This window comes from Pontibacter sp. E15-1 (assembly GCF_022601975.1).
Lineage (GTDB): Bacteria > Bacteroidota > Bacteroidia > Cytophagales > Hymenobacteraceae > Pontibacter.
Genome location: NZ_JAKVIR010000019.1, coordinates 57,672 through 115,342, shown reverse-complemented (window position 1 = coordinate 115,342; position 57,671 = coordinate 57,672). Strand labels below are relative to the sequence as shown.

The 57,671-nt window shown below is 48.1% G+C and carries 51 protein-coding genes (2 of these 51 cut by a window edge); 24 read left to right on the top strand and 27 right to left on the bottom strand.

Annotation, left to right across the window (positions count from 1 at the left end):
* Both MKJ04_RS14520 and MKJ04_RS14515 read right to left on the bottom strand, forming a co-directional pair.
* Positions 1-1,067, bottom strand: partial view of a hemolysin family protein gene (locus MKJ04_RS14520; protein ID WP_241642368.1) — the 5' portion only. Its footprint begins 229 nt before the window's first position; the window shows 1,067 of its 1,296 coding nt (coding positions 1-1,067); its start codon is at positions 1,065-1,067; the stop codon falls past the left edge of the window.
* Positions 1,068-1,269: 202 nt separating this feature from the next.
* The gene (locus tag MKJ04_RS14515; protein WP_241642367.1) at positions 1,270-3,942 is read right to left on the bottom strand and encodes a cation-translocating P-type ATPase; all 2,673 of its coding nucleotides are present in this window, start codon (positions 3,940-3,942) and stop codon (positions 1,270-1,272) included.
* 401 nt (positions 3,943-4,343) lie between these two features.
* Here MKJ04_RS14515 and MKJ04_RS14510 point away from each other — a divergent pair, with 401 nt between their 5' ends.
* Together MKJ04_RS14510 and MKJ04_RS14505 are read left to right on the top strand one after the other, a co-directional pair.
* The gene (locus MKJ04_RS14510) at positions 4,344-6,770 is read left to right on the top strand and encodes a TonB-dependent receptor (protein ID WP_241642366.1); all 2,427 of its coding nucleotides are present in this window, start codon (positions 4,344-4,346) and stop codon (positions 6,768-6,770) included.
* Positions 6,771-6,813: 43 nt separating this feature from the next.
* Positions 6,814-7,614: a hypothetical protein gene (locus MKJ04_RS14505; RefSeq protein WP_241642365.1), complete on the top strand. Its 801-nt coding sequence runs from the start codon at positions 6,814-6,816 to the stop codon at positions 7,612-7,614.
* 232 nt (positions 7,615-7,846) lie between these two features.
* On the opposite strand, the gene MKJ04_RS14500 is transcribed toward MKJ04_RS14505, so the two are convergent.
* The 4 genes from MKJ04_RS14500 to MKJ04_RS14485 form a co-directional block, all read right to left on the bottom strand.
* Positions 7,847-8,476 carry a DUF4412 domain-containing protein gene (locus tag MKJ04_RS14500; protein WP_241642364.1) on the bottom strand — a complete coding sequence of 210 codons (630 nt, stop codon included), beginning with the start codon at positions 8,474-8,476 and terminating at the stop codon, positions 7,847-7,849.
* A 61-nt stretch (positions 8,477-8,537) separates the two neighbouring features.
* Positions 8,538-9,158 carry a hypothetical protein gene (locus MKJ04_RS14495; protein ID WP_241642363.1) on the bottom strand — a complete coding sequence of 207 codons (621 nt, stop codon included), beginning with the start codon at positions 9,156-9,158 and terminating at the stop codon, positions 8,538-8,540.
* A 1-nt stretch (position 9,159) separates the two neighbouring features.
* Positions 9,160-9,654 carry an RNA polymerase sigma factor gene (locus MKJ04_RS14490; protein WP_241642362.1) on the bottom strand — a complete coding sequence of 165 codons (495 nt, stop codon included), beginning with the start codon at positions 9,652-9,654 and terminating at the stop codon, positions 9,160-9,162.
* A 451-nt stretch (positions 9,655-10,105) separates the two neighbouring features.
* Positions 10,106-10,327: a hypothetical protein gene (locus MKJ04_RS14485; protein ID WP_241642361.1), complete on the bottom strand. Its 222-nt coding sequence runs from the start codon at positions 10,325-10,327 to the stop codon at positions 10,106-10,108.
* Positions 10,328-11,872: 1,545 nt separating this feature from the next.
* Between MKJ04_RS14485 and MKJ04_RS14480 the strand changes: the two genes are divergently transcribed.
* Positions 11,873-12,424 (top strand): hypothetical protein, encoded by a 552-nt coding sequence (locus MKJ04_RS14480; protein ID WP_241642360.1) that lies wholly within the window; start codon positions 11,873-11,875, stop codon positions 12,422-12,424.
* A 225-nt stretch (positions 12,425-12,649) separates the two neighbouring features.
* On the opposite strand, the gene MKJ04_RS14475 is transcribed toward MKJ04_RS14480, so the two are convergent.
* On the bottom strand, positions 12,650-12,964 hold the full coding sequence (locus MKJ04_RS14475) for a hypothetical protein (protein ID WP_241642359.1): 315 nt from the start codon (positions 12,962-12,964) through the stop codon (positions 12,650-12,652).
* A 247-nt stretch (positions 12,965-13,211) separates the two neighbouring features.
* Between MKJ04_RS14475 and MKJ04_RS14470 the strand changes: the two genes are divergently transcribed.
* On the top strand, positions 13,212-13,349 hold the full coding sequence (locus MKJ04_RS14470; RefSeq protein ID WP_241642358.1) for a hypothetical protein: 138 nt from the start codon (positions 13,212-13,214) through the stop codon (positions 13,347-13,349).
* 1,726 nt (positions 13,350-15,075) lie between these two features.
* Positions 15,076-15,945, top strand: coding sequence for a hypothetical protein (locus MKJ04_RS14465; RefSeq protein WP_241642357.1), 870 nt, complete (start codon positions 15,076-15,078; stop codon positions 15,943-15,945).
* Here the strand turns inward: MKJ04_RS14465 and MKJ04_RS14460 are convergent.
* Both MKJ04_RS14460 and MKJ04_RS14455 read right to left on the bottom strand, forming a co-directional pair.
* Positions 15,932-16,816: a nucleotidyl transferase AbiEii/AbiGii toxin family protein gene (locus MKJ04_RS14460; RefSeq protein ID WP_241642356.1), complete on the bottom strand. Its 885-nt coding sequence runs from the start codon at positions 16,814-16,816 to the stop codon at positions 15,932-15,934. The genes MKJ04_RS14465 and MKJ04_RS14460 overlap by 14 nt on opposite strands.
* A 364-nt stretch (positions 16,817-17,180) precedes the next feature.
* Entirely contained in the window at positions 17,181-17,840 is a 660-nt protein-coding gene (locus tag MKJ04_RS14455; protein WP_241642355.1) for a hypothetical protein, read from the bottom strand.
* A gap of 431 nt (positions 17,841-18,271) precedes the next feature.
* Between MKJ04_RS14455 and MKJ04_RS14450 the strand changes: the two genes are divergently transcribed.
* From MKJ04_RS14450 to MKJ04_RS14425, 6 genes are all read left to right on the top strand, one after another.
* The gene (locus tag MKJ04_RS14450; RefSeq protein WP_241642354.1) at positions 18,272-21,028 is read left to right on the top strand and encodes a class I SAM-dependent DNA methyltransferase; all 2,757 of its coding nucleotides are present in this window, start codon (positions 18,272-18,274) and stop codon (positions 21,026-21,028) included.
* On the top strand, positions 21,025-23,076 hold the full coding sequence (locus tag MKJ04_RS14445; protein ID WP_241642353.1) for a DEAD/DEAH box helicase: 2,052 nt from the start codon (positions 21,025-21,027) through the stop codon (positions 23,074-23,076). Before MKJ04_RS14450 ends, MKJ04_RS14445 begins: the two co-directional genes overlap by 4 nt.
* Positions 23,069-24,280, top strand: coding sequence for a GIY-YIG nuclease family protein (locus MKJ04_RS14440; protein ID WP_241642352.1), 1,212 nt, complete (start codon positions 23,069-23,071; stop codon positions 24,278-24,280). The genes MKJ04_RS14445 and MKJ04_RS14440 overlap by 8 nt, the downstream gene beginning before the upstream one ends.
* Before the next feature lie 175 nt (positions 24,281-24,455).
* Entirely contained in the window at positions 24,456-24,791 is a 336-nt protein-coding gene (locus MKJ04_RS14435; protein WP_241642351.1) for a transposase, read from the top strand.
* 356 nt (positions 24,792-25,147) lie between these two features.
* The gene (locus MKJ04_RS22890; RefSeq protein WP_241642350.1) at positions 25,148-25,405 is read left to right on the top strand and encodes a DDE-type integrase/transposase/recombinase; all 258 of its coding nucleotides are present in this window, start codon (positions 25,148-25,150) and stop codon (positions 25,403-25,405) included.
* A gap of 46 nt (positions 25,406-25,451) precedes the next feature.
* Positions 25,452-25,721: an integrase core domain-containing protein gene (locus tag MKJ04_RS14425; protein WP_241642349.1), complete on the top strand. Its 270-nt coding sequence runs from the start codon at positions 25,452-25,454 to the stop codon at positions 25,719-25,721.
* Positions 25,722-26,373: 652 nt separating this feature from the next.
* Here MKJ04_RS14425 and MKJ04_RS14420 read toward each other — a convergent pair.
* The 4 genes from MKJ04_RS14420 to MKJ04_RS14405 all read right to left on the bottom strand — a co-directional run bounded on the left by MKJ04_RS14420 (position 26,374) and on the right by MKJ04_RS14405 (position 31,018).
* Positions 26,374-27,102 (bottom strand): hypothetical protein, encoded by a 729-nt coding sequence (locus MKJ04_RS14420; RefSeq protein ID WP_241642348.1) that lies wholly within the window; start codon positions 27,100-27,102, stop codon positions 26,374-26,376.
* A 293-nt stretch (positions 27,103-27,395) separates the two neighbouring features.
* Positions 27,396-28,682: an SIR2 family protein gene (locus tag MKJ04_RS14415; protein WP_241642347.1), complete on the bottom strand. Its 1,287-nt coding sequence runs from the start codon at positions 28,680-28,682 to the stop codon at positions 27,396-27,398.
* Between the two features lie 639 nt (positions 28,683-29,321).
* A complete protein-coding gene (locus MKJ04_RS14410) occupies positions 29,322-30,296 on the bottom strand; it encodes a nucleotidyl transferase AbiEii/AbiGii toxin family protein (RefSeq protein ID WP_241642346.1) in 975 nt (324 codons plus the stop codon).
* Entirely contained in the window at positions 30,293-31,018 is a 726-nt protein-coding gene (locus MKJ04_RS14405) for a DUF6088 family protein (RefSeq protein WP_241642345.1), read from the bottom strand. The genes MKJ04_RS14410 and MKJ04_RS14405 overlap by 4 nt, the downstream gene beginning before the upstream one ends.
* A gap of 557 nt (positions 31,019-31,575) precedes the next feature.
* On the opposite strand from MKJ04_RS14405, the gene MKJ04_RS14400 reads away from it, so the two are divergent.
* From MKJ04_RS14400 to merB, 5 genes are all read left to right on the top strand, one after another.
* Entirely contained in the window at positions 31,576-31,950 is a 375-nt protein-coding gene (locus MKJ04_RS14400; RefSeq protein WP_241642344.1) for an ArsR/SmtB family transcription factor, read from the top strand.
* A 2-nt stretch (positions 31,951-31,952) separates the two neighbouring features.
* A complete protein-coding gene (merTP, locus tag MKJ04_RS14395; protein ID WP_241642343.1) occupies positions 31,953-32,573 on the top strand; it encodes a mercuric transport protein MerTP in 621 nt (206 codons plus the stop codon).
* A gap of 123 nt (positions 32,574-32,696) precedes the next feature.
* On the top strand, positions 32,697-32,990 hold the full coding sequence (locus MKJ04_RS14390) for a cation transporter (protein WP_241642342.1): 294 nt from the start codon (positions 32,697-32,699) through the stop codon (positions 32,988-32,990).
* A gap of 55 nt (positions 32,991-33,045) precedes the next feature.
* Entirely contained in the window at positions 33,046-34,977 is a 1,932-nt protein-coding gene (gene merA / locus MKJ04_RS14385) for a mercury(II) reductase (RefSeq protein ID WP_241642341.1), read from the top strand.
* Between the two features lie 67 nt (positions 34,978-35,044).
* Positions 35,045-35,644, top strand: a complete 600-nt coding sequence (gene merB, locus MKJ04_RS14380; RefSeq protein ID WP_241642340.1) for an organomercurial lyase — start codon at positions 35,045-35,047, stop codon at positions 35,642-35,644.
* A gap of 83 nt (positions 35,645-35,727) precedes the next feature.
* On the opposite strand, the gene MKJ04_RS14375 is transcribed toward merB, so the two are convergent.
* The 4 genes from MKJ04_RS14375 to MKJ04_RS14360 form a co-directional block, all read right to left on the bottom strand.
* Positions 35,728-36,528: an SDR family oxidoreductase gene (locus MKJ04_RS14375; RefSeq protein ID WP_241642339.1), complete on the bottom strand. Its 801-nt coding sequence runs from the start codon at positions 36,526-36,528 to the stop codon at positions 35,728-35,730.
* Positions 36,529-36,662: 134 nt separating this feature from the next.
* Entirely contained in the window at positions 36,663-37,043 is a 381-nt protein-coding gene (locus MKJ04_RS14370) for a hypothetical protein (protein ID WP_241642338.1), read from the bottom strand.
* Between the two features lie 33 nt (positions 37,044-37,076).
* Positions 37,077-37,670, bottom strand: a complete 594-nt coding sequence (locus MKJ04_RS14365; RefSeq protein WP_241642337.1) for an SDR family oxidoreductase — start codon at positions 37,668-37,670, stop codon at positions 37,077-37,079.
* Between the two features lie 452 nt (positions 37,671-38,122).
* Positions 38,123-39,466, bottom strand: coding sequence for a dihydrolipoyl dehydrogenase family protein (locus tag MKJ04_RS14360; RefSeq protein ID WP_241642336.1), 1,344 nt, complete (start codon positions 39,464-39,466; stop codon positions 38,123-38,125).
* Between the two features lie 291 nt (positions 39,467-39,757).
* On the opposite strand from MKJ04_RS14360, the gene MKJ04_RS14355 reads away from it, so the two are divergent.
* From MKJ04_RS14355 to MKJ04_RS14330, 6 genes are all read left to right on the top strand, one after another.
* Positions 39,758-39,940, top strand: coding sequence for a hypothetical protein (locus tag MKJ04_RS14355; protein ID WP_241642335.1), 183 nt, complete (start codon positions 39,758-39,760; stop codon positions 39,938-39,940).
* A 542-nt stretch (positions 39,941-40,482) separates the two neighbouring features.
* Entirely contained in the window at positions 40,483-41,910 is a 1,428-nt protein-coding gene (gene merA, locus MKJ04_RS14350) for a mercury(II) reductase (protein ID WP_241642334.1), read from the top strand.
* A 163-nt stretch (positions 41,911-42,073) separates the two neighbouring features.
* A complete protein-coding gene (locus MKJ04_RS14345) occupies positions 42,074-42,982 on the top strand; it encodes a DUF2156 domain-containing protein (protein WP_241642333.1) in 909 nt (302 codons plus the stop codon).
* A 62-nt stretch (positions 42,983-43,044) separates the two neighbouring features.
* Positions 43,045-43,587, top strand: coding sequence for a hypothetical protein (locus MKJ04_RS14340; RefSeq protein ID WP_241642332.1), 543 nt, complete (start codon positions 43,045-43,047; stop codon positions 43,585-43,587).
* Positions 43,588-43,596: 9 nt separating this feature from the next.
* On the top strand, positions 43,597-43,884 hold the full coding sequence (locus MKJ04_RS14335) for a hypothetical protein (RefSeq protein ID WP_241642331.1): 288 nt from the start codon (positions 43,597-43,599) through the stop codon (positions 43,882-43,884).
* Positions 43,885-43,981: 97 nt separating this feature from the next.
* On the top strand, positions 43,982-44,986 hold the full coding sequence (locus MKJ04_RS14330; RefSeq protein ID WP_241642330.1) for an IS481 family transposase: 1,005 nt from the start codon (positions 43,982-43,984) through the stop codon (positions 44,984-44,986).
* A gap of 242 nt (positions 44,987-45,228) precedes the next feature.
* On the opposite strand, the gene MKJ04_RS14325 is transcribed toward MKJ04_RS14330, so the two are convergent.
* The 6 genes from MKJ04_RS14325 to MKJ04_RS14300 form a co-directional block, all read right to left on the bottom strand.
* A complete protein-coding gene (locus MKJ04_RS14325) occupies positions 45,229-47,076 on the bottom strand; it encodes a glycoside hydrolase family 15 protein (protein ID WP_241642329.1) in 1,848 nt (615 codons plus the stop codon).
* Between the two features lie 529 nt (positions 47,077-47,605).
* Complete coding sequence (locus tag MKJ04_RS14320; protein ID WP_241642328.1) at positions 47,606-47,899, bottom strand: hypothetical protein; 294 nt, start codon at positions 47,897-47,899, stop codon at positions 47,606-47,608.
* Between the two features lie 52 nt (positions 47,900-47,951).
* Entirely contained in the window at positions 47,952-48,620 is a 669-nt protein-coding gene (locus tag MKJ04_RS14315) for a hypothetical protein (RefSeq protein ID WP_241642327.1), read from the bottom strand.
* A 182-nt stretch (positions 48,621-48,802) separates the two neighbouring features.
* Positions 48,803-49,762 (bottom strand): NADP(+)-dependent, decarboxylating phosphogluconate dehydrogenase, encoded by a 960-nt coding sequence (locus MKJ04_RS14310; protein ID WP_241642326.1) that lies wholly within the window; start codon positions 49,760-49,762, stop codon positions 48,803-48,805.
* 158 nt (positions 49,763-49,920) lie between these two features.
* On the bottom strand, positions 49,921-50,406 hold the full coding sequence (locus tag MKJ04_RS14305) for a DUF1440 domain-containing protein (protein ID WP_241642325.1): 486 nt from the start codon (positions 50,404-50,406) through the stop codon (positions 49,921-49,923).
* A 127-nt stretch (positions 50,407-50,533) separates the two neighbouring features.
* Positions 50,534-52,276 (bottom strand): glycoside hydrolase family 15 protein, encoded by a 1,743-nt coding sequence (locus tag MKJ04_RS14300; protein ID WP_241642324.1) that lies wholly within the window; start codon positions 52,274-52,276, stop codon positions 50,534-50,536.
* 269 nt (positions 52,277-52,545) lie between these two features.
* Here MKJ04_RS14300 and MKJ04_RS14295 point away from each other — a divergent pair, with 269 nt between their 5' ends.
* A complete protein-coding gene (locus tag MKJ04_RS14295; RefSeq protein ID WP_241642323.1) occupies positions 52,546-53,055 on the top strand; it encodes a vitamin K epoxide reductase family protein in 510 nt (169 codons plus the stop codon).
* Between the two features lie 315 nt (positions 53,056-53,370).
* Here MKJ04_RS14295 and MKJ04_RS22885 read toward each other — a convergent pair whose 3' ends face one another.
* From MKJ04_RS22885 to MKJ04_RS14270, 4 genes are all read right to left on the bottom strand, one after another.
* The gene (locus MKJ04_RS22885) at positions 53,371-55,407 is read right to left on the bottom strand and encodes a gliding motility-associated C-terminal domain-containing protein (protein WP_317246719.1); all 2,037 of its coding nucleotides are present in this window, start codon (positions 55,405-55,407) and stop codon (positions 53,371-53,373) included.
* 304 nt (positions 55,408-55,711) lie between these two features.
* Positions 55,712-55,873 (bottom strand): hypothetical protein, encoded by a 162-nt coding sequence (locus MKJ04_RS14280; RefSeq protein WP_241642322.1) that lies wholly within the window; start codon positions 55,871-55,873, stop codon positions 55,712-55,714.
* Between the two features lie 142 nt (positions 55,874-56,015).
* Complete coding sequence (locus tag MKJ04_RS14275) at positions 56,016-56,843, bottom strand: transposase (protein ID WP_241642321.1); 828 nt, start codon at positions 56,841-56,843, stop codon at positions 56,016-56,018.
* A gap of 316 nt (positions 56,844-57,159) precedes the next feature.
* A complete protein-coding gene (locus MKJ04_RS14270) occupies positions 57,160-57,393 on the bottom strand; it encodes a helix-turn-helix domain-containing protein (RefSeq protein ID WP_241642320.1) in 234 nt (77 codons plus the stop codon).
* 94 nt (positions 57,394-57,487) lie between these two features.
* Here MKJ04_RS14270 and MKJ04_RS14265 point away from each other — a divergent pair, with 94 nt between their 5' ends.
* Positions 57,488-57,671, top strand: partial view of a hypothetical protein gene (locus tag MKJ04_RS14265; protein ID WP_241642319.1) — the 5' portion only. It continues 50 nt past the right edge of the window; only the first 184 of its 234 coding nucleotides appear in the window; the start codon lies at positions 57,488-57,490; the stop codon falls past the right edge of the window.

Sequence of the window (57,671 nt, the reverse complement as noted above, 5' to 3'; positions counted from 1 at the left end):
CCGCTCACCAGCAGGGAGCCGTCCCGCCGGACGACCACCTTGGGATCGCCCGCCTCATCCACATCGGGCATGTCGCCCACAATCGCCTCCAGAATGTCGTGCACCGTGATGACGCCTTCCACAGTGCCGTACTCGTCCACCACGATGCCAATGTACTGCTTTTCCTGCTTGAAGACATTGAGCACTTCGCTTGCCCGCATGGTCTCCGGGACAAGGATCGGCCGCTGCAGCACGCTCCTGAGCGGTTCCTCCTTTTTGCCCGCCATGTACTCATAGAACCGCTTGGCAGTCAAGATGCCCACCACGTGGTCTAAGCCGTCCGCTGTGGCCGGGAATTTGGAATGCGCGCTTTGCGCGATGGATGCCCGTATGGCCTCAAGCGGTTGGTTAAGGTCCACAAACTCCACCCCCTGTCGGTGCGTTCGCAGGTGCCTTGCCCGCTGCTCGGCGTAAGAGAAGATGTTCTGGTGCAGCTGGATCTCCTCCTTGGCCAGAATGCCCTGCCTCCCTGCGGTTAGGATGACCTGCCTGACTTCCTCCTCCGACATACTCTCCTCTGATGGCTCCTTTATGCCCAGCAGCTTTATGGCGAGGTTGGTGGAGCCGGAGAGCAACTTTACCAGCGGCATGGTGGCCTTGGTGAAAACTTGTATGGCGGGCGAAACGGCAATGGCGATCGCGTCAGCGTTGCCGAGCGCCGCCGACTTGGGTATCAGCTCGCCCACCACAATGGAAAAGTAGGTGATCAGGCCGACAACCAGCACAATGGACAGTGTGTCTGCGTAGGGCGCCAGGAAAGGGACACCCAACAGCCAGGCCTCCACATCGCCCGACAGGGCCGCCCCTCCATAGGCACCGGAGACAATGGCAATCAGGGTGATACCCACCTGTATGGCCGAGAGGAACTCCTCAGGCGTGTCAAGCAGCTTCAGGACGGCCTTCGCCCCCTTGCTTCCCTGCTTTGCCCGCTGCGCTACCCGGTGCTTGTTCACCGAGATGATGGACAGCTCGGAAAGTGCGAAAAACCCGTTGAGTAGGGTGAGTAGTATCAGAATGACTATTTTCATGCCTTTGCGGTGTGACAGTGCCAGAGTATATACCTTTTTGGGCTTAAAAAGGATGGCACAGGCAGCAAAGCTTTCCACCAGCCAGTTGCTTACATTCAGGGAGTGCCGGCGCTTCCCTGCAGAGGGGGGGCGCCGGCCAATGACTGAAACTACACGGAGAACGAAAACCATACAGGCAGTGCCGTTTCTGCGTGCTTTCCCTTCAGGAACCTTTCAGAGTTGCCCGCATCACCCTGATGACGATGAAAGTCACGCTTCCTGCGGCAACCGAGTAGAGCATATCCTCTGCCGATAAGGGTATCAGCTTGAAAAATTCCTCTAAACCGGGCAGGTAAATAACCAAAAGCTGCAACGCGATGGCCAACCCCACCACGATAGCCATAAGGGGGTTATTCAAAAGGGCGAAAGCCGACCGGGCCGAGGACCGAAGCGCAAGGGCCTGAAAAACCTGAGAGAAGCCCACGGTGGCAAATATCATGGTTTGCCATTTAAGGTCATTTGGGTCAGCAGGGTTATAGTAAGCTAATGCCAGGCCGAGCGAAACTGCCGCAATGGTTGCCCCTGTGATGGCCATCTGCACAAAGTCCCGTTTCTCCAAAGCGCCCTTCTCCGGGTTCCTGGGCGGTCGCTTCATAGTGTCCTTTTCGGCGGGTTCAGTGCCCAGCCCCAGGCCGAGCAATCCATCCGTGAGGAGGTTAAGCCAAAGCAATTGCAAAGGCTGCAAGGCAATCACCATTCCGAACACGGGGCCCAAGAGCATGATCAGTACTTTACCGACATTGCCCGCCAGTGAAAACCTGATAAACCGGAGGAGGTTGTCGAAGATCACCCTGCCTTCCTCCACAGCGGCCACGATTGTGGAGAAATTGTCATCCAGCAGTACCATGTCAGCGGCCTCCTTGGCCACGTCCGTGCCCGTTATGCCCATCGCCACGCCAATGTCGGCTTGTCGCAGTGCTGGCGCGTCGTTCACCCCGTCACCGGTCATGGCCACGATCTCCCCCTGGCTCCGGAGCGCGCTGACGATTCTCAGCTTGTCCTCAGGCGACACGCGCGCGTAAACCGATGACTTTGCTGTGAGCGCCATAAGCTCTTGCTCATCGGCTTTCTGAATCATCTCCCCGGTCACGGGGTCGCTGTGCGAAGCGAAGCGGAGCTCCCTGCCGATGGCCGCGGCGGTAAGCGGATGGTCGCCGGTGATCATGACAGGCCGTATACCCGCTTGCCGGCATTGCTCCACCGCAGCCTTGGCCTCCTGCCGTGGCGGGTCGATGATGCCCACCAGGCCTACGAAGACAAGGTCCTGCTCAATGCTGGCGTCGCTGCTTGGCGATTCCAACAGGCGAAAGGCAAGCCCTAGCACCCGCATCCCTTTGTTGGCAAGTGCGGCGTTTGCCTCCAGGATCCGCTCCCGCCACGCGGTGTCAAGCGGCACTTTTTCCCCTTTAAGCCACACGGCGCCTGAGACCGCTAAAAGGGAGTCAGGGGCGCCTTTGGCACTGAGCATGAAAGGGCTGCCTTGTATCGCCTGCAGGTAAAGGGGCAAAGCCCCTGAGACCTGGTGGATTGTAGACATCCGCTTTCTGTCGCTGTCGAAGGGCACCTCGTTCACCCTGGGCAGGGGCTCGTATAGCAGCTCCTTGTGAATGTCTCTTTTAGCGCCGGCCACCAGCAGGGCCGTTTCCGTGGGGTCCCCAATCACTTGCTCTGCGTAGGTGCCTCCGTCACGCTCGTGCGAGGCGTCATTGCACAGCACCGACAGAGCGAGCGCAAAGTCAAGTCCGCTTGCAAGCGTGTCCGCAATTTCTAAGGAAACCTCAGGTTTCACCGTCACAGTGCCTTCCGGCAGGTCCACGATGGTTACGGTCATCTTGTTCTCTGTGAGGGTGCCCGTCTTGTCAGAGCAAATCACCGTAACGGAGCCCAGCGTCTCCACGGCGGGAAGCTTCCGGATCAGGGCGTTTCGCTTTAGCATGCGCTGGCTGCCAAGCGCCAGCGTGATGGTGACCACGGCCGGAAGCCCCTCGGGCACCACCGCCACCGCCACGCTCACGGCAGTCAGGAACATGTCCACGGCCGCCTCGCCCATCAGCATGCCTACCCCGAAGATCAGGGCGGCTGCGGCGGCCCCGAACAGCGCCAGCATTTTGCCAAGCTTGTCCAGCTTTCCCTGCAGAGGGGTCTTCTCCGCTTCCACGGCGCTGATCATACCGGCGATCTTCCCCAGCTCTGTTTTCATCCCGGTCGTCACGGCGACGCCCACGCCTCTTCCGTAGGTGACCACCGTGCCCATATAGGCCATGTTTTTCCGATCGCCCAAGGGGATGTCCTCGTCGGGAAGCGGGGCCGGGCTTTTCTCTATGGGTTCGGACTCGCCTGTAAGTGCCGCTTCCTGTATCCTGAGGTTAAAGGACTCCGTTATCCGAAGGTCAGCCGGGACCACATTACCCGCCTCAAGCTCCACAATGTCTCCGGGCACCAGGTCTGTCGCGGGAATTTCTTTTACTTTCTGGTTGCGCCTTACCCTTACCTTTGGCACCACCATGCGGTTCAGGGCATCCATGGCACGGTCGGCCCGGTACTCCTGTATGAACCCAAGTAAGCCAAACAGCACCACGATAGCCAGTATGGCCACCGCCTCTGTTGTCTTGCCCAGCAGAAGTGAGAGCATGGCCGCGACGATCAGGATGACCACCATGGTTTCGGTGAACTGCTGGAAGAGCATCTTGAGAGGGCTTTTCTTCTTTTTTTCCTCCAGCTTGTTAGGCCCAGCTTCCTGGCGTATGGCAAGGGCTTGCTCCTCCGTGAGTCCGGAGGGCAGAGTGCCCAGCTCAGCGAGTATTTCCTCTTTGGGTTTGGCGTGCCAGTGATTCATGGGAAGGCATCTTAAGATTACTATTTTTAGGTCGTTTTGCTTCCGGGGCAGCTAACATCATTTCGGCAGTAGCTTCGATACCCTACTACGTCCAAGTACAAGCTGTGTATATTCCCCATAGTAAATTATTGGTAGTTAGGACTTTCCTTGCATTGCCTTTGCAGCTAGGGTATGAGGGGATTGGAGAATTACCCTATGGGGTGTTCTGGTAATATTGCCCTGGTGTTTACGAGAGCAGGCATGGTTTACTTAATGAAACCCAACGATATTAGCGCATCCAATGTGTGGTCTTGTCCATTTATGTCGATTAACTTTAACCACACTTGCTTTCAAAAAACAGGTTAGGCTAAAAACAAAATACATTCAAAGATGTACTAGCAGTATCCTAAAAAGACGATACTATGCTGCGGAATCTACTGCTTATCCTTATCCTGTTGCCCTTCATTTGTCAGGCCCAAACCGGTGGAATTACCGGTACCGTGCGGGATGTGAACACACAGCAGCCACTCATTGGGGTTACACTACAGTTAGGGGATGGAACGCTTGGCACGGCCACCAACGAGAATGGCGTCTATCGCCTGGAAAACATACCCGTGGGCAGTTATACGGTGCAAACGTCCTATTTGGGGTATGAGCCGCAGGTCAAGTATAACATCAACGTGACAGCAGGTAACCTGCAGATCATCAATTTTGAGTTGCGTCCTGCCTCCAGCAAGCTAAAAGAAGTGGAGATTGTGGCGAACCGGAGGCAAAGCGCCGCCGTGGCCGATCTGATCACGCCGCTTTCGGTGCAGAGCCTGACCACGGAGGAAATCCGCAGCAACCCCGGCGGTAATTTCGATATATCCAAGGTGGTGCAAGTGTTGCCCGGAGTTGCCACAAGCGGTTCGGGTGGCCGTAACGACCTGATCATTCGGGGAGGCGCGCCCAGCGAAAACGTCTATTACCTGGATGGCATTGAGATTCCGTTGATCAACCATTTTACCACGCAGGGGAGTGCGGGCGGGGCCACCGGTATCCTGAACGTGTCTTTTATCGAAGACCTGAAAGTAAGTTCTTCGGCCTTTGATGCGCGCTACGACAATGCGCTGGCTTCGGTGTTCGAGTTCCGGCAGCGTTATGGCAACCCGGAGCGCTTCTCAGGAAACGTCCGCCTCAGCGGATCGGAGTTTGCTACTACCCTAGAGGGCCCGATCGGAGCGAAAACCACTTACCTGCTTTCTGCACGCAGGTCATACCTGCAGTTCCTCTTCAAGCTTCTGGACCTGCCCATCCGCCCTAACTACTGGGATTTTCAGTATAAAATAGACCATAAACTGAGCGAGAAAACGTCGCTCTCTTTTATCGGCGTGGGTGCCATCGACGAGTTTTCGTTTGGCGTGCCTCGCAACAGCACCCCTGAAAATGAGTATATCCTGCGCTCCATTCCATTAAATAACCAGTGGAATTATACCGTTGGCGTAGGCTTAAAGCGGCTGATAAATGACGGCTACGTGAACCTGGCCCTGAGCCGCAATGCGTTTAACATCGACCTTAAAAAATACGAGGCAACCGAGGAAGGAGAGGACAGGCCGCTGACACTTAACTCGAATTCACGCGAAACTGAGAACAAGCTCCGGCTGGACGTTAATAAGTATAAAAACGGGTTTAAGTATGCCTATGGCCTGTCTGGGCAGTACGTGCAGTTCACAAACGATATTTTCAGCGTGATCCGGAAGGAGCTGCGCGATGAGCAGAACAACCTGGTGCAGCCGGGGGTTACGGTGAATTACGATACCAACCTGGACTTTTGGAGGTATGGCCTGTTTGGGCAGGTGTCGAAATCAGTATTGGACAATAAACTGGGTCTATCGCTGGGTATCCGGACCGACATGAACTCTTTCACCGAAGAGGGGGCAAACCCGATGAAAACGCTTTCGCCGCGTTTGGCCATTTCATACCTGCTTAACGATAGGTGGACGGTAAATGCCTCCTCCGGTATTTACTACAAGCTGCCCACTTATACCGTATTGGGCTACCAGGAGAACAGTAACTACCTGAATAAATCCGCCGATTACATTCGGTCTGTGCATTACGTGCTGGGTACGGAATTTCTGCCGAGGCAGGACCTGCGTTTTACGCTGGAGGGATTTTACAAGGACTACAGCAACTATCCGGTGTCGGTGCGCGATGGTATCTCGCTGGCAAACCAGGGCGGTGACTTTGGCTCTATCGGCAACGAGGAGGTTATCACAAACGGCAAAGGCAGGGCGTACGGGGCGGAGTTCTACCTACAGAAAAAACTGACTGGCAGTGTATTCTCGGTGCTGTCCTATACCTATGTGGTCAGTGAGTTTGCCGGTGCAGATGGCCAGTATGTTTCCAGCGCCTGGGATTACCGTCACCTGGTATCCGGGTTGCTTGGCAAGAAACTGCCCCGAAACTGGGAGCTGGGGGTGAAATACAGGTATGCCGGCGGAGCACCCGCCACCCCGTTCGACCTGGAGGTCTCCCAAAGAAACTATGCCTCGCTGGGGGTGGGTATACTCGACTACAGCAGGCTGAACACGGAGCGTTTGCGTCCCTTCAGTCAGCTTGATGTTCGGATAGACAAAAAATGGAACTTCAACCGCATCACGCTCGACCTGTTCCTGGACGTAGCCAACGTGCTGGCCAGCAAAACGCCCGGGTTTGACCGTTATACTTTTGAGCGGAACGCCGAGAACACGGGCTTCGCTACTACCGATGGGCAGGACCTGCGCCTGGACGGAAGCAATGCCATTCCGTTTATCCTGAAGGATAGTAGTGGAAACCTAGTGCCTACGCTCGGTTTTATCGTGGAATTTTAAGTCTGTATGATAGGCGTGCTTAATCGTCCTATAACTATAGCCAATGAAAAATATCAAGACGCTTGCTGTTCTGAACACTGTTTTCTTCCTGGTGCATTTAGTTCTCTCGCAATTAACGCAACTCAGGCTCTTTAACAGCCAGACCATAGGGGAGGTGTCGGCAAGCTATCCCGCGCTTTTCACGCCTGCTGGAGTAACCTTTTCGATCTGGGGCCTTATTTACCTCGGTCTGTTAGCCTTTTGTGCCTGCCATCTGATAAAGGCTTTCAAAGCGTCTCCCGATCATGAAGCGAATGTTGCGTTGCAAAGAATTGGTTATCTCTTCATGGGCAACAACCTGGCTACCGGCCTCTGGACGATTGCCTGGGTGAACGAATGGCTGGCGGTATCGGTGTTACTGATCATCCTGCAGTTTATCACGCTCCTGGCCATACACCTGCGATTGAATATTTATAATACTGCCCACTCTGCAGCCTCGCGCTGGCTCACACAGGTGCCTTTGAGCTTATACTTCGGTTGGATCATTATCGCGACAGTAGCGAATATCAGCTCGGCCTTGGTTGGCGCTGCATGGGGCGGCTTTGGTCTGAGTGAAGGAACCTGGGCAGTCATCATCGTAGCCGTGGCTGCGCTTATCGTATCCTCAGTGGTTATGAGCAGGTCTAACCCAGTTGTGGGGCTGATTGGCATTTGGGCGCTCTACGGCATCATCTTAAAACACCGGGAGATTGACGTGGTAGCTAGTCCACAAATCATAATTACTGCGTGGATTGGAGTGGCTGTCCTTACTGTATTGGTTTTATATGCATTTTACAGGAATACTGTTGCAGCGCGTGCTCTCTAATGATGGTGTTTCCGGAAGGGGTGTGGCATGAGCGTGAAAACGAGGGGTATTGAACCCCGCGGGTGAACGGCTTTTCCGCCCTTTTCAGCGTGATATAGCGGTTTTTGGCTCAAAAAGAAAAAGGGAAAAGCGATCAAAAGAATCACTTTTCCCTTCCAGTAGACCAAAGAATGGGATTATGAACCTTACTGCATTGGGATTCGGAAGCCCTGGCCGTTGCCTATACCTCCTTCTAATATGGACTCTTCATAGTCGGCACATTGGCAGGAAGCGCAAACAGCTTGGCGCTTAGTTTCATCGGCTGTACCAGTGTCGCCACGCTCTCCAATGCAAACTGAGGCGACTCAATAACGATTTTTAAGGGAACGGCATTGGCTTTTGTAAGATAGGCAAACCAATTCCCGTAGAGATGGTTTTGAAACAACTTGGTGTCTACCGCTAGTTGAGAGCTGAAATAATATTTCTGCACGCCACTCTTGCAGGTCAGCACCAGTTCATCACACGTATAACCCAGTATCTCAACTGCCCCCTTGCGAAGTTCGGTTTTTATCACCTCATCAGCATTCGCGGCACCGTCATTCCAAACCACCATGTCAGTATTTGCAAACTTACTGTAAAGCCTGTTGTCTCTGCCCAGGTATAACTGCCAAAGCATCAGCATGCCATTTGTCTCTGATTTATAATCTCCACCCTTCAGATACCAGCTTTGCTCGGTCCCCATCATTAAGTTAAGCTGTTCATCGGAGAGCTCAGGGGATTTGCTTTTATAGGTATTTTGGTAGACGATCTTGCCTTCAAAACTTTGAGCAGCCAAGGTCAGGGAAGTAAAGGCAAACGCGAGGGTAAGTAAAAGATGTTTCATGGTTTAAGATTTAGGGGTTTAGATTTAGTGTTTAAAGGGCTATACTATAGTAGTTGAGGGGTTAATGTGCATTTTCCAACTCCCTTAGGTTTGTCTCCATTGCTTTTATCCTACTAAAATAAATCGTGCGGTAATACACGTACCTCAATAAGAAAGAAAGGCCGGTTAAGGCAAAAGAAATAAATATTATGGAGGAGAGAGGCAGCGCCAATCCAGTGAGGAACAACTCGAACACCGCATAGAATGCCACAGGAGCCAGGAGAAGGAAAACGGAATTAGTGAAACGGTAGTACCTCTTGAAACTCAGTAAGGTGTTTCTGATCCCTTCTTTCAGGCTTTCGTTAGTAGTAGCTGAAAAGATATCTTCCTGCCGTTTATAAACCCAATTCGAAAACAAGGCAAAAACAACTATTACAGCAAGCAGGGGAAGCTTTTCTATAATCGTTTGAACAGCCTCGCCTCTATAATAGAGCATAGAGCAATAGCCAATAACCAGCAGGAGCATCAGGCCACTGTTCCAGCTCCCGATTGTTCTCCAATAGCTGCTCTTTTCCTGCAGTTCCCCCATGGTGTTGGTTGTGTTTTTGATAATCTGATTCAGTGCTTCAGGCGTGTGTTCCTGTTGTTTTATATCTTCCTGCTGGACAGCTTTCCAGTGCGCTTTAAATTCCTCCAGTTCCATGTTATCCTATAGTTGTAAGTGCAGTATTCACCAGTGTTCTTAACCTGGCTTTGATTTTATTTAACTTAAATCCCACGTTCGATTCTGAGAGCCCCATGATCTCGGCTATTTCTTTGTAGCTGCAATCATCCAGATAAAGCAATGTCAATGCCTGGTCCACTTGGGAGAGTTGCTTGATTCCCTGGTACATCAACAGCAAATTCTCATCTGTATCGCCTTCCAGCGAAGGCACCTCAAAGGCCTCTGTGCCCAGCGTTGCGAACTTCTCTTTTTTGGTATCCTTTCTCACTCTGGAGATGGCCGTGTTCAAGGCAACCCGGTACATCCAGGTAGTTACCTTCGATTCTCCATGAAAGGAGGGGTAGGAGCGCCACAACTGGAGCACAACGTCCTGAAAAAGATCCTCTCTGTCTTCTTTTGTGTTGCAATACATATTGCACACCTTGAAGATCAGGCCTTGATGCTGGGTGATGCGTAAAAGAAATTGCTCTTTCAAAATGCTTGTTTTTCCAATTAGTCGTCTAAAGTCGGAAAAACTTAGAGAGGCGGGGATTTTTTTTAAGCGGCGTCACCCTCATGCTGCGGATGCTGGTCAGAAACTCCGACATCCGCGACATTGAGCAGGTCACGTCGTGTACCGGCAGATGGTGCTTGGGTGGCTGAAGCAGGAGACGGAAATGTGTGCGTTTAGGCCCCGCCTTGAAAGATATTCTCCGTCCAGTTCGATGAGGTGTGGATCTTCGTCAAACGGCGGAGGGAGTGCAACGCTGGCTTTATTACTATGTGCCGCAAACCGGTGAGGTGCTGTCCTGAAACTGGCGGAACCGTAGCCGGCACACCCTTAAACTGCTGTACTGACGCTTAACGCATCTTGCCACCGGCTGGTTCTGCACCAATGACTGCCCGGCTTTCACGAAGGTGCTGTCCATAGGGAAGCACCTGATAGGCTAAGCGAACACCAAGCACCTTGCAAGCGCAAACCGCTGCCTGAAAATCAGGAAAAGCAGAATCGTGAGAAAAAAGCCTGTTTCTCTAAAAAAGAGCAAAATCATTGTAATGCCATGAAGCTCGTGCGCTCCTTCAGAAACCATCATGCCTTGTTGCCTACAACCCAAATCCTCTGGTGAAAAACTGCCTAATGCCACGTTATCCGCTGGCTTTGAAGGCATGTATGAATACATTGCTGTCATACTGTACGGCTGTAGTGCAACAATACCACATTGTAGTCAAAAGGAGCGAAGTGGTCAAGTCCTGCTGAAGCTGTACACAACGCTGCCTCGCAGCACCACTTCATGCGAAGGGCTGCCCGTTCAAAAGACAGCCCTTCGCAGCGTTTAAGCGGCCATGGCCACTGCGGGCGGGGCAGGTAGTTCTTAGGCCGTCCGTCCGTGGCCCAGGGTCGCTGCCAGGGCACCTTCCCCTACTCCAGCTGCGCGGTCACCTGCTGGGCCAGCTGATTGAATTTTTCGAATGTGTTCATCGGAGAAAAATTGAGAGGTAAGTAGATAAGTACTATTTTGTATAACCGGGCAAGTGACCTTGGTAAACGTCCTGCTTTGGCAAGTCTTCTTTCCTGCGAGCTTGTTTCGTTCTGAGGATGCGGGGCTCGAGGTTTCCGGCCAGCACCGTTTCCCGCTTTCGTATAATCTGCGGCTCGAAGCTTGCCGAGCGGTCCCTGTGCGCGGAGGCCGGCATGGTCTCAGGCCACACCCAAGCGATCGATTCGGCTTTAGTCAAGGCCAACGCATTGATGGGCTCACTGGAGCTGAAGGTCCCTGCCGAGCAGCTCGAGGCCCGCCTCCGGCAGGTGAGAACCTTCAGCAGCGCTGACCGCCGGGCCATGTGCGACAAGGCTTGCCCTGAGCAGCGCATCCTCACGGCCAGACAAGAGGAGCTGCGCGGGCTCCAGGGCCTTCACCATAAGTGGCGCGCGGGGTAGAACCTGCGTCCGGGCGTCTCCAACAAGGGGACCAAGTACACCTCCAATAAGACCCTCTACTATCTAAGCCTAAAACTACCGGTGACTATAAACTTTTAGTAAAAACTAAGCCAGTTTTGACATGACATAAACGGACGTTTGTAAAATGTTATAAGGTGAGATAATTTCAAAAACCCCTAGCTCGGCCAGAGATTTTTTAATTAGGAAGTCGAAAGGAGAAGCGGAGGCCCAAGCTTTCATGCAGCAGCGGCAGGGGGGGGAAGTGCTCGCCGTCGCGGTCCTAGATCAGGCGGTGTTAACCTTCACGAACGGGGATAGAAAGGAAATGTATACGTCAAATGCATCGGCTCTATGAAAATATTTGCCGTGATGTTTTAACCTTTATTATAGCCCATGTGTTCTCCGTGGACTATCTGTTGTAAACACAGATGCGTTCATGATTTATTCGAATGGATTATAGCCATCACAACTGGTAGTCACATTGGGAGCGTCCTCTAAACTTTATTATCTATCTATTTATAAAAGTCGCTTCTAATCTGATTATATATTGAATTGATGCCTGTTGTGGTGGTTCAGCCGATAAGTAAGATTATGTAAAGAGAATATGCCGGGTTAGAGTTCCCGTTCGTGAAGCCGGTGCCCTTTGGGAATGAGCAATTGGATAGGACGGCTAAATAGATTGTGCAGAAATACGCAAGAAAATAGTGGGGGACACGCCAACCCCGGGCCTTAATTTTTCCTATATTTATACAGTAAAATATATAGACAAATAGGGATGATAAACATTGGACAAGTCAACGAGCTGATGGGCTTAGAGAGAACAATGAATGAGCTAAACCACCAGCTGACCACCGCATTCTTCAAAAGCTACCGTTCTGCAATAGAAGAGATCGGTGCCGAATTTCTGAGGTACTTCCAATCGAAAGGGTTAACGGTGTCAACCAAGGAAGACACGAGGAGCAGCCCGCAAAGCAAATACTTCATTGCCTCACAGGGTAGGGTGGAGTTTAGCTTGCGTTGCCAGTATAGGGTCAACTCTAGCTCAACAGAATATTTCGATTTGGAGGTCACAGATGACAACTTCAAGAAGACAAACCAGCTGATTGACATAAAGCCCAATAGAGAGATGCATGCTTATGGCATTGAGAGAGACGGGACTACCGAAGAGAAGATTACCAAGACTCGAGAGCATATCCAGTCCCTTCAGGAGCAAATAAAAGAAGTAGGAAACCTTACGTATAGCTTGTCATTGAGGGATGGCTACAAGAAGATTGGGGAGAACGTTATACCTAATATCACAGCGTTGCTGGGAAGATTAGCGCAGTAAGTCTAAGTTAGACGCGTTACATCAATACTACCCATCAGATAAACTACCGCGACCTGCAAACCAAGTGCTTCGGCTATTACGATGAGCCTATAAGAAAAGACGAGGAGAAGTCTGCGATGTTCTGTCAGGTCAAAACACTGGAGACAAACACGCCTTTGCCTGAGTCCTTTTACCGGGAACTAAGGGAGCTGTTCAGCAGGAGAAGCGAGGAGATGGGGGAAGATGCTAACCTGGGAGTGAAGTGTCTCTATGGAGGTACCCTTTTTTGCGAAGCAGATCCAGGAGTGACTTAACCGATACCCGCGCTTTCTTCTTGCTTTTGTCGATCACCAGATCGCCACGGTCAGCCGCGCTGTTCAAGCCTTTCCAGGTGGAGAGGCCCGGCAACTTCATGTCCATTACCTGCTGGGCTCCAATCCACCCGATGTGACGCAGTACTAGGTTAATGATGCCTATCTCTTCCTGCAGTTTGGCTACTGCATCCTTCAGTTCGTCAAATTCCTCAGCCCCTGGGACTGTGATTCGGTTGTGTCTTTTCATCTTGGTTTAGTCGTTACTGGCACCTATACCCAGTAAAAGCAAAAAAGTTAAATTGTTTCCGCCTCAGGTTCAGGTAATTTCCTATACTGTTTAGTACCGCAGTACCTATTTCTCATAAATAAAACATATGATTGATTTAACTACTGGCCGATGCAACAAATCGTCTGAGTTAGAGGCTGTGAGAAATGGATTGTTAAACTAAACAGGTAGGGTGCCGCCGTACAATACAACCAGAAAGGAGAATAATATGGAAATAGGAATTTTAGCTAAAGTGTTTGCGCTTGTTATGGCACTGTTTATCATTCTGGTTTGTGTTGCCACAGGTCAGATAGCATTTGCTGCCAGCATGGTGATAGTTGCCTTGAATATCATAGAGAAACTGTAATGATAAACAACGACCCTAAGAGAGGCGTGCGCGGGAGAGTGTGCGCCTTTTTTTAGTTCTACCGATACCAGGGATCTAGGCCGAATAGCTGCAGGCGGTAGAGATGATGTGGTGTTATGCGCGATGACGTTTTAGGTAAGCACAAGGGTTCTATAAAATCTAAGCGGTGTCTTGTCCAAGCTATCCGGAGCCGGTGAACCATCCCTTTACTTTCACTACAACGTAATTGATGAGCAAAGTGCAGAACGTATATGCTGGATCCTGTATGACAGCATAGGCAACGATGGCGAGCAGCAGGTAATACAGAGGAAGGAGCCACTTCTTATAGATAGGCCAAAGGCGCGCGAGCGCATCATTCACCTTTGCTACCTGAGAGGTGAAGTGGCTCCTCTCAAGTTTAAGGAGCTGTCGGACCAGCCAGCAGTCACGCCGATCAGGAGCCGGCATTACTTGGCATGATGCGCCCCCAATACCGCGCCGGGGAGTGGCAGGCAGAGACTTGTTGTTTCGCTTACGTTTGGACATAGTACACCGCTTAGATTGATAAGCAGTGCCTCTCTTCTATAAGCCATAAAGCCAAACCGGCTCTAAAAACGATCAAAGGACAGGGTCTGCGCAGTTCCTCAAAATGTACGCTATGTGCATACACTTTTTTGTAAATCAGTTCTTTACAGCACTTTTGCCCCTGTCAATGCCGTACATCTTGGCCAAGTACTCGGAGACACTACTATAGCTTTAAAGCTTGTGCCTCTCCTATTCCCTAAAGCCCCGGGCAAAGCTACTGCACGTCCGGTATTCGCATTAGGACATTTTATTAGCACCATTCGGTACTGAAATAAGAGAGGCACTCCTCCGGCTTTAAAAGCTTGAATAAGTGCCTCTCTTCTGTCTCCGTAAGCGCGCTACTGTAAATTTACAGAGGCCCTCTGGAAAAAAAAAAGACAGAAAAATGGCGCTTCTCAGGCTATCAAAACCAGTATGAGTGCCACCGTGCCGCGCAACTGCAAAGGTACGTCCAAGCCAAGGTTTTGGGCAGGACGGGTTTTTCATGGGTGCGTAGGCCCCCAAAAGACAGAAGCTCTCCCCAAGCTTTCAAGCTTGTGAAGCGCCTCTGTCTTATATCTTAACTGCGTTAAGCAAAGGCAGGGGATTATATCCATCTTGCTCACCGTCCTCCTCTGTTAAATTTACCTCTTGTGCTGTTATGGTCATATCTTCAGTTGTAGGGCCAAAGATCAGCCAACCACGCGGGCGCGAACAGCACCCAGTGATACTATTTTAAAGCGTTATCCTGTATTGCTCAGTATGTTATAACGGAGGGCCCAGCCCATTCATCTTTTGTGCCGTATTGTCACAAATAAATACCTTAAGCTTTGATGTATTTACGCAATGACAAACAATCGTAAGTGCTTAATTATGTGTTGTAGGCTTATGTTTAATAGTAGTTTCCAATATATGCGTCTCCTAGGTGTCTATAATTCTAAGGCTATAGGTTGAATATTATTTACAGAAGAGCCACACATAAAATATTTAGTTGACTTTCTAAACAAATTCCATTAACTTTGGGTATAACAAGTATATATACTTGTTATACCACATTAAATTCTCCTCTAAACCCCTCTAGAATCCCCTAATTCATGATATTGTTGCTTTTTTGAATCTATTTCCCTAACTTTACAGTAAGTATATATACTTACTGTATGTAAGAAGAGATTTACAAGCACCTATGGCAGGGAAATCAAGATTTGCTGTTGCAGAAAACAACATAAGGTCCTTCTTCAAGCAGGGAGTGCGCAAGGTGTTCACCAAAGATCAAGTGGCGGAGATCCTGGAAGAGAGGAGGGCAGTTTGGAGATTGCCCCTGTCGACATATGCAGACAAGTTTATTGATCAACTCGTTAAAAAAGAAATCTTAAAGAAGGTTGAGATATCTTTTGAAGGATACGTCTCGGACAAAGAGCGCTTCATGGTGAAGGACGCCTCTATACTGCAGATAGCCGCATCACTGGTCAATAAATCATACCTGTCTCATTACTCCGCCGTGTGGGTGAATGGCCTGACCACCCAGGTTCCCAAAACGATTTATATCACCTTTGAGCAGGCCCCCAAGGCGAGTGTTGACAGAACGCTGACCCAAGGAGGCATTGATGCGGCATTTTCCAAACCCCAAAGAAAGGCGTCTTCCAGAGCCATCTATGGGGACTATACCTTCGTGATGCTGAACGGCATGTTCACCAACAGATTAGGGGTTTATTCTGCAGAACATGTCCCTGTCACCAACATCGAAAGGACCCTTATTGACATCACTGTAAGGCCGGGGTATGCTGGCGGTGTTTTCTCTGTTCTGGAGGCCTACAAAAGCGCGCTTGGGCAGGGCTTATCCATCAATAAGCTTGTTGCGACGCTGGACAGGATGAAATTCATATACCCCTATCACCAGTCTGTCGGGTTTTACTTGGAGCGGGCTGGGTATAAGGGGAAGAAACTCGAGGAGCTGCGCAGTAGAAGCAAGGAGTTCGACTTCTACCTAACCTATGAGATAACAGAGAAGGAGTACTCAGCGGACTGGAAGCTCTACTATCCTAAGGGAATGTAATGGGTTCAAATTTGGAGACCACATAGTCGAAGTAAAAATCGAAGTCCCCCAATTCCTCAGTTTGCGACACCGTGTCCTTGACGCTTTCCCAGTTGTCCTGGTGAATGCTCTTGTTATTCTTTATTTCCTGAATGAATTCAAGGGGAACCCGCTTGGCCTCAAAGATGTGCTTTAGAAGCTGGATATTGTGCTCTGTATCCACCGTTATGCCGCAAGACTCTATGATTAAGTAGATATCGTAGAAATCCCTTGCCCGGGCCCTTGGCGAATGGGACTTGATCACCTCAGCATACTGGGGCAACTGCTGGCATAGGGCTCTCACCTTCTCAAAAACGATCATTTCCGGGGTATAGACATAGATGGTGTAGCCGTCTACATCCACGGCCGCTTTGTCTGCGACATATTCGAACTTGCTAAACTCGAGCTCGAATTTAGAGGAGTGGTCAGGCTTCAAAGGAACAGCCAGTCTTCTTTGGTGATCAGGGTTGCCCAAGTGCTTATCATACTCTTCCTGCCCAATGACCTTGAAGGTGACCAGGTAGCCTCCCCAGAAATCAGCCACAGGCTCTCTGACAGTCTTAGGCTTATTGATGAACTTGTAGTCAATCACCACATAGCCGTTCTCGCCAAAGGTCTGAACTAACGTTTTCTCTATTCTTACCTTTATTGATTCCAAATCCTCTTTGAAATCTCCATCCTCGATAGAAAAGTCCAGGTCATAGGACGTCCTAGAAACGGACTTGGTGGAATCATGGTAGGCGATGTCAATGGCATTGCCACCCTTCAGCACAATGGTCTCAATTAACTCATCATCAGAAGCGAGGGCAATAATTGCCAAGCGTTTGATTTTGTTTACTGTTTCTATATCCATCTGTCTCTTCTTGCAGATCACAATTTAAGAATAAAGCAGCAGATGATAACAGTGGGTTCAAAACTGCTTGAGCGTGCTTACAGCTCCAATTTGTTTTGTAATCTCTTGGTTCTGGCGCTTGATGTCATCGGCTGCTAGCACATCATGGGAGCGCAACGCGTTAGTCACCGCCTTGACGCGGGGCATGTTCTAAAGTTCTGCTATAGAGGTTTCCTGGCTCGAAGAAGAGCAGTACGAAATGGCAAAATAACATTTTCGAGCGTCTGAGCATTAAGCAGGATGCGGTGAAGATAGTTTTTCAGGGTTGCCGAGGTAGCATTGGAACAGCATCTTCTCAAGTCATTCTCTATGTCTGCCGTAGAGTTTACGAACATGTCTTTCTCTCCCCATGCAGTTTATGCCACTCTTCCTTGATGTCTGGCCAGGTGGCCTTGAGTTTTCTTATAAAACTATTTATGTTGTATGCTATCTGCATCTCGTTGGCGTCCTCGTAAAAGTAATCCCCACCATAGACATTTATATCCTTAAGTGCTTCAATTGCGTGACTTGCCCAGTATGGTTCAATATCCAAGTAATCATCGAGTGGCAAGAAATGGTGGTTGTACATTTCGTTTGTAATCTTGAACCACCACATGGCACTTATCATAGAATTGATTTCTTCTCCTAACTGACTGCCAACTCCTACGGGGCTACTTGTATCCATCCCCTTTGCCCATTCCTGTGCTTTCGCAGCTAAGAGAGGCCGGAGCACCGGCATATAACGCCCATAGATTTTCTTGAATTCCCACGCGTCAGGCCGCAGCAAGGGCATATCGCCAATCATGCAGCCGTTTTCTCCGCAGGGGTTCTCGTCTGAAGTGCCGATTACGCTGTTTTCCACGCCAAAAGTAAATTTTTGGTGTGTATGCGTACGTTTCAGCAGGTTGCCTACAGCTTCTTCCAAGTTAGCAATACCACTGGTCATCAACTGGTCAGTGTAGGGCCATTCTAATAAAATACTGGCTAACTTGGGATTACTTATCATGGCTCACTATATATGGTTAGGGTCATAAAATAGGGAATTCTTCAGCAAATACCTGCATAGATGGTTAGATAGAAAGCTAATTTAAACTCAGAAATAAATAGATTAACATAGAGCTTCCTTTGTAAACCGCTTCTACTTTACATAACAGTAGTTAACGATGCGCGTTGCGGCACCGGTTGCTTTTGCCCTGTTTGTCGATATGTTTGCAGTGTGCCTGTCCTATAACACCTGCTGCTCCTGACAAATAGCAATACACCTTTATTAAATCATAACTAATAAAATCGGTCTTCAGATTTTAAGTAAATTGCTAACCCTATTGCAATAATAAGTTAGTCAATACTGCTCAAACTCAAAGCCGATAGTTTTAGAGTAGTTGAACAATATTCTAAAGCTGTACCGGTGACTGCAGTTTGACACTATATGAAATAAAAATGAATGCGGTTGAAATTGAAGAAGCTATTTCCCTGTTGGCAGAACAGCCTTTTGTTGCTGCTGAGTTTCCGTATGCGTTCCTGGAAGCTTTTGGGAATAAGCCTACAACGATAAAGCTTCTACGAACGGGTACCAATAATAAGTCTGATATCGCGGGCGGTGTTCTCCAACGCAATAACATCCATATTGCTGTATGTGAAGAAGGCACTGTTCCGGAAGCTCTGAGCCAGCTGCGCGAAAGCCCAGCTACCATAAAGGCCAAGGCTAAATTTGTACTTGCCACTGACGGCAGGGAGTTCCAGGCCGAAGACTTAAACAGCGGTGATACTGTTGCTTGTGCTTACCCAGATTTTCACAATTATTTTGGTTTCTTCTTACCTCTGGCCGGGATCAGCACTGTTAAACAAATCCGTGAAAACGCCTTTGATATTAAGGCCACAAGTCGTCTAAACAAGCTTTATATCGAGTTGCTGCGCCACAATCCGGAATGGGCAAAGGCGGAACGCCGCCAGGATATGAATCATTTCTTGGCACGTTTGATATTCTGTTTCTTTGCCGAGGACACAGATATTTTCATAGGTGACAGCCTTTTCACAGCAACCGTGCAGCAGATGAGTGCAAGTGACGCATCCGATACGCATGAGGTTATCAGTGAAATATTTCGGGCGATGGATACCAAGCAGAACGAGCGCCCTGAGAAGAAAATCAAAAATTGGGCATCTAAATTCCCGTATGTAAACGGTGAGTTGTTTTCTGGATCAACTGAAACGCCCAAATTTTCAAAGATAGCTCGATCCTATTTGCTCCATGTTGGTAATCTGGACTGGAAGAAAATCAACCCGGATATTTTTGGCTCCATGATTCAGGCAGTCGCGGATGAGGAGGAACGCGGTGAATTGGGCATGCACTACACTTCCGTGCCCAATATCCTAAAGGTATTGAACCCACTCTTTCTAGATGATTTGCGAGCGCAGCTGGATGAGGCCGGAGATAATGCTAGAAAACTACTAAACTTACGCAAACGCATAGCGCGCATTCGCGTGTTTGATCCGGCTTGTGGATCTGGGAATTTTCTGGTGATCGCCTATAAACAAATGCGGGAAATCGAGTATGAAATCAACAAGCGGCGCAGTGAAAGTGAACGGCCAACTGAAATTCCGCTAACTAATTTTAGAGGGATTGAACTGCGACACTTTTCAGCGGAAATTGCGAGACTGGCCCTAATTATTGCTGAATTTCAATGTGATGTTTTATATCGCGGACAACAACTGGCCTTAGCCGAGTTCCTACCACTTAACGCTGAAAATTGGATTACCTGTGGAAATGCTCTAAGAATTAACTGGCTTTCTGTATGTCCTCCCACAGGTACAGATGTTAAGATTTATAGAGATGACTTGTTCAGTACTTCTCTCGATCAAGCAGAAATCGACTTCGAGAATGAAGGCGGAGAAACTTATATTTGTGGAAACCCACCATATAAAGGGGGTACAGAGCAAAATAACGACCAAAAATCTGATATGGCTTCGGTTTTTGCTAATATCACAGACACGTGGAAATCATTGGATTATATATCTGGTTGGTTCTTTAAATTTTCTGAATACGCAATACATACCGATGCATCATGTGCATTTGTTAGCACTAATTCCATATGTCAGGGCGAACAAGTTGCTAGGCTATGGCCTTTACTATATTCAAGAGGGCAGTCCATATTTTTTGCGCATACTTCATTTAAATGGTCCAATCTCGCAGCATATAATGCTGGCGTGACAGTTGTTATTGTTGGAATAACCTCAAAACCAAGGAATACATGCCATATATTTAGTGTGGATACTAATGGACAGTCTGTAAGCAGAGCGGTTAATGAAATCAATTCATATCTTATTGCTGGGAGAGATATAATTGTTAAACCAGAAACAAGGCCGCTCTTAAAATTATCTGAAATGGTAAACGGAAATAAAGCTGTTGATGGTGGTAATTTAATTTTAGATGGTAAAGATTATAGGCGACTTCAAATTTCTGATCCAAATTCTATAAAGTTCTTTCATCCTTACTTTGGCTCTGCTGAATTTATTAAGGGCAATTCAAGATATTGTGTTTGGATTAACAATGAGAAGCTCGATGAAGCTATAAAGAACAATGAAATCAAAGAGCGATTAGATAGAGTTAAAATATTTCGAAATAAAAGTAAAAAGAAGCTTACAAAAGATGGTGCACTTACACCTCACTTATTCCAACAAGTAAGACAAACTGGAGATGAAACAATTTTCATAATCCCAAGAGTCAGTTCTGAACATAGACTATATATACCAGTAGGTTTATTACCTAAAAAATCCATCTTAGCAGATAGTGCATTTGGTATGTATAATGCTCCACTATGGAATATGTCACTAATATCTTCACGTATTCATTTAGTATGGATTAAAGCTGTGTGCGGACAATTGGAAACCCGGATTAGGTATTCAAATACACTTGGCTGGAATACGTTTCCAGTACCGCTACTTACCGAGAAAAACAAAGAGGATTTAACTACCTGTGCCGAAGAAATCTTGGTTGCACGGGAACGGCATTTCCCAGCCACAATTGCTGACCTTTATGATCCTGAAAAAATGCCTGAAGATTTACGGCATGCCCATGACCGTAATGATGAAGTATTAGAGCGTATCTATATTGGTCGACTGTTTAAAAATGATACTGAGCGTCTTGAGAAACTCTTCGATCTTTATACTAAAATGACTAAAAAAGGAAAGTCAGCATGACAGAGAAAAAGTCTATACCCTCCGTTACTGTCAATTACAAAGGCACCGGCAGCTCGACCAAATCGAACGAGCTGGGCATGCGGGCGATGCAGGAGCGTGCCTATGAGAAGCGCGGTGAACAGTATCTGTTAATCAAATCGCCTCCGGCCTCCGGTAAAAGCCGTGCTTTGATGTTTATCGCGCTGGATAAACTCAACAATCAAGGCATCAAGCAAGCCATCATCGCCGTACCGGAAAAGTCTATCGGCTCCAGCTTTGCCAATGAACCGCTTACAAAATTCGGCTACCACCACGACTGGCATGTGGAGCCTAAATGGAATCTTTGCAACGCGCCTGGTGAAGATGGCAGCAAGGTCAAATCAGTTCAGTCTTTCCTTGGAAGTGAAGACGAAGTATTGGTCTGCACACACTCCACCTTCCGCTTTGCAGTAGAGCGTTTAGGTGTTGAGGCCTTTGACGACCGGCTGATTGCAATAGATGAGTTCCACCATGTTAGTGCCGACGAAGGGAATGTTCTCGGCTCGCACCTCAGGCAATTAGTTGCACGGGACAAGGCACACATTGTGGCCATGACCGGCTCTTATTTCCGCGGGGATGCAAACCCTGTGTTGATGCCTGAAGACGAAGCCAAATTCGATACGGTCACTTATACGTATTACGAACAGCTCAACGGCTATGAATACCTCAAGACGCTGAATATCGGCTACTACTTCTACAGCGGGGCTTATGCGGATGAGATTCTAAGTGTGCTTAACCCGAATGAGAAGACCATCATTCACATACCCAACGTCAATTCACGCGAGAGTATGGGTGATAAGATCAAGGAAGTCGAGCATATTATCGAAGAATTGGGAGAATGGCAGGGCACTGACCCTGTGACCGGCTTTCACTTGGTCAAAACACCGGAGGGCAAGACCATACGTATTGCTGACCTGGTCGATGATGATGCCGCAAAGCGAAATAGGGTTTCTGCGGCATTGAAAATGCCAGAAGCGAAAAGGAACCGTGACCACGTTGACATTATCATTGCGCTTGGCATGGCAAAAGAGGGCTTTGACTGGATATGGTGCGAGCATGCGCTCACGGTAGGCTATCGCTCCAGCCTAACGGAGATTGTACAGATCATCGGGCGCGCCACGCGGGATGCCCCGAATAAAACCCATGCGCGCTTCACGAATCTGATTGCAGAGCCGGATGCCTCGGAAGGGGCGGTTACGGACGCCGTCAATGATACGCTGAAAGCCATCTCTGCTAGCTTACTGATGGAACAGGTGCTGGCGCCACGATTCAATTTCACACCGAAGCAACCGCAGAACGGTCCGCTTGAGGGATTCGATTACGGAGAAGGAGGCTATAATCCGGACAAGGAGAATGTCGGTTTCAATGAAGAGACCGGCCAGTTCCAAATTGAAATCAAAGGGCTTTCCATGCCGAAGAGCCAGGATGCGCAGCGCATTTGCAAGGAAGACCTCAATGAGGTGATCGCCGCTTTTGCGCAGGACAAGCAAACCATTGAACGCGGCTTGTTTGACCCAGAGGTAGTGCCTCAGGAGCTGACCCAAGTCCGAATGGGGAAAATTATCAAAGACAGATACCCAGAACTGGATAATGAAGATTTGGAAGCTGTGAGGGAGCATGCCATTGCCGCACTCAACCTGACACAAAAGGCGAAGGAAGCACTCAATAACGACCCTGAGCTGAGCGGTCGGGGGAATACTGCCTTGATCGACGGGATACGCAAATTCACGATGGATGTGCGCGACCTTGATGTGGACTGGATTGATAGCATAAACCCCTTCAGTGAAGCCTATTCAATTTTATCCAAGGCCATGACAGAGCAGAGCCTAAAAGCCATGGCAGAGGTTATCTCAGGTAAAAAACCGGACATATCACTGGAGGAGGCAAGGGATCTTGCCAAAAGGGCGTTGAAGTTCAAGAATGAGCGGGGCAAATTGCCCGATATCAAATCTGCTGACCCATGGGAGCAACGCATGGCCCAGGGCATAGCGGTGCTGGCTCGTATAAAAGCTGAGGAAAGAAATGGCTGATAAAAAGAAATTCACCGATGAAGATGATGCGCTTTTGGCAGAACTCGGTGTCGAGGTCGAAGCCAAAAAAGCCGTTAAGCACACTGCGCGGGAAGAGCGGATCATGGCCGGATTTGAGGAAATCCAAGCCTTTGTGGTAGCGCAAGGCCGTTTACCGGAACACGGGGAGGACAAAGATATTTTTGAGAGGCTGTACGCCGTTCGGCTCGACCAGATCCGCAGACAGGAAGAGTGCAGGACCCTTCTCAAGGACCTGGACCATCAGAATCTTTTGGACGTCCATCATAACCCGGCGACGGAGGTTCCGGACAATATAGATGATGATGAGTTGCTTGCGCAACTCGGTGTGGATGAAAACGAGGCGGATTCCATCACCAGGTTAACACACGTAATGCCCCGCGCAGAAAAAAGGGCTGTGGAGGAAATTGCCAATCGCACCCACTGCAAAGACTTCGAGCAGTTCAAACCGCTATTTGAGGCGATAAAAAAAGAGGTTGACACAGGGCTCAGAAACACCGTTCACTTTAGAAAGGACGCTGGTTTTACCAAAACAACGCTTAAAGTAGGGCAATTTCTCATCATCGGCGGGCAAATGGCTTATATAGCCGAGATGGGAGAAACGATAAAAGCGCCCAATGGGGAAGATGATGCCCGCCTGCGGGTTATTTATGCCAACGGCACTGAAAGTAATCTTCTGCTGAGGTCCCTTATCCGCGCCATGTACAAGGATGAAACAAGCAGGTTCATCACCGATCCTACCTCCGGGCCGCTCTTCTCAGGCGAAAACAGCGAAGATGATCTGGACAGCGGTACCATATATGTGCTTCGCAGTTTGTCCGACCATCCGCTCGTCAAAGAGAACAGGGAGATTATTCATAAAATAGGTGTGACAGGAGGGGATGTGAAGAAACGGCTAGTGAATGTAAAGAATGACCCGACCTTCCTTATGGCGGATGTGGAAATCATCGCCACATATAAACTGGCTAATATCAACCGCACAAAGCTTGAGAACATCATTCACAAGTTTTTCGGGGCGGCAAAACTGGATGTTGAAATAAAGGATCGTTTTGGAAAGCCTGTAAAGGCTCGGGAGTGGTTCTTGGTTCCGGTCTTCATTATTAATGAGATGGTAGAGAAAATCAAAGACAGCACTATCAGCGACTATTATTACGACCCCGCCTCAGCGAAGCTACTGAAGCACTAAGGGCAAAATAGGATAGGCGTTTCGTGCCCCTTCCTGAACTAGGGAGACTAGATAAAGGACTTTGTTTACGACTTCCTGAAAGCGCTTTACCCCCGAAATTCAAAGTAATAGAAAAGCCACAGCACCTGGTGCAGTGTGTCTAGTCCTGAAATAGGTTGACAAAAAGTCAACGAAAATGAAGGACAAAACATTAAGAGAACGTATTGTAGCAGAGTACCTGACTTCCGGGCAGAGCTACCGAGAAGTGGCCGATAGATGTGGAGTAGATTACCGAAGCCTGCACCGCTGGGTAAAACAATACCAAGGGCGCATGAAAAAACCACACAAAATCAGAAGAGCCAGGCTGCTGCGGGAACTGCCCACAGACAAGCTGCCGACCAATGTCGAGACCCTGCAATCTGAGCTGCGCAAAGCCCGGCTCTACAACCAGGCCCTGCAGGAAGCGATCCGTATAGCCGAGGAGGAGCTCGGAACTTCCATCCTAAAAAAGTCTGGTACCAAGCAATCCTGAGAGTGGAGCAAAGAACGCCCTTCCAAGTAGTTGGAGTGCTTTGCCGCTTGTTTGGTTACAGTAGACAGGCGTATTACCAACATATCAAAACGAGGCAGCAGCAAGTCCTGCAAGAGGACCTGCTAGTGCAAGAAGTGCTGCGAATCCGTCGCACTCAGAAGCGGCTGGGGGCGCGCAAACTGCTTGTGATGATGTCACCCTTTATGGCTGCCCATAACATTGAAATAGGCCGAGACGCTTTTTTCGAACTCTTGCGTGGGCACGATCTGCTTATCAGGAAGAGAAGGCGTTCTAAGCCCCAGACTACTTTCTCTGGTCACTGGCTTCACAAGTACGAGAACCTGACTGTGGGTTTTGTGCCCAAAGCAGCCGGGCAGCTATGGGTGAGCGACATCACCTATATTCACCTGGAGGTAGGCTTCTCCTACCTGAGCCTGATCACCGATGCTTACAGCCGCAAAATCGTCGGCTTTTACTTAAGCGAGAATCTTACCGCCGGGGGATGCATCCGGGCCTTGGAGATAGCCCTAGCCAGCTGCCCCATGCAGGGGTATCTAATCCACCACTCCGACAGGGGTATCCAGTACTGTAGCCAGGGGTATCCAGTACTGTAGCCAGGGGTATGTCAGGCTGCTGCAGCAGCGGCGCATCGCCATCTCCATGACCCAGAGCGGCGACCCGCTGGAGAACGCGCTGGCCGAGCGGGTGAATGGTGTCCTCAAGCAGGAGCTCCTGGAGACGGTGTATGCTGACTTGGCGGCTGCTCAGCTAGCCGTAGCCACGGCAGTGAGCATCTACAACCATCAGCGCCCTCACTCTAGTGTGGACATGCTCACGCCTGTGGAGGCGCACGGCAGGACCGGCGAGCTGAAGAGACACTGGAAAAACTATTATGCTGCCAAGAAGGGAAAGGAGGTGCCCATGCAGTAAGGTGCAGGCCAAGAAGGCTTGTCGTTGCCAGAACCCCTTACCTATGGTGACGGTATAAGGTGTAAAGGGCTGGCAGGATTAAGAAACAGCTGTCAACCTGGTATAGGATTAATAGTGTAAACTGTCAACTTTTTTCAGGACGAGTCAGTGGCTTTTCTATTACTTTGCCCCGTCTCGAAATAGGTTGCATCAAGAAGCGGCCGAATTTTGTTTAGCTAATACACACTTGGTAACAGCGCATCAGAGCCCCCTGGTGTGTTGATTCGTGATTGATTTCGAGTTGGTCTTTGGTTGATTTTAGGTTGCTTTCTGGTTGAAAATACGTTGGTGCGCGGTGAAGACCGTGTTGTCACCAGTCCTGCTGAGGGAGACCAAGATGAGGAAACAGCGGCGTTAGGCTGAAGAGTAGGCTTTTCGTTGGTAGGTTTGATTCGTGTTTGCCCCTGGTTTTATTGTCTCAGGCAAAAGGAGAATTTTATGGGATTCAGGTATAACAAGTGTAAATATTAACAAGGCCGGCTCCTGTTCGTGGGAGCCGGCCTTAGAAAGCCGCTCTATGTTAAATAGAAAGAGCTAAAAATTTATAACTAACCACAAAGGCAATGTATGTAAGCTGATGTCAACAAATCTTTAAAATATTTTTATGACTATATTACTTCAGTGACATTTTAGTAACCAATGAAGCAGGAAATACATCGGTTACTCTTGAAGAGTCATTATGATAGAAAACATAATTCTTAGTATGCCCTATATAATAGTATTCTTTGGTTGATCTTATATAAGTATTATTGTAAACAATACTGCTCCCTGTAGGGCTTGCTTTTATTCTTTCATACTTTGTTATCCCTAAAATAATAGATATACAAATACTCCAGAATATGAGGAATATTAGGAGGACAGTCAACGTCTGTTTTTTTTCCTTTCTATTGTAAATGTATAAACCACTTAAATAAATTGGCAAGCCTACTACAATCATAACTATCGCATACCTTAGAACTACTTTGAAAAAGTTATTTAGTCCTACTGTAGTATCAATAAGAAATAGGAATGGAGTTATTATAATAGCAGCGTATAAAGGGTAAGCAAAAATTTTAAGATTACTCTCAGGACCCATATCTAAAGGATCAGATGTATCATCAGAAAAGCTTTGAAAAGGATGAAATTGTGAAACAAAAACGAAAAACATTAAAACAGCTATAGTGACTACAAATTCAGGTAATGAAAGAAGTATTAATTCTGTAAAATCTAAATACTGGAAAATATTTATATTAAACTTGAAGTAATAACTATAGATACTAATACAAGAAAACATTACAGACCAAGCGGAAATAATAGGTAAAAGGTCTTGAATTCTTTTAATCTCAGATTCTCTTTGTTCCATATTACATTAAGTAGTAAGCAATAACCTTTTATGGTCGTAATATAACATCATAAACCTGCTTCTTAGACAAAATAAAATATTCTGCCAATAGCTTCTCTTTCCCTCCCAAAGTGCCAAGACTTTACAACTCGATTCCAGCATATGGGGCAGTTGCTCTCATAACTACAGTTATGCTAAGCAAGAACCATGGCTAAAAGAGAAAATTGCCCGAATTTGCCCTTAACTACCTGTGCCATAATATGCATCATGTGTGCGTGTTATAGGTTGAACAGGTAAGCTAATGAAACCCCAGATTATTCTAAAGGAGCAATTCCTTCTAGGAAATCAGAAAAGAATTTTGTGTACACTCTAATCCGACCCTGCAAGCAAGTATATAAGCCCCTTTCTTTCTGGTCTGTACACATAGGTTCAGGAATGAAACTTGTATGCGAGAACAAGTCTTCCCAAAGTTTTCCGTACATATTTCCCTTTATAAAATTAGGGTCAACGATTGTTACCTGAAGTTCCTCGTTCTCTTTTAAGGCATTTCGAATTGATTCATTTATATGGGCATCTCCAAAAGAGTAGCCTATGATAAATAAGTGATTGGCAAACATACAGTCTTTGTCAAAGGCTGCTTGCATTTGTTTGAAAGGTGTAATGGCTGTTTTTTGTGTTTTCTGATAGCCTGTTATGATAGGAGTTAGAATAATGTTTTTCCCTTTCTCAATTTGAATAGTTGCCACATCACCATTTCCTGTAATCAATGGGCCGTTGTTCGTTAAATAATACTCATGAGATGGCATACCATGTTTGTTCAATGAACTTACATGCCAACTGGCAGAACCATGTAGGTTATAATGGCACGAGAAGTCATGCTCATAAAGGCGTTTTAAATCTGGTCTATGATATGCATTCGGTTCAATTGCTGCCCCTGTGTTTGTGAATCCTTCAAAAAGTGGTACTCCCCTATTTTCTAAAATAACTTTAAAGAGCCGGTCATAATTTAACGTATAGATCCTGACCACCCTCTCAGAACTTAGACTGATTTTAATCCAGTTAGCGAAAGCATCATTGAGCTGCTTGTTTGATTCATTTTCTACTATGACTTTTTTTGAATTAGTATAATAGCTGTAGTTTATAACATCAGCCATTATAAGGGATATTATCTTTGTCAGCTGGCCTTTTAAAAAGTACTGCTCTGGCGTATCCTCCCCCTCAAGTATCAGTCTATAGTTAGAGCTTAAATTGGTTAGCTGATTCCCTTTTTCATCTTTTTTTTCAATATTTATTATATCGTTAAGTAGAGCGGATGGAGAAAGAAAAGGAAAGGCAAGTGATAATTTACTATCGGTACCTGAATAGCCTGTGTAGTATACAATCAACTCTTCCACTACACTAATGACCGTTTCAAAATTTACTTCATCTTTCTTGAGTTTACATTCCTCTAACAGTATCTGGTAGATTTTATCTGTGATGTATTGGCCTGTTTTCGTTTTACCCCCAGTGTTTCTTATGCGCTCTGTTAAATAGTTAGTTGTGGGACCTTTCCAATCTATTACAGCTCCAGCTCCAAATAAGAACACATCTCTTTTTTTCATTGCTCAAGATAGTAAAGTAATAGTCTTCAATGTGCCTCTAAAGTGGTAAATTAGCTAACTGTCTTAGCACTGAGATAGGTTACTTGGTATTCTCAAAAAATGGCCGTTTTAGCGATACTTGTAAGCAATATGCAAGATCTGTATATAGTGGGTCCCGAATTGCCGTCTCACAAATTAAACTGGTATTTTGATTAATGAGATGAGTTGGTGATACAGTTAAACAGCTGTGCTCCCAAAGCATATCCACAAGCGTTATAACAGGGCGGAGGGAAAGAGAGTAGGAACAGGAACACCTGACAGAGGAGAACTATTCCTATGAGGCGAGGGCGTCACGGGATTTCATACCCAGACCCATGGTTTCTCGACGGTGAAGACTCTGCCGGCCGCCATGGAATTGGAAATCACAGGATACAAAGAAGGGAAGCAGACTGATAAGAAAACCTACGCTTATACAGGAGGGAAACCAATACTTTACCTTCGAAGCCAACCAATAGCCGGTGAGATATAGCGTGGTATTACCAGGAAAAGTGGCCATGCACGGCCTGTGCGATTTCTTATTATTTAATTCTATAGTTTGAGGAGCAGTTAATCCCACAGCTTGTGGGACTAATTACACTAAGTCAATGCCACCTATCTGACTTAACTCTTCCTGCCTCCAAATACCTGGTGGCGTGCAGCGACCGCTCCCAAGACGGCAATAATCTCCTCTGGGTCAGGCAGTGAGCCATACACGAGGGAGCGGAATTCCTGCTGGTAGGCCGTCTCTAAAGAATTCCAGGCTCCTCTCACGTCGGCGAACAGCAGGCAGGCATCCAACGGCTGCATGGCCCAGTCGCCCTGAAACTCGCTGTTTCGGGCATCATCGGCCTGTACGGCCTTTATCATTTGAAAGAAGTCCTCGCTGTGCAGGAAAGCGGTCACTGCAGGTGCTTTTAGCATGGCGTGCAGGTCGTATACATGGCGAATCTTGCTACCTAATTCATCTACCGGGTTTTCGGCATAAGAAGCCCGCACCAGGGCCAGCACCTTCTCTGTGAAGGTGCGCTCCAGACTGACCACATTCACCTCAAAAGGCTCTAGCTCGTACTGGCGAATCAGGTCCAGCAAACCACGTTGAGCCATAAACTGGCTGATGTAGGTCTTGATTGGCATCAGCTGGTGTGGATTAGGGCTGGCAAAGGAGTTGATTTCGACCAGAATCTTGTCAGTTGCCTGGCCATAGTCTCCCTGCACAGAGGCACCGTAGTCGTGCAGTGTTTTGCGGAAGCGGGAGCCCTTGCTGGTCCGGTGCGGATCATCTACCTCCACCATATCCTTCGTGATCTCTTTTGATATCTTGCGGATCAGCTGCATGACCTGGTTGTTGGTCATGCCTTCGTCGGCGTTGATGGCCAAATCGATGTCCTCTGAAAAGCGCTCAATCAGGTTGTAGGCCTTGGATAGGGAGGTGCCGCCCTTGAAGATAGCCTGCTCCACGTAGGGGGAGTGGGCCAGCCTATAGAGCACCAGCGTCACCCAGTAGTCTTTCTCCACATACATATCCCTGATCTGCAGGGCCTCTGCCGTGGCCGTGATGGCGTCCCGGAACACCTCCGGGTTTTGGTGCAGATTCATATGATATTCCAGTCTTTTCTGTTGGGCAATATGCTATCGCTAATGCCCAGTTTGTATTTGGTCAGTGGGTTAAGCGACTGCCTTAGCCTATCCGCCTCCTGTGCATAGCCTAGCTGCTCCAGCAGGGCTCCCAGCAGGGCACGGGTAGCGGGGTTGTAGTCCAGCGCCAGCTCTAAGAGCCGGTCCATGTCGCCTTCGGCTAATTTTCTGATATACTCGAGCAGAATAAGGATCGTCTTTTCGCTGTTGCGGTCCGGAATCTTCTTGTAACCGCGCAGTGCGTCTAGGACTTGAAGCTTGTCAATGTCAGACTCCTTGAAGTGGGTGGGGCTCTGAATATAACGGATCTTGGTTTTCCCGACATTCGCCACCCGGCGCTGCTTGCGTGTCATCAGCGTCACCTCCTGAGGAACCTGCGTGGTCAGGCCCAGCTGGTTGTAGAGCCCCAAACCGCTCTCGTACCCTTTAACTTTGCCTTTGGAGGTGCTCAGGCTCTTGATGATCTCCTTTTCAGATGGTTTTACTTTCCCGAAAACAGTTTCCTTTGGCTTATAGTAGCGGCCTTTTGCCAGCCGGTTGATCACTCCTTGCCTGGCCAGGCGGCTAAGTGCCGCCGCCAAGGCTTCTAGCTGGCTATCATTTACCTGAAAATCAGCGTAAGTCAGCAGCTGACCGGGTTGGGCCTGTTCAATTCTTTCCCGGACTTGTTGCATGATGCTCATGTTCTGCTTCCTCTGTAGCGTATAACCACATTCAAAGATAAGCATTATCATTTTGGATTGTCAAGTTTTTATGTTATTAAACTTGACAAAGTGCGCTTATACTAATTATTATCTCCAGATCTGACTGTTCTAAAGTATTTAAAGGTAGGATATAATGTAATCCTGCTTCAAACCTCCCCAGCCGTTTTTGCTATTCTAAATAGGAGAACAATGTTTAGTACCGGTGCCTATAAATTATCAAGCCACATTTTCAGTTTCGCCCAAAAGCCGTTTCAAAATACAGCGTAAGCCCTTCGAGGCTGTGTCCGGAGCGCTAGCAGGTCGAAACATAGGAGAGCAAGTAAAATGAATGTGGTAAGTTCTCTTTTGTTTTGGTGTTCTGAAACAGGCTTTAGAGCCCCTGTCTTTTAGCATTAAAACAAAGCTTATCACCAGTGCCGCCCCCATAAGGGCATATTCTACTGGCAAAGCAAGTTTTTAATTTAAGAGATTGCTTAAATGAAACTTTTACTCTAATATTGCGTTTGTAATTTAAGATATTGCTTAGATATTTAAAAATGAAAAACCAAGGATGTATCCGGGTGCTGGCCGATGAAAACCAGATAAAGCAGTGTAAGCAGGATATAGCAGGAGTAGAGGGAAAGGTACGGCAGATGGCAGGGATGATGAGCCTGGCCGGGAATGCCGTGAGGTTAAACATTTTGTTTCTGCTGTATAAGGAAGAGCAAATGTGCCCCTGCGATCTGAGTGACGTGCTGGAGATGACTGTTCCTGCTATTTCGCAGCATTTGAGAAAACTGAAGGACGGTGGCCTGGTGAAAGACAAAAAGGTGGGGCAGACGGTGTTCTATTCTGCTGTAGAGGAAAACATACAGCTAATCCTGCCTTTATTAAAGGAACTAACAGCATCCAGTGAGCAAACAGTAGAATAGCTATGGAAAGAACAGAGTCAAATTCAAAATGGATAGGAGCCACACTGGGAGCGGCCTTTCTGGCCTCATTATGCTGCATTACGCCCATCTTAGCTATCATAGCCGGTATAGGGGGGGCTGCATCCGCTTTCTCCTGGATGGAGCCTTTTCGTCCTTACCTGATCGGGCTGACGGTGTTGGTGCTGGGCTTTGCCTGGTATCAAAAGCTTAAGCCTAAAAAGGCAGCGGTAGACTGTGCCTGTGACGATGAGGAAGAGAAGCCGTTCCTGCAGTCCAAGACTTTCCTGGGAATTGTAACGGCATTGGCTGTCTTGTTGCTTTCTTTTCCTTACTACTCTGACGCTTTTTTCCTGGCTCCGGCAAAAGATGTAGCAGTGGTGGCGAAGGCTGATTTACAGGAAGCGAGTCTTCGCATACAGGGAATGACCTGCGAAGGCTGTGAAAGCAGCGTGAATTATGCTTTAACAAGTAAGGCAGGAGTTATAGAGGCAAACTCTGACTATCAGACAGGCACTGCCCTGGTGAAATACGATGCTTCCGTGGTAGGCCCCGATGCCTTAAAAGAGGTCATAGAAAAAGAAGTGGGGTATAAGGTAACCAAAATGGAGATTGTTCAACAGTAAAATATTAATCGATAATTCAGACACGTTATGCAAAAATTATTTTTGATTCTTTTAGTTCTGGGCTTTACGCTTAGTTTTAGCCTGAATGCCCAAGCCCAATGCTGCAAGCCAAAGAGTACAGCCATGGCAGTAACCAGCAATGGAAACAGTGTGAAACAAGGAGTAAAGCAGGAGAAGGCCGAAACAGTAAAACTGAAGGTCACCGGTATGACCTGTGCCGGTTGTGCCAGCCACGTGCACAAGGTTTTAAGCCAAACCCCGGGCGTGGTGGGTAGTACAGTAGAATACCCTGGTGATATTGCGGTTGTAGACTATAACCCGGACAAAACGAAGCCACAGGCGATTATTGAAGCCATAGAAAAGAATACTCCATACACAGTGGAGGTAGTAAAGGATAAAGCCCGGAAAAAAAGCTAAACCGGCCTTTCTTTTAATCCATGTAAGCTGGCAACTTTAATAGAAGTGAAAGTTTATGAATAAAATAAAAAATATGTTCTCAGATAAATCTAATGAAAAGGACTCCAGTAAGGCTGCAGGCGAAGAGGTAGTGTTAAAAATCTCAGGAATGACCTGTGATCATTGTGCTGCGGGTATTGAGAAAAAAGCCGGCAGTATTAAAGGTGTGCTAGACCAGCATGTAAGTTATAAAGATGGTTTGGGCTCTTTTACATTTGACCCTCAGAAGGTGTCTAAGCAGCAAATTATAGAGGCTGTGAACAGCATGAAAGGCTATCAGGTGACAGGTGAAGTTGAAGCTGCACCTCGTGGCAGAAGCCAGGAAGAGCTTGAGCTTGAAATCGAAGGCATGACCTGTGACCACTGTGCCGCTTCCATTGAGAAGGAGTTCGAAAATAGGGCCGGTATCTATAGTAAGGAAGTGAGTTATAAAAACGGGAAAGGCACCTTTACTTTTGACCCTGAAACCATCACAAAAGATGAAATCATCCAAACGGTGAACCAGGGCAACTATAAAGTAAAAAATGCAGCGGGTGGAAACGTGGAGGGTGCCGGAAAAGGCCAGTACGATCTGATCATCATTGGAGGAGGCTCTGCAGCATTCTCAGCTTCCTCCGCCGCGGCGGAAATGGGCTTGTCTGTGCTGATGGTGAATGCAGGGCTGGATATTGGAGGGACCTGCGTGAACGTGGGCTGTGTGCCTTCCAAGCATCTGATCCGGAATGCGGAGCAGATACACAAGGCGATGCATTCCCCTTTTAAGGGTGTGTCGTCGGCAACGCCTGAAGTGGATTATAAGGCCATCATCAGGCAGAAAAAAGAACTGGTAGCTGCGCTGCAAAAGAAGAAATACGTGGATGTGGTAAACCAACTGGATACGGTAGAAGTGCTGGAAGGCTGGGCCAGGTTCGTGGATGCCCACACCATTGAAGTAAACGGGAAACAGTACAAAGGAATGAAGTTCTTGTTGGCTACCGGAGCCACTACCAACGTGCCGGCAATAGAAGGATTGAAGGAGGCAGGATACCTTACTAACGAGAGTCTGTTTGATCTGGAAGAACAGCCGGAGCACCTTCTTGTGCTGGGGGCGGGATACATTGCCTTGGAAATCGCGCAGGCCTACAACCGTTTCGGCACGAAAGTAACCATACTCCACAGATCCGAGAGAATATTGAGGACACAGGCCGCAGACATTACCGATGAACTGACCACACACTTCAGAAATGAGAGTATTGACATCCGGACCAATGTACGGATTGAAAGATTTGAAAGACAGGGAGGCAAAGTCAGGGCCTTTACAAATGAAGGATTCGTTGAAGGGTCGCATATCTTAGTGGCCACAGGAGCAAAGGCCAATACCTTTAACATGGGTATAGATAAAGTAGGCATAGCGCTTCTGCCATCGGGGCACATACAGGTGAACGAAAGGCAGGAGACGAATGTGAGCCACATCTATGCCGCCGGAGACTGCACTGCTACGCCGGCATTTGTTTATACGGCAGCCAAAGAGGGCAAGGTAGCAGTGCTGAACGCCTTTAAAAGTTCCGGTGACATTGTAGATTACACGGCTCTTCCGTGGGTGGTTTTTACGGACCCGCAGGTAGCCGGCGCAGGCTTGGATGAGAGGGAGGCAGCGCAGGCGGGTATTCCTTTTGAGACCAGTACCATTCCACTCTCCGAAGTGCCCCGAGCACAGGCAGCCTTAGATACCAGGGGCTTTATCAAACTTATTAGAAACACGGAAAACGACAGGCTCATCGGGGGTAGGATTATTGCGCCCGAAGGAGGTGAGCTGGCCATGCAACTAAGCCTGGCCATTAAAGCAGGCATGACTGTAGCGGAACTGGCCGATGCGTTCCACCCATATCTGACCCTGTCGGAGGGAATCAAACTGGCGGCCATCACATTTAATAAGGATGTGTCGGAGCTGAGTTGCTGTGCGAGTTAAGCTATAACCAAGGGGGCAACCAAATGCCCCCTTTTTCATGTAACCATAAATATAAATCAGGAAAGTAATGAAGGAGAGTTGCAGCCCCCTTATAAAGCGGTTTGAGCTACAGATCAGCGAGGCTGGGCAGCGTGGGAGCGAAGCAGTCTATGCACATCTGATGAATGGCGAGCCGCTGCCTGTGGATCGTTTTGCCGAGCTGCTTCATATGGATGCTGCTGAAGCTCAGGAAGCTTTGGCTTCCTACGGAGAGGTGGATGCCCAGGGACGGGTGGTAGGCTTCCTTGGCCTGTCATTAGTGCCTACACAGCATAAATTGATAGTGCAGAATAGAACCCTTTACACCTGGTGTGCGGCTGACGCCATCTTACTGCCACAATTTTTGTCTTTCTCCGCCTTGATAGAATCAAAAGACCCTGTTAATGGGGAGTTGATTAAGCTCTCTGTAAACGAGGATTTTCTGGAGTGGACTGATCCGGTTCCGCTTTCTGTTTCGTGGGTGGAAGATGCGGATAGCTGCCACATAAGCGACAGCTTTTGCCAGCGCTCCCATTTTTTTGCAAACCAGGAAACCGCTGCAAAATGGCTGTCGGAAAACCCAGATGCTAAAATTTCTCACGTGGAAGATTTTTACACATTCGTGCGTGGCGGCAGAGGGTGCTGTTGACCTTCATAGAGCCATCCTGAAATCTTCTCAGATCCTGTAAGGGAAAGATAATGACGCAGCATAACTTTTTATAATTGCAAAGCTTATCCGTTACCTACAAAGCCAGGATAAAGTGTCATGCCTCCGTCAATGACCAGCGTTTCACCATGCACATAGTCTGAATCATCGGAAGCGAGCCAGACAGCGGCATTGGCAATATCTTCAGGAACGCCCACCCTGCCATACGGAATCAGTTCGAGGAGTTTCTTCTCTGATTCCGGGTCTGCCCAGGCAGATCTGTTAATGGGCGTTTTTATGGCCCCTGGCGCGATACTGTTTACCCTAATTTTATAAGGTGCAAGCTCCTGCGCGATGGACTTCATGAGCAGCATGACGCCTCCTTTTGAAGCGGCATAGTTGACATGGCCCGCCCAGGGAATCACTTCATGCACGGAGCTGATGCAAATAATTTTACCGGCAGCAACAGAGCGCCCTTCGACGACTCCACGGCGGATAAACTCTTTGGCCGCCTCCCTGGCGCACAGAAACTGTCCTGTCAGATTGATTCCGATCACTTTCTCCCAGTCATCTAACGTCATATCTACAAAGGATGCGTCTTTCTGCAGCCCGGCGTTGTTGACAAGAATATCGATGGTGCCGAAGGCCTCGAACATTCGCCCGAACATTCTCTTGACGTCGGCCTCTTTGCTGACATCAGCGCCTATGGCAATGGCGTTTCCTCCTTCTGATGTTATCTCTTCTACTATTTGCTGGGCACTGCTTTCATTGCTGTGAAAGTTTATGACCACATTTGCTCCTTCTCTGGCCATGGCCAGTGCCATGGCTTTCCCGATTCCCGAGCTTGAGCCCGTAACAAGCGCCGATTGCCCTTTTAGTCGTTGCATATTTTATAACAATAAGATGTGAACTGCTTTGTTGCCAAAAAAATGTTGAAGCGTGTTTTGGCTGCTGTACTTGAGTAGAGTGATAAAGCCAACTTTATGGCGCTACGCATTCCTTCAACAAACATACGCCTTGCTTATTCAGTCGACCCGGCATTGTAAAGAAGCGCTATGGCAGCGACTCCGGCAAAGAGGGCGGCAGCAATGGGAACCTTCGGGTGCATGCCCAGCCAGACTTCCTTGCTTTCTGATTTCGCTTTTGAATCGAACCGGCCGTGCGCCCCGTATTCTCCTTCCACCGGTTCGAACAGATTGTCCGGTTTGTCCTCCGCCTTCTCCGATGTCAGCTGGCCCTTATAGCCTGTCATCGCTAGATATCTGTCACCTATCCCGGGAAACAGCTTGTTGCCTACAACCGCCACCAGCGTAGAGGTTCCCACCATAAACTCCCTTACGTCATGGTAGGCTGAATAATAGATGGCCCTGGCCGAGACTTCAGGCTGGTAAATGGTGCCCATTGGGCGGGGCTTGTTTGGCATTTTGTTGCGTGCCTAATCAAACTGAGGGGTGTTCATGGCTGGCAGCTGCGGCATAGTCACGCGCACGTTGCTTTTATCGTGCAGCAGCTCTGTTCTCAGGGAGTCGAAGAATCCCTGCACGGCATGCTTGGAGGCACAGTAGGCAGACTGAAGCGGTATGCCTCTGTAGGCCAGAGCTGAACCCACCAGCACGATACTGCCCCTGTCTCTGGGCAGCATACGCTTCAGGGCTGCCAGCGTGCTATACACCTGCCCCAGGTAGTTGACTTCTGTTACCCTTTTGTATTCTTCCGGCTTCATCTCCTTTACCGGACTTAGTACCCCTACCATGGCATTGTTCACCCACACATCTATCGGCCCCCATTTCTCCTCTACCTGAGAGGCTACCGCGTCTAATTGCTCAGCGTTGGCCACATCCACAGAGAAAGTTAATGCCTCGCCGCCCATTTCCTCTATCTCTTTTTTGGCAGCCTCGAGCCTGCCCTTTCCCCGGGCCAGCAGGGCCACCCGTGCCCCATGGCTGGCAAACTCCTTTGCAATGGCCCGCCCTAACCCGGCGGAAGCTCCCGTGATGACGACTATGTCCTTTTTGTTTTCTTTCTCCATCCTTTCTGCATGCTTAATTTCTGTTTTCCCTCAGACTGATGTTCCTCCTGGGTTCTGTGCCGGCAAGGAATCATTCCTTTTCATTGTGGCGCCGATCCTGCATAAAGACACCCATGGCATGACATTTACCTCTTTTTGATCTGCTTAAACAGCCAGGCAATAAGGAGTATTGCAATAACCAAAAATAGGATCATCCATATCCACATAAAGATGCCCATGTCGCCACAGCAGTTTTCCATCATATCGTTCATATTCATTTCTTTGAGTTAAGTATAGTAACATGTGGGTTCTTCCGGCTTTTTAGCGATAAAAGTCAGATTTAACCACATGTCGTTGCATAACCAATTGAAAATCAAACAATTAATTATTTGGCAAACTTGTAATTTCTTAGTTTGCGCTAAAAAGCCGGAAGAACCACATGTGCTGCTGCAGATCCTCTGCTCAGCATCTAATTAAACCATGTATACAATGTCCGAAGCATTAGTTGGATAAGAGAAAATCATTTTTTTCAGCTCACTTCCTTTCACCTTAGCATTCATGGCCACTGCAAAAATGTTGATCACCTCTTCAGCATGTGGGCCCAGTAGATGCGCGCCAAGGATCTGGTCTGTTTCCTTGTCCAGGAGAACCTTGTAAGCCGAGATGGGCTCATTAAGGCGCCTGGACGAAAACCACCCGGTTGTTTCCTCGGTTTTAACTTTATAGTTCAGTCCCTGCCTTTGCGCCTCCTGTTCTGTAAGCCCCACAGCAGCCAGGGCAGGAATGGTGAACACATTGGAAGGAATATGGCCATACTCGATTTTCTTATGGTTCCCTTTCAGCAGGTTACTGGCTGCAACAAGGCCCTCCTTGCCGGCAACAGGGGTCAACGGCAAACCTTTGTCGTTGACATCCCCGCTGGCATAGACATTGGGGTTGGAGACGCTCTGCATGTACTCGTTGACTTTTACGCCTCTTCTGCCATGGGAGACATTGACCTTTTCCAACTGTAAATCCTCTATATCAGCAACCCTACCTGCCGCGTGTACAGCTAGCGAAGTAGAAAAGCTTATTTCCTTGCCGGCAGATGTTGCACGTACAATAAGTTTCCCGTTTTCCTTGGCTATCCCTTTTACCTCTGTATTCAGAATAACCTCAACCCCCAATTCCTGGGTAGCCTTTACAAGGTTATTTACCAGATCCGCATCAAAGTTTTTCAGGGGCCGTTCACCGCGCTGTATGATCTTTACCTTTGCCCCCATCCTGGCGGCCAGGTGTCCGAACTCAAAGGCGATGTAGCCCCCACCAATCAGCAATATGTCATCCGGAAGCTCCTCCAGGTCCAAGAAGTCTGTGCTGTCTATCACCAGCTCTTCGCCGGGAATAGACAGCTTCATAGGCTTTGCCCCATTGGCCAGCACAAACTTGTCTGCCCGCAGGGTTTCCCCGTTTATCTCGAGGGTATTTTCCGATGTAAAGCGGGCCCGGCCATGGTAGGTAGTAATGTCTTTCTTATGTAGGCTTTTCTCCTTTCTTGAAGGTACGGGCTCGGTGAAGGTGCGCTTGAACCGCATCATATCTTCCCAGGAGAGCGAGGCAGGGGTTTTAACACCTTTATGGCGCAGTCTCTCGGAAAGGTCAAGGGCGTGGGTAATGCCCACCAGGACTTTTTTAGGGTCACAGCCTCGCAGGGCACATGTGCCGCCGAAAGGGAGTGAATCAATGACGGCTACTTTTTTCCCCGCCGAAGCACATTTACTAGCAACAGATGTGCCTCCTGATCCAGTGCCGATTACGATTACATCAAATTCCGCCATACTATTTTATTTAACGACTACTATATTTAAGTACTTAATTAATTAATTTACAATTGTTATTTTCAACGCCTTTTCCTTTAAAAGGTTATCACTCCCTTCACCTCAAAGAAAGACTATTTGATTAACACGGCAGGAACTACAATGGAGAGGAACATATCCTGCGATCAGTGCTATTGTTTAGGTTGTGATCATAAGTAGCCTAAGAATGAATCTGAGCTTATATAGCCAACCATTAGGGCATCGAGTCGTAAAACAATTTAAGCAAGTATTTAAACACTTAACCAAAGAGCTATGAAAAACGAAATCAAGGATCAGTCCGGCAAAGTGCTGTTCAGCACAGAGCAAGCAGGCAATAGGCTGAATGTCAGTGATGCCCAGGGCCATTACTTCTGCTGCGTTGAGCATGACGGGAGTAAACTGAATGTCAAGGACAAGAATGACAATGTGATTGCTTCCAGCAACCCGTCAAAATAAGGCAACAACTAAACAGGGGGCAGCCTTTTAGCTGCCTCCTGTTTAGTTGTTGCCCTTTACCCCAAATACATATTCTAATGCCTGTGTAAGCCTTTTTCCATGAAGTCAGAAAATAGGTTAGGCTGGGGAGCTGTTATGTTTTTCGGCCTTCTGCATCTTCTTTGCTGCGGATTGCCGGTTGTGCTCATGCTAATGGGTCACTCAGTTACTTCTCTAATTTTACCCTGGGCAGTCATTATAACGGTAGCCACTCTCGTCGGCATGACAGGCCTGGTATGGTACGCTCTGCGGAAGCCGGCCACCGATTCGGGTAAAGATAAGAGGGGCAGGCAGGGCAAGAATTGAGTGTGAAGAATGTGTGGGTCAAGGGCCTGGGTGCCCCTGGGGGATGCCTCTACTGGCCTTCAATGAAAGCTTCTGAAGCCGGGCTTCCTGACATGATTGAAAAGATTATGTAAAATTAAGGTGCGGTTATAGAATCAAAATAAAGAAAAGCAACAGCTGAATAAATATAGAATACCTGACTACTAATGTGTTTAACTATGGCAAGCTTTAATGTTTCTCCGGAGAATAAGTATGAGTTAATTATTATAGGTGGTGGCTCTGCAGCCTTTGCAGCAGCGATCAAAGCCAATGACCAGGAGATCAAAACCTTAATTGTAAATGGCGGTCTCCCAGTTGGAGGAACATGCGTGAACGTGGGTTGTGTGCCCTCTAAGTTTTTGATAAGAGCGGGAGAGGCTGTTCACAAAGCCTCCTATTCCTCTTTCAGAGGGGTAATGCCCCAGCAGCCGAAGGTGGACTTCAAAGAGATAATTCGCCAGAAAAAGGAACTGGTTGCAGACATGCAGCAGCGCAAATACATCGATATACTAAAGGAGCTGCCTTATGTGAAGATCATAGAAGGCTTCGCAGCCTTTGTAGGCGAACGCACCATTGAAGTTGACGGTGAACAATACGGGGCGCTTAAAGTAATTATAGCTACCGGCGCAACAACCTATATCCCACCTATTGAAGGACTGGACGCAGTCCCGTCCTTGACTAACGAAACGCTCTTTGACATGGAAGAGCAGCCCGAGTCCATGATCATTCTGGGTGCTGGCTATATTGGCTTGGAAATCGCCCAGGCTTACAGCCGCCTGGGAACAAGGGTTATCATATTGCAGCGCTCAGAGAACATCCTTTCAAAAGAGGCCGAGGACCTTACCAGCGAGTTAAGAAGATACATGGAGGAGGACGGTATCCAGTTCCTGACAGGCAGCACAATAAACAGGATCTGGCAGGAAGGCGACAGCATAAAAGTGGCATATGAAAGGGCAGGCGCCACACCTACCATTGAAGCCTCTCACCTCTTAGTGGCGACAGGCACAAAAGCAAATACAGAAGAGTTAGCCCTGGACAAAGTAGGAGTAACAGTGGATGAAAGGGGACACGTGCTCGTGGATGCTTACCTGCAAACTTCTAACCCGGATGTTTTTGCTGTTGGGGACGTTACCAGCCTGCCCGCCTTTGTCTATACAGCAGCTTATGAAGGAGGGCTCGCCCTGCAGAACGCTTTTTATCAGCCAAAACAGGAAGTGAATTTCAATGGGCTTTCCTGGGTGGTGTTCACTGACCCGCAAGTAGCTGGGGTAGGCATGGACGAAAGAGAGGCAGAGCTGAGGGGCATTCCTTACCAAGTGACCGTTCTTCCACTTACTGAAGTCCCAAGAAGCATCGCTGCCCTGGATACCAGAGGCTTTATAAAGCTGATCAGAAACCCGGAAACGAACCTGCTGTTAGGGGCAAGAATTCTGGCTCCAGAGGGAAGTGAGCTTTCGGTAGAAGTAGGCCTTGCCATCAGGTATAACATCCCTGTACATGACTTGATCGCCACATTTCACCCTTACCTGACATTAAGTGAGGGTATCAAACTGGCTGCTTTGTCCTTTACAATGGATGTATCGAAATTGAGCTGCTGCGCTGCGTAATGGTAAACAAAAATAAACCGTGCCCCTGTAGTAGCCACCACTTGATAGAACAGTATGAACCATTCGAGCAACGTGCAGGCATTTTCTTCGGCTTGTTTCCTAAGGAGCCTGCCCATGCCGAAGAGACGCTCCAGGCCTTCACGATCCCTATGAATTTAACACAATGGTGAACAAAGACTTCAAAAAGGTGACAATGGAAGATAAAGAAGAGATCAAAGCTCTTTTGCGCGAATATTCTTCCTTTTGCCTTTCAGCTTTCACTTTTTCCAGCCTTGTTTCCTGGGAAACGGTCTATCATTATCAATGGACTGTTTCTGGTCAGACCCTCCTGATAAAGTTTATAACCCCGGAAGACAAGCAAGAGCATCTGTTACAACCCGTTGGAGAATTTGGCTCTGAACTGCAGCAGGAGATTCTCCGGTATGCTGCAACGCTCAGCTACAAATTGAAAATATATGGTGTTTCTGAATCTTTCATAAAAAGGTACCCAGAGTTTATTTCTCATTTTGAGCGGACTGAATACCGGGATATGGACAATTACATTTACTCGGCTGAAGATCTGGCCAAGTTAGAAGGCAAACGCTATCAGCCTAAGCGTAATCTGCTCTATCAGTTTGAGAACAAGTACAATTGGACCAGCGAATCAGTTTCCCAGGAAAATGTATCGGGCTGCTTTGAGGTTTTACAAAAGGTATATACTCCGGACAAAGCAGATACAAACTCTTTTCTTGGACAGGAACTCAAGGTTTTAGAATTTGTTTTAAACCATTTCACACTATTGGAGCAGCATGGGATTCTAGTAAGGATAGATCAGGATCCTGTAGCCTTTTCCCTGTTCGAAAACCTGAATCCCACGACCTGTGTCGTTCATTTTGAAAAAGCAATAAGGGAATACAAAGGCTTATATCAAATGATCAATAGGGAAACAGCTAAATATATTTTTGCAAGGGGGTATCAATACATAAACAGGGAAGAGGATTTAGGAATTGAAGGGCTAAGAAAGGCAAAACTCTCCTATTATCCGTTAACCCTGTGCCCTGCCCAGGCCCTAACCTTTTTAGGTGATTCCTAAGCTTTTAAACCTCTACCTTTCTATTACTGCCATACATATTTTCCGTCTTGCCAATTAACCATATGCTTTTAGAACCCCTTATCAAAGATTTTGTTTCTGAATTCAGGACCCTTCTCCATGTGGAGCTGTACAATACAGCCGGATTAAGGCATGAGCTGGTTTCCTATTTAGATGGAGCTCTGTCCCTAGAGAACTATGGGGTACAGGTTGAGCGGAAAGCAACAGCCGTTGTGCTGGAGCCATACGAAGCTGTTTCCCAGGAAGCCATTCTTGATATCTATATTTTTGAAAGAGCAGGCAAAGGCCAATTTTGTATACAGGTGATGGCCGTAAGCAGTCCTGATCAAGGTTCCTGGGCTGAAGCTTCTAAGAACATAAGGTTTCTCGAGGAACTGTCGGCACATGGCTTTAGGGAGACCGGCTTTTTCTTTGCTTATCAACAGCCTGGCCAACATTTAGAGATAGAGTTAATATTCCAGCGTTCTGAGCCTAGCTATTCGATGGTGTGGCAGGAACTGACTCCGGCTTCTCACGACAGTAAAGGACCCTGGATGTACTGTTTCATCCAGCCGGGTACAGTTGTACCTGCGAATAAGAACACCTGATAAAGGAAAATGGAAACTGTAAAGCTTACACATTTTAACTCATCCTTCCGAATCGAAGGAAACAACAAACGAAGAAGTTTAGAAATAAAAACTATTCGCTTAGTAGAAAGATTAGCTCCGGCGAACTTAAAGCTCCTGGTTTTAGATGAAAAAGACATACCTATCTTTAGCCAAGAAATACTCACAGCCGAGCAGAACCAGCATACGACAGTAAGTTTAAATAAGAAATTTGCCTTTTATGAACACCTATCAGTATGTGTGAAGGTCCAACAGATTCGCTACATTTTTACCTGTTGATTTAATCTAAGGATATTACTATTATTACTGCTGTGGACTTGTGGGTAACTCGACAGAGTTATCCATAAATCCACAGCTTTTTTTTGCCTGTGTCGCTATGAAAAAAGAGGAGCAGAAGCAGAAAGCAAGAGAGGATTGGATAAGGGTTTACCAGCAGCTAGGCTCTGTCAGCAAAGCTGCCCTTCGCTGCGGCATCGCCCGCTCCACGCTGCAGCGGTGGCTCAAGCGCCTGCCAGATGAAGGGCTGGCGGACCGTTCCAGAAGACCTCATAGGTTAGCCCGACAAAAATGGGATGATGATGTAATCAACCTGATTCTGGACATTAGGGACACCTGCCGCTTTGGCAAAATAAGGATCTGCTCACACCTTCTGCAGCATTACCAGATCAAAATCTCCCCCTCTTCTGTTGCCAGGATGCTTGAGAAGTACGATATGAAGTTGCTCAAGCGATACCGCAAGAAGAAAGAGTTTAAGCGCTACACCAAAGATATTCCGGGAGAAAGGGTACAGATGGATGTCTGTAAGATTGATACAGGTATTTACCAATATACGGCTATTGACGATTGTAGCCGCTTCAGAGTACTGCACACTTATTCCAGGAGAACAGCCAAAAACACTGTGGACTTTCTCGAGCGGGTGGTAGAGCAAATGCCATTTCCTATACAGCGGGTGCAAACTGACAGGGGCAGGGAGTTCTTCGGCATCGCTTTTCAGGAGATACTGCAGGAGTACGGCATCAAGTTCAGGCCCATCAAACCTCGCTCTCCCCACCTGAACGGCAAAGTGGAGCGAAGCCACCAGACGGACCTGCAGGAGTTTTACATGACGGCTAATCTGAAGGATCCATGCCTGAACGACAGGCTGGAGGAATGGCAGTTTCATTACAACTGGCACCGTTCCCACAGTTCCCTGAAGGGCAAAACGCCTATGGATATTATCACCGAAAAGTCTGCTCTGACCCCACTGTGGGAAGACATAGAGGCAAAGTATGACCCCGCCAAAGAACCGATACGTGAGCAGAATTACAGCCGGGAACGAAATCTCAGCAAATACAGGAAAAAAAAGAATGCCTGCCAAAGATTAGAAATGTCTAACTTCTGACAGGCCTATAGCTGTAGCGGATCTATAGAACCACTACACAGTATGTATTAGAACCATTCCATCAAATGCCGCTTTTTTAGTTGAAATCAACTTTGAGTAAAAAGAAGATTACCTCCCTTGACAGATGCGCCCACGAGCCTTAGGCTACTGCAATAGCCACTCTTCATGTTTCTGACCAGCTAATGGAAATTTTTCTCTAACTACCCTGGCACCCTTCTTTTGTTATCATCTTGCATGCCTTCTTATTCCCCTTTATCTACCTCTGCATCGAGCTTCCTGTTTAAGTCGCAGGCTGCGCTGATTAATCCAAGGTGAGTGAACGCCTGAGGGAAATTACCTAAATGTTCCCCACAATGTCCCAACTGTTCCGAAAAGAGGCCAACATGATTGGCGTAACCAAGCATCTTCTCAAAATAGAGCCTTGCTTTCTGTAGTTCACCGGTTCTGGATAAATTTTCTACATACCAGAAGCTGGTCATTGAAAAAGTACCTTCATTTCCACCAAAGCCATCACTCGCCGCCTTCTCCGGGTGATACCTGAATACCAGGGAATCAGAGACAAGCTCCTTCTCAATATAACGTAGCGTGGACAGCCAGAGCGGGTCCTTTGGGCTGATGAACTTGACCATAGGCATCAATAGAATTGATGCATCCACTGCTTTCGAGCCTTTGAACTGTACAAAGGAGGCGATCTCAGGATCCCAGAACTCACTGAATATGGAGTTGTATATTTTGTCTCTTTCTGCCTGCCAGCGTTGTTCAGGAAAGGGGAAGGAGCGGGATTCGGCAATTTTGATCGCTCTGTCAAACGCTACCCAGCTCATGAGCCGGGAATACAGGAACTCCTTCTTGCCGCCCCTGACCTCCCATATGCCATGATCCGCCTGTTGCCAGTTATCGCAGAGCCAATCAACATGCCGGGTAACATCACGCCAAAGATGCTGAGAGATGGGTTCTCCATACTTGTTGTACAGGTAGATGGAGTCCAGTAGCTCCCCGTAAATATCCAGCTGTAGTTGCCCGTAAGCATTGTTGCCTATTCGTACAGGTGCTGACTTTCTGTACCCCTCTAAATGGGCCAGCTCCGCCTCTATCAGCTCTTTCCTGCCGTCAATGGTGTACATCAGGCCCAAAGCCCCTCCGTCTCCGATGTCTTCACACCGCTGTTCCACCCACTTCATGAATGCCCCTGCCTCTTCTTTGAAGCCAAGCCTTACCAAAGCGTAAACAGTAAAGGAGGCATCCCGTACCCATGTGTACCTGTAATCCCAATTTCTAACGCCCCCAATCTTCTCGGGCAAGGAGAACGTAGGGGCGGCGATCACGGAACCGTACTTTTGAGATGTTAAAAGTTTTAAAGCAAGAGCAGACCGGTTCACTGCTTCCTGCCATCTGCCTCTGTATGTTGACTTGCGTACCCACCTTCTCCAGTAGCTTACGGTTGCGGCCAAGCCCTGTTCTACGTAGCCTTTTGCACCACTTAACGTTACTTCATCTGGTTTGGCGATTTCTAAAATAAAATCGGCAACTTCTCCTGTCCTTAGTGTGAATTCTGCAAAGCCGTCTCCTTCTAATACTTTTAAAGGAACTGTGCTTTTGAGGCGCACGACCACTCCGTCTTCTCCCGCGCTCCTAAACAAGATCTCCTGCTCATTTACTACTTCTGCTTCGTGGGTTGATCTTGCATAATTAAACCGTGGGCGGCAGTGTAACCTGTAGGTAAGCGCACCCCTTACATTTGTGAGCCTTCGGACTAGAACACTTCCTGCAGACGGGTCGCCTACAGGCATAAAGTCCGTGATTTCTCCAACACCGTCTTCACATAAGAACCTGGTCAGGAGCACATTGGTGTCTGGCAGATACAATTGTTTTAACTTCATACCCTGAAGGTGAGGGCAAATCTGAAAGTACCCTCCTTTGTCTTTGTCTAATAAGGAGGCAAAAATGGAGGGCGAGTCAAAATCGGGTAAACACATGAAGTCGATGGAGCCATTGAGACCGACAAGTGCTACCGTTTTCAAATCCCCTATGGCTCCATGGTCTTCTATCGGTTGATATTCCATATTGTCTGTTAGGCTTTGTTCCTTCATCTTGTCTTCTTGAATTTATTCATTGCTATCCCTTGGAGCATTCACTGTACCTGTCATGTATTTTCCTTTCCTCCAGAGCATATTAGTACCGGCCTCGCTTCATAAAGGCTTGAGTTGGCGCAATATCGAAACAGTCTAAGACGTAAAGGAACCCCGATGAATTGTTTTATTTAGGTTGGCACCCTCAACGGAATGTCTCTGATCTCCATCCGCTTAGCCTGCCGTGAGCAGAAGCGTTTATTGGAGATACTTTCTTTGTGTCACATATCCGGTGAAGAATCCCAGTCCAAAAACTCCTAAAACCACCGGAACAACTCTAAGCATCATTTTGCCGGGTCCTCCCGCGCATTTGTCGCAGCAATAAATCTCCCCGTTTTTTTCTACTCCGGGGCCAGGAAATTTCCCCTTGCATCTTGCGCATGTTTCCATTGAAAGCCTTTTGTTACGGTTCAGCCTTGTTCCTTCACTCTTAAACAGTAGAGCCTTTGTTTCCTTTACAGGTCAAATAACCCACAAAGATTTCAGTCGTTCAGGATTTTACTTCTCTACTTGTGGCAGCTTGGCTCTTATTCATATCTCTTATTTTACAGTTGCCATTGCATCCGCCTTCATTTCTTGGACAAGTAGGGCACCCTCTCTTCAGGTACCAGATAAAACCTATCACGCCTACTACAGCCAGTGTTGCACCCGCAACAGGCCAGGTGGGAGTCAGAAATGCAAGCGAAACGCCTGATAGCAACAGAAGGGGAATACCGCAGCACAAGAGATGCAGGACACCAAATAAAATAAATGCTTTGTTTCCTTTATTGTTTGAATTTTCCATCGTTGATACCTTAGGTAAAGGCCCCCTCTTTTAGGAGAGGGAGCCTTTACGGCTATTTTATAATTTCTGGTTGAGCCTCTATGAATTGCATCTTCTCAGCCATGACAATGGCAGCCAAATGCCATCTGTTGGCCCGGTGATAATTTCTGATAAAAGCGTCTCTGACTTCAGCTCGGTGGCTTAATGCTGCACCCCTGTTCCAGCGGTTCATGAAAGCTTCCACAGAAAAAATGTGGCCGACTAAAATCATTCTATCATCAATTGCCTCAGTTTCTATGCTTCCCAATTCTTCCACGGTTTTTGCATCTGTTTTAGCATTGTAAGGCGCTGGCAACTCATACCCCCCCTCTTCCAGAATATTTTTCATCTCCGTCAGGTTAGGCTCACATACATCGTGCCTGTAGGTTTCCATTGATTGTTTTATCATTGGATTCTTTAAGGTCTGAATGTAAAGGTTACACTGTCCCATACAGACATACTCTCTTAGGAAGCCTTGCGTAACAGCATAGTATTCACTCGCGTTCAGAGTCTTTCGTGTATGACGCTTTTTTTCATACATACTTTCAGGCTCTTCGCTGTATTGGGTACGGCCGTATTCACGCCCCACCTGAATATCCATATCCTTTGGGCTGTCAGCACTGTGAGTTCCTCCTGCCAACTTAGACACTGCCTTTTCTATGAAGTTCTGCTTCATTTCATTTCCTTCTAGTTTGTCTTCCATTTTTGTCTCCTTTCTAATTTAAGGTTCAATTAAAATACTTAACCCACTTTCCGTACCTTGATTGTAAGATATTAACAATGAGCGGTTTAAAAATAAATATTAAAGCATACGATTTAACATGAAGTTATAAATCAAATAGTTATAAGACAGGGTGCGGAAAGTGGGCTTAGTAGAAGATTGCTTTATGATTTGCCAGGGTACGGCGAGATTCTATCTTTCCCTCGCCCTCTTTTTATTCCTTCATTTGGTCCGAAAGGATGCTGACCAAAACCGTGGCGCATCATGGCGATTGCTTTTGCCCAAGTTTTATTTTTGTCGCGCGATATAAACAACTGCATGACAGACTGAGATATAACCGGCACGGGCACTTCCATGCGCATAGCATCATCGACGAGCCAGTTTACCTCGCCGGTATCTTCAATATAGCCAGGGATACCTTCCATGCCCTTCTGCTCGCTTAGTTGCTCTTCTAACAGCTCAATGAGCCAGGAGCGAATAACAGATCCGTGGTTCCAGGCATGTAGAATAGAGGGTAGGTTTAGCTTATGCCGAAAGTTCTCCAGCAAATCAACACCCTCGCCTATAGCCTGCATCATGCCAAACTCTATTCCGTTGTGCACCAGTTTGACAAAGTGGCCAGAGCCACTTGGCCCAGTGTGGACTACACCTTCCGGAACAGCAAGGCGCTTTAAGATAGGCATAATGATATCCGCTACTTCCTGCTCTCCGCCAAACATGAAGCTGGCTCCATAGCGTGCTCCTCTTACGCCTCCACTTGTGCCACAATCGGAGAAGAGGATACCCCTTGCTTTTAAAAATTCAGCTCTTCTGAGGGAATCACCCCAGTAGGAGTTCCCTCCGTCCACTATTACATCCCCCGGCTCGAGTACCTGGCTTAGGTCTTCGATGACTGTATCAACCACTGGTCCTGCCGGTAAATAGAGAAAGACAATACGTGTTCTTTGAAGATAATCCGTGATTTTACTTTTATCTTTTAAGTGTGCTATGTCTTTGCCTTCTAGTTCCTCCGGTAAGCTTGATCGATTAATGCCTACAACCTCAAAGCCTTTGTCAAGGGCGTTCAGTGCGAGGTTCTTGCCCATTTTTCCCAGGCCGATGATAGCAAATGCTGTGCGTTCCATAGCTTTTTAGTATTTCCTGTTGATGGTTACCTTAAGAACCAGGGTATGGAAAGGAAGTGTCCTTTGACAAGACTAAGAACTGTTCAAGCCACGGCCTGTTATATCGGCCAGAGGTAACCAGGTTAAATGATTAGTCTCTATACCATCCTGCCTGCATCTCAGACTACTTTATGAAGCAACTTGCATGTTCCTTCCGCGGCGGCAGTGAAGGTTAGGTGTCCCATCAGCCCACGCACGTGCGCATCAATCGGGAACTTCTGTGGGGGAGGGGTGATTTTGAAAGCTGTATTCACTAACTCATCGCCAATAAGGAAGAACAGCGTGCCGAACAGGGCGCCCCCAAACTTCGAGAGGACTGGATACTTTTTGCGTAAGGCCCCATAAAGAACACCCCAGGCGATACCATAGCCCCAGTGCATGCCCATAGACAGAGTTCTCATGGTCTCTTTAGAGGGGTTGACATTTACTCCATGGACAATTTTCTTTGTCATGGTTTTAAAAGGGGGCTCAGGCCGCAGCTTTTCTTCCAGGTCTTTTTTTTCCTGCGATTCATGCCTGTACATAAGCTTAGTTACTACGGGCATAGCCATAGTGCCTACTACACCAGCCACTCCTCCTATGAATACATCCTTTAAAGTGATCATAATACTTTCTTATTTAATTAATTGCTTAAAGCAGTTAATTAAATAACGCAAGCATCGATTATAAGTTTGGATTTTAGGTGATAAATGTCACTCCTTTTATAGGCTGGAGTTGATCAGGCACAAGAAGTTACGAAGCGCTGTTGGAAAGAGAATTTTTATAGTCGATAATAGTGCAGATAAGCGAAGAGTGCACAAAAGCTTGGGGAAAGTTGCCCGCCATCATGCCTCCATCCAAAAATGCCTCTTCCGCTGCAAGCCCCAGGTCGTTGATGTAGTCTTCCACGGCACCCATTACCTCATGGAAACGTTCCCGTTTCCCCAACCTGATGTAACACTGGGCCATCCACAGAGAACCTGCCAGAAACATTCCCTCCTTCCTTGAATCAAAGCAAAGCAGGTGACGTCGGAACAGATTACCTTGCTGGTAATTGGCTTCCAGTTCTTTTATAGTGGCCACCATTTCCGGTGCATCCACAGCTGCATAACCCCACAGCGGAAACAAAGCCGCCGACACGTCCACGCCCTTCTCTCGGGCTGCCACGGCATAAGCCCCCTTCGGTGTCATGCAATGCTCTTTTACAAACTGTCGTATTTCTTTGGCGGCATTCCTCCATTTCTTTGCCTGTTCTTCATCTGCATAGGTGGCCACACTTTCCAGTCCAAGGGCTGCAATTACCTTGCTGGACGTGTAATGCCTTTTTTCTTCTTCCTCCCAGATGCCATAATCCTCTTTGTCCCAATTTTCAGAGAGGAAGTCAGCAATTTCGCTTACAACTTTCCAGTGCTTCCTTTCGCCTTGCTTTTTATAAATCTCATGGGCAGCCAAAAGCACGTTGCCGTTCGCATCCAGCTGCAGCTGGCTGTTCGCCCCGTTTCCTATCCTTACAGGTTGGCTGTTATAGTAGCCTTCCAGGTTCAGGCTTTCTTCCGCTGGGGCCTTCTCTTTATCAACAGTATAAAATGGAAAAATCATCTTCTTCTCCTGATGCCGATGGGCAGTGCAGACAAAGTCTAAAAAGCGGCTTCCTTCCTCGCCGTTACTATCCGCTCGGGTTAGTGCCCGAACAATCATCGCAGTGTCGCGCAGCCAGACATAGCGGTAGTCATAGTTGCGGCTTCCTCCCAGTACCTCTGGCAGGGAAGTGGTGGCTGCCGCTAAAATGCCTCCGGATTCCTGGTGCGTTAATAAGCGAAGCGCCCGCAGGGAATCGTAGAACAGCTTCTGATAAGGGCCCTTGTAGGTAATGTTGGAAGCTAGCTCCTCCCAGAAAGCAAGCGTTGCCTGCTCTGCTTCCAGAATATCCTTCAGAGATAGTAAGGAGTACTCATCCGTGGAAAGCACAAGCCATGCTTCCTCTTCTTTCTTGACAGCTACTCTAAGCGCTCCACGCTCTAAAGTTATTTTGTGGGAGCTGTAAAGCCTGTACTTTAAATTGATAATGGCATGGTCATCCTTTAGCTCAACCGTCGGCTCTTCCTGTCCATAAAGGGGAGCCGGCTCAAGTACGAAATCCACATCCTCAAAAACCGAAGTGAGGACTCTGCAAATGCCTTTTATTTTGTGCTGGACAGGCATGAAGTCAGTCAGGACCATTTGCTTCTCGCGGCGGCTGAAGTAGGTTTGCAGCACGGCTGAGTTGTCCTTATAGCTCCTCTTTTGATAGGCAGCGCTTAGGGGTAAAAAGCGCCATGCCCCGCCTTTCCCTGCATCCAGTAAAGAGGCAAATAAAGAAGGGTTATCAAACCGCCCAGGGCAATGCCAAACAATGTTTCCTTGTGTAGTAAGAACAGCTGTCGTTTTGCAGTCACCAATCAAAGCTAAGTCTCGAATAGCAGGCCAGTGGAGTTCGGTATTATTATCTGAGTTCATGCATCGTCTTATTTTATGGTAGAGTGTTAAAACAAGCTATAGATCATTATAACTGTTGCTTTAGACATACGGGGTATCTGAAAAGGAATCTAAAACAGATATAGCTTTGCTACGTAACTTTATTTAAGTGTATGCTAAAACATTTAAGTTCATGGAGTCAGAGTCTTTGCCTTGAGGTATTACCCTTCGGTGAGGTAATGATTTAGAATGAAGGCCTGACTCATGATGAACAAGTAATTTTACTTCTTTGATCTACAATACTAAAAACTATGAAAGCAGCTGAAATTAGAGACGCACTCCGTAAAGACCACTCAGAGGGTATGGACAGAAGAAGACAGCTGATGCTGCTGTCAGCAATTGGTATGGCAGACTTTAACCTAGTCTCTTTACTGCAGTCAGGCGTGGTCAGGAGATTACCCGACATCCCGTACCCGGAGGTGTTTGACACCCTAGCCGTCAATACCTCCAAAGCGGCTTTTAAAATGGGGTTACCTGATGCCGTAGTTAGCAACTTGCTGTTCTCTGTTAAAATGGCTTTGGCCACAGCCGGGGGAAGCGAGAAGTCGGGCAGAAAGCCAGTGTTTGATCTGTTGTTGGGAGCAGTATCCATGGGACATGCGATGGGTGCGGTGAAGATGACCTACAGAATGTTCTTTAAGCAGAAGAAAATCTGCATTTACTGTCTCACAGGCGCAGCTTTGATTGTTTCCTCCGCAGCTGTTATTGCCCCCACTGTCATGGGTAGTGCTAAGAAAATGCTTAGCTCCTCTGATGAGTAGGGATTGAGGCAAAAGCGGTTTCAAGAGTGCTGTACCCGACGAGTCTAATTTAACTTGAATGGAATCCTTTGCACCAAAAGGGCAATTGGACAGTACCTTTACTGTAGCTGCCAAGGGAGTAACCATGCATTTATTTTAAGGCCGACTTACGTGTGTGGAGATGCTTCGGAAGATCTAAGAATCTTTTTGAGTAGGCAGCTTTCTAAAATTTTCTGTTCTAGAAAGTTTGTACTTAACATAAGGTAAATTATAGGACTAGATGCTTTAATATATAAATATATTAAAGCATCTAGAACAAAGCCTATTAAGGCGCATCTACCTGAGAACTTCCACCCATCCTTTCCAGGTCACGCCACCTGCATCGCGCAGAAGGTAATAGTACGTGCCATTCGCTAGCCCTTCTCCGCTCCAATCATTCTGGTAACCGTGCTTCTGGAGGACCAACCGGCCCGAGCGGCTGTATACCTGCAGTTCCAAGGGAAGGCAGGACACCTCCACTACAAAGGCTTCATTCATGCCGTCGCCATTCGGAGTGATAATATTGGGGATCTGTTGCCGGCTCTCTACCGTCACTTCTGCCACTTGCGCGCCCTGAGGGCAGCCATCGCCATTATAGGCAGTCAGCGCCACCCGGTAGGTGCCGCTCTCGCTATAGAGGTGGCTGGGCGCCTGCTCAGTGGAAGTGGCTCCATCGCCGAAATCCCAGAGGTAGCGCGTCGCTCCTGACGTGACGTTCGTGAAGCTGACTGTAAGCGGGGCGAACCCGGCGACTCCCAGCTTCCCACTACAGGCCGTCGGCACAGCCGCAGCAACCAAAATCGGCAGCGCGCCCACAGTCACGGTTTTGGAGGCGCTGCTGCTGCAGCTCCCCGAACGCACGGTGTAAGTAAGTGTATAGGGGCCTGACGCTACCTTCGACGGATCAAAGACACCAACGGCGCTCACCCCCTCGCCCGACCAGGTGCCGCCCGCCGGACTGAAACCACTTAAGGCGAAGGCGCCTGCCCCGACGCAGACCGCTTCATCGGCTCCGGCTGCGACTTCCGGCACAGCGGCGATCGTCAAGTTGGCGCCCATCTCCCCACTCACCACGGACGGCATGTCAGCCACCACCCGCATCCGGTAGCTGCTGCCGGGGGGCACAGAGGCCGGGATGGCAACAGCTATTGGGTTTATCGTCCCGCTCCCAATAGCCAGGGGTGAGGCGAAGGAGCCCGCAGCGTCTGAGAGCTGTATAGTAAAGACGTTGTCTGCGGCAAATGAGCCGGTGTAGACAAACGGTACCTCGGCCGGAGAACCGGCACAAAGAGCGGAAGCCGGCAAAACGCCCAGCACCACCGTGGGCGCCCGGGGGGAGTGCTTTGCCACAAATGCATCTATTTTACCGGCACTGGCCAACGATTCCGCCCCGAAGGCGATGTCGTATGTAAAATAGCCTGTCACGTAGCTGTTGCCCGCCGCGTCGAAAGCAATGTCGTTCACGAGGCTGCTACCGGTACCGTCCCCCTGGCTTGCCCACAGCCCCCGGCCGTCCCTATCGTACTTGGCCACGAACACGGCGGTGCCGTAGGCCGACTCTAGTTTGGCAGCACCGAATTCAGCATAAATGGTGAAGCGACCCGTCAGGAAGAAGTTTCCTGACGCCTCTACCCTGATCGCGGCGCTATAGCAGTTTCCCCCGATACTCTTTGCCCACACCTGCCTGCCGCTGGCGTCATACTTAACGATAAAGGAATTGTCGTAGGCAAACAGAGAGGGCTCCAGCGTGGTCTTGCCAAAAACGGCCTTGGAATGGTAAGTTCCGGTGACATACGCGTTGCCGGCGGCGTCTACCCCAATGCTCTGGCCGTGAATCCGGTTGCCAACCGGATTCACGGCCCAGGCTATGCCGCCACTGGCGTTAAACTTGGCGACGAAGACATTGTAAAGGCTGCCATACCCGTCGTTATAGTTGACGCCGCTGACAAGCGTGATACTCCCGAAGCTGATGGGCTGCAGAAAGCCTCCCGTAATATAGACCTCCCCCACCGTGTTTACTGCGATGCCTCTGACACTCTCACCCCCGGTACCGCCTGCTTGTTTGGCCCACAGCACCCTCCCATGCGCGTCGTGTTTGACGAGGAAGATATCTGTCCCTCCTGCGCTTCTCAGGGTGAAGCCGCCAAATGCAATCGTACCCTCGAATTCACCAGCCATATAGTTGTTGCCCGCCGCATCAACCGCCACGGACACTCCTTTGTCAAAACCGGAGCTACCGGCGCTTCGGGCCCACTCCCACTTCTGACTGTAGGCCAGAAGTGCAAAAGAAAGCAGAAGGAGCGTAAGAATCGCTGTTCGTACAGATTGGACCATGGCGAAGCTAAGAAGTGTCAGAAACTACAGGCAAGCAGGGGTATCGCCTACCGAGAATCAATATCGAAATATACGAATAAAGGTTTTCTTTTTCTGCTTCCCGAAGATCAGGGTTCTCAGATTGTGTAATTGCCGATGACACAATCTGAGAACCCTGATCTTCGGCTGTTTGTGATTTTTCCCTTGACGATGGCGCTAAATAACTTCTAGAGTAGGTGTCATAGAATTGCTTCATACGATAGAGCCCCTTCTGGTTGAAGCCTTTCAGCTCTGGGTGGTTTCTTTTTAAGAGGCGGCAAGCTTATCAACCGTTTTCTCGCCCCAACTGGCGGTGGCAATCCGCCTGCTGATGTACTCCCCCACCTGCCAATACAGAATTGATCAGTTCCGTGTTGACGGCGCTCAGCGCATTGCTCCTGGCTTGCTGGATAAGCGTTGTGATCTCAGAGAATTGGTCCTGTGACATGGAAGGTATATGGTAAAAGGTTAGTTACAAAAATGTCACATTCTCACTCCTTGTCAACTCCCAAGTAGAGGCGTTATATACCTGTGGCCGGAGATCAGTGAATGTGAAATAACACTTGACTATCGATTATTTATGAAGCTGTTTAGCGTTTTTCAATTTTACTTATTTTCCGGATAAAGAGCACAGTAAAAGCCAGTAAGTGCAGGTCCAGCCAGTGCTGTGCCTTTGTCTCAAAGCGTATGAGCAGGGCCTTGAAGCCGTCGAGCCAGGCGTTTGCATGCTCAATGACGGTCCTGTTTTTAAAGAGCTCCTCGTCAAAATAAACATACTCTCCATTCCCTCCCCCGTTTCTGGGGTTAAAGGCAACGTTTGCCTCGATCTTCATCTCCGAGCACAGGCTCCTGAAGGCTTGGGAGTCAAAGCCCGCGTCAGCGTTGAGGAACAGGCCCTCTGTCTCGATGCCCGCCTCTGCCAATAGCCCGCACAGCTCGGCCATGACCTGCTCTATTTCAAACAGGTCATGATGCGCTCCTGCGATCGGCCCGCTGCAGGCCAGCATGAGCCCCTTGCTGTCAGAGAGAAACAGGCTGTTGCAGCTCTGGGCGGCCTTCCTGGCCTGATAGCTCACATGCTCCCCTCCGTTCTTGCAGACGGTCTGACTCCCGTCCAACTGCACCGAGGAGAGGTTGAGCAGCCTGCGCTGGCTCCTGAGCAGCCCTGTCCAGACGCTTCTCAGGCTGCCGTCGGCCGACCACTTCCTGAAATGGTGGTACACCCCCTGCCAACTCAGGCGCCTGCCCGAAAAGAACTCTTTTGTCGGAAGCTCCCGCCACTGGCAGCCCGTTTTAAGCCTGTAGAGAATGGCTGAAACGATCTCGGCGGCCTTAGCCTGCAGTTTAGACCCTCTTTTGCCCATACTCAGGTGAGGCAAAATCCAGCGGTTAATGCTATCTTCGCTTATGACTTCCATCGAATTAGGTTTAGGTTCAAGATGTCTTTCCAAACACTTTTACCTACCTAATTCTTTGGAAGTTCTTAAAACTCTAAACAGCTTCTATATTAAAATACTTATTGAACACTGCCTGTAATCGCAGCAGCACAGGCAATCGGGCAGTTTGATGAACATCTTGGCCAGCACTCTCTAAAGGGGCCGCGCTTCAAAGGCAAGGGATCCTGGGTTGGCCGAGCCGCCTTTGCTCCCCGGAAAAGGAAATCTAGGGTAAGGGCACAGGACAGAGAGCGGCCCTCACCCTTTTCCCTTCTGTGCCTCCCCCACAGACACAGAATCAAATGTCCAAACCAGAGAAGAACTCCCGGAGCGTGACCCCGTGGATGTCGAGGATGCGCAGCAGGCTGGCCATGGTTAGGTTGGCCCCCTTTTCGTGCCGCCCGTAGCCCACGCGCGGCAGGCCGTTGTCAAAGGCGAAGTTTTCGTAAGAACTGTAGCCCCGCTCCACCCGCAGCTGCCTGATTCTCTCCCCGATGGCCCGGAGCCTAAGGTCCGTCGAATCTCTTTCCATGTCCTGATATTGCGGTTTTCCCGAAAAGTCCGAACAAGCGCTCTTATATTTTACCTTTTAAAATAAACATATTATATTATACATAGTATAATATATGGCAAACCTGATAAGAAACTCCGAGATGAACGCAAAGAAACTGCTGACACACCGCTACATAAACAACGCGGCCATAGCCGATGACCTGTTCCCCAACCAGAAGCACTCCAAACAGACGCTCAGCAACAAGCTCCATGAGGTGCTGTCGGGGACGGGCAATCAGCGGCTGACCGAAAAGGACT

Coding starts and splice junctions, on each gene's coding strand:
- MKJ04_RS14305 (WP_241642325.1), bottom strand. CDS start 50,406: ATGATCACTTTAAAGGATGTATTCATAGGAGGAGTGGCTGGTGTAGTA.
- MKJ04_RS14510 (WP_241642366.1), top strand. CDS start 4,344: ATGCTGCGGAATCTACTGCTTATCCTTATCCTGTTGCCCTTCATTTGT.
- MKJ04_RS14455 (WP_241642355.1), bottom strand. CDS start 17,840: ATGATAAGTAATCCCAAGTTAGCCAGTATTTTATTAGAATGGCCCTAC.
- MKJ04_RS14415 (WP_241642347.1), bottom strand. CDS start 28,682: ATGAAAAAAAGAGATGTGTTCTTATTTGGAGCTGGAGCTGTAATAGAT.
- MKJ04_RS14505 (WP_241642365.1), top strand. CDS start 6,814: ATGAAAAATATCAAGACGCTTGCTGTTCTGAACACTGTTTTCTTCCTG.
- MKJ04_RS14500 (WP_241642364.1), bottom strand. CDS start 8,476: ATGAAACATCTTTTACTTACCCTCGCGTTTGCCTTTACTTCCCTGACC.
- MKJ04_RS14475 (WP_241642359.1), bottom strand. CDS start 12,964: ATGAAAAGACACAACCGAATCACAGTCCCAGGGGCTGAGGAATTTGAC.
- MKJ04_RS14355 (WP_241642335.1), top strand. CDS start 39,758: ATGAAAAACGAAATCAAGGATCAGTCCGGCAAAGTGCTGTTCAGCACA.
- MKJ04_RS14330 (WP_241642330.1), top strand. CDS start 43,982: ATGAAAAAAGAGGAGCAGAAGCAGAAAGCAAGAGAGGATTGGATAAGG.
- MKJ04_RS14335 (WP_241642331.1), top strand. CDS start 43,597: ATGGAAACTGTAAAGCTTACACATTTTAACTCATCCTTCCGAATCGAA.
- MKJ04_RS14315 (WP_241642327.1), bottom strand. CDS start 48,620: ATGGAAGACAAACTAGAAGGAAATGAAATGAAGCAGAACTTCATAGAA.
- MKJ04_RS14495 (WP_241642363.1), bottom strand. CDS start 9,158: ATGGAACTGGAGGAATTTAAAGCGCACTGGAAAGCTGTCCAGCAGGAA.
- MKJ04_RS14300 (WP_241642324.1), bottom strand. CDS start 52,276: ATGAACTCAGATAATAATACCGAACTCCACTGGCCTGCTATTCGAGAC.
- MKJ04_RS14365 (WP_241642337.1), bottom strand. CDS start 37,670: ATGGAGAAAGAAAACAAAAAGGACATAGTCGTCATCACGGGAGCTTCC.
- merB (WP_241642340.1), top strand. CDS start 35,045: ATGAAGGAGAGTTGCAGCCCCCTTATAAAGCGGTTTGAGCTACAGATC.
- merA (WP_241642341.1), top strand. CDS start 33,046: ATGAATAAAATAAAAAATATGTTCTCAGATAAATCTAATGAAAAGGAC.
- MKJ04_RS14405 (WP_241642345.1), bottom strand. CDS start 31,018: ATGAGCATCATGCAACAAGTCCGGGAAAGAATTGAACAGGCCCAACCC.
- MKJ04_RS14320 (WP_241642328.1), bottom strand. CDS start 47,899: ATGGAAAATTCAAACAATAAAGGAAACAAAGCATTTATTTTATTTGGT.
- MKJ04_RS14360 (WP_241642336.1), bottom strand. CDS start 39,466: ATGGCGGAATTTGATGTAATCGTAATCGGCACTGGATCAGGAGGCACA.
- MKJ04_RS14445 (WP_241642353.1), top strand. CDS start 21,025: ATGACAGAGAAAAAGTCTATACCCTCCGTTACTGTCAATTACAAAGGC.
- MKJ04_RS14515 (WP_241642367.1), bottom strand. CDS start 3,942: ATGAATCACTGGCACGCCAAACCCAAAGAGGAAATACTCGCTGAGCTG.
- MKJ04_RS14485 (WP_241642361.1), bottom strand. CDS start 10,327: ATGCCTTCAAAGCCAGCGGATAACGTGGCATTAGGCAGTTTTTCACCA.
- MKJ04_RS14450 (WP_241642354.1), top strand. CDS start 18,272: ATGAATGCGGTTGAAATTGAAGAAGCTATTTCCCTGTTGGCAGAACAG.
- MKJ04_RS14400 (WP_241642344.1), top strand. CDS start 31,576: ATGAAAAACCAAGGATGTATCCGGGTGCTGGCCGATGAAAACCAGATA.
- MKJ04_RS14435 (WP_241642351.1), top strand. CDS start 24,456: ATGAAGGACAAAACATTAAGAGAACGTATTGTAGCAGAGTACCTGACT.
- merA (WP_241642334.1), top strand. CDS start 40,483: ATGGCAAGCTTTAATGTTTCTCCGGAGAATAAGTATGAGTTAATTATT.
- MKJ04_RS14465 (WP_241642357.1), top strand. CDS start 15,076: ATGGCAGGGAAATCAAGATTTGCTGTTGCAGAAAACAACATAAGGTCC.
- MKJ04_RS14470 (WP_241642358.1), top strand. CDS start 13,212: ATGGAAATAGGAATTTTAGCTAAAGTGTTTGCGCTTGTTATGGCACTG.
- MKJ04_RS14460 (WP_241642356.1), bottom strand. CDS start 16,816: ATGGATATAGAAACAGTAAACAAAATCAAACGCTTGGCAATTATTGCC.
- MKJ04_RS14325 (WP_241642329.1), bottom strand. CDS start 47,076: ATGAAGGAACAAAGCCTAACAGACAATATGGAATATCAACCGATAGAA.
- MKJ04_RS14280 (WP_241642322.1), bottom strand. CDS start 55,873: ATGTCACAGGACCAATTCTCTGAGATCACAACGCTTATCCAGCAAGCC.
- MKJ04_RS14390 (WP_241642342.1), top strand. CDS start 32,697: ATGGCAGTAACCAGCAATGGAAACAGTGTGAAACAAGGAGTAAAGCAG.
- MKJ04_RS22885 (WP_317246719.1), bottom strand. CDS start 55,407: ATGGTCCAATCTGTACGAACAGCGATTCTTACGCTCCTTCTGCTTTCT.
- MKJ04_RS14425 (WP_241642349.1), top strand. CDS start 25,452: ATGACCCAGAGCGGCGACCCGCTGGAGAACGCGCTGGCCGAGCGGGTG.
- MKJ04_RS14295 (WP_241642323.1), top strand. CDS start 52,546: ATGAAAGCAGCTGAAATTAGAGACGCACTCCGTAAAGACCACTCAGAG.
- MKJ04_RS14370 (WP_241642338.1), bottom strand. CDS start 37,043: ATGGGCACCATTTACCAGCCTGAAGTCTCGGCCAGGGCCATCTATTAT.
- MKJ04_RS14440 (WP_241642352.1), top strand. CDS start 23,069: ATGGCTGATAAAAAGAAATTCACCGATGAAGATGATGCGCTTTTGGCA.
- MKJ04_RS14345 (WP_241642333.1), top strand. CDS start 42,074: ATGGTGAACAAAGACTTCAAAAAGGTGACAATGGAAGATAAAGAAGAG.
- MKJ04_RS14420 (WP_241642348.1), bottom strand. CDS start 27,102: ATGGAACAAAGAGAATCTGAGATTAAAAGAATTCAAGACCTTTTACCT.
- MKJ04_RS14410 (WP_241642346.1), bottom strand. CDS start 30,296: ATGAATCTGCACCAAAACCCGGAGGTGTTCCGGGACGCCATCACGGCC.
- MKJ04_RS14480 (WP_241642360.1), top strand. CDS start 11,873: ATGATAAACATTGGACAAGTCAACGAGCTGATGGGCTTAGAGAGAACA.
- MKJ04_RS14375 (WP_241642339.1), bottom strand. CDS start 36,528: ATGCAACGACTAAAAGGGCAATCGGCGCTTGTTACGGGCTCAAGCTCG.
- MKJ04_RS14275 (WP_241642321.1), bottom strand. CDS start 56,843: ATGGAAGTCATAAGCGAAGATAGCATTAACCGCTGGATTTTGCCTCAC.
- merTP (WP_241642343.1), top strand. CDS start 31,953: ATGGAAAGAACAGAGTCAAATTCAAAATGGATAGGAGCCACACTGGGA.
- MKJ04_RS14340 (WP_241642332.1), top strand. CDS start 43,045: ATGCTTTTAGAACCCCTTATCAAAGATTTTGTTTCTGAATTCAGGACC.
- MKJ04_RS14310 (WP_241642326.1), bottom strand. CDS start 49,762: ATGGAACGCACAGCATTTGCTATCATCGGCCTGGGAAAAATGGGCAAG.
- MKJ04_RS14270 (WP_241642320.1), bottom strand. CDS start 57,393: ATGGAAAGAGATTCGACGGACCTTAGGCTCCGGGCCATCGGGGAGAGA.